The organism is Nonomuraea phyllanthi (genome assembly GCF_006334985.2).
Taxonomy (GTDB): Bacteria; Actinomycetota; Actinomycetes; order Streptosporangiales; family Streptosporangiaceae; genus Nonomuraea; species Nonomuraea phyllanthi.
In genome coordinates this window covers 1-57,671 of record NZ_VDLX02000011.1, presented here as the reverse complement: position 1 = coordinate 57,671, position 57,671 = coordinate 1, and the positions used below count along the sequence as shown (strand labels likewise).

At 71.2% G+C, this 57,671-nt stretch carries 50 protein-coding genes (1 of these 50 running past the window's edge); 24 read left to right on the top strand and 26 right to left on the bottom strand.

From position 1 onward, the window contains the following. The 6 genes from FH608_RS27820 to FH608_RS27795 form a co-directional block, all read left to right on the top strand. Positions 1–1,900: the 3' portion of a glycosyl hydrolase family 95 catalytic domain-containing protein gene (locus FH608_RS27820; protein WP_139633571.1), read on the top strand. 545 nt of this gene lie to the left of the window's left edge; only the last 1,900 of its 2,445 coding nucleotides appear in the window; the start codon falls outside the window, past its left edge; its stop codon occupies positions 1,898–1,900. Positions 1,901–1,952: 52 nt separating this feature from the next. Beyond that, positions 1,953–2,600, top strand: a complete 648-nt coding sequence (locus FH608_RS27815) for a class I SAM-dependent methyltransferase (RefSeq protein ID WP_139633570.1) — start codon at positions 1,953–1,955, stop codon at positions 2,598–2,600. Between the two features lie 217 nt (positions 2,601–2,817). Beyond that, complete coding sequence (locus FH608_RS27810) at positions 2,818–3,750, top strand: ABC transporter ATP-binding protein (RefSeq protein WP_139633569.1); 933 nt, start codon at positions 2,818–2,820, stop codon at positions 3,748–3,750. After that, a complete protein-coding gene (locus FH608_RS27805; RefSeq protein ID WP_139633568.1) occupies positions 3,747–4,454 on the top strand; it encodes an ABC transporter ATP-binding protein in 708 nt (235 codons plus the stop codon). The genes FH608_RS27810 and FH608_RS27805 overlap by 4 nt, the downstream gene beginning before the upstream one ends. Positions 4,455–4,470: 16 nt before the next feature. Next, entirely contained in the window at positions 4,471–7,659 is a 3,189-nt protein-coding gene (locus tag FH608_RS27800; protein ID WP_193318655.1) for an FtsX-like permease family protein, read from the top strand. Further along, on the top strand, positions 7,656–9,767 hold the full coding sequence (locus tag FH608_RS27795; protein WP_139633567.1) for an FtsX-like permease family protein: 2,112 nt from the start codon (positions 7,656–7,658) through the stop codon (positions 9,765–9,767). The genes FH608_RS27800 and FH608_RS27795 overlap by 4 nt, the downstream gene beginning before the upstream one ends. A 118-nt stretch (positions 9,768–9,885) precedes the next feature. On the opposite strand, the gene FH608_RS27790 is transcribed toward FH608_RS27795, so the two are convergent. The 6 genes from FH608_RS27790 to FH608_RS27765 form a co-directional block, all read right to left on the bottom strand. Next, a complete protein-coding gene (locus tag FH608_RS27790) occupies positions 9,886–11,139 on the bottom strand; it encodes an SGNH/GDSL hydrolase family protein (RefSeq protein ID WP_139633566.1) in 1,254 nt (417 codons plus the stop codon). 253 nt (positions 11,140–11,392) lie between these two features. After that, complete coding sequence (locus FH608_RS27785; protein WP_139633565.1) at positions 11,393–15,547, bottom strand: discoidin domain-containing protein; 4,155 nt, start codon at positions 15,545–15,547, stop codon at positions 11,393–11,395. A 59-nt stretch (positions 15,548–15,606) separates the two neighbouring features. Beyond that, a complete protein-coding gene (locus tag FH608_RS27780; RefSeq protein ID WP_226899974.1) occupies positions 15,607–17,814 on the bottom strand; it encodes a glycoside hydrolase family 36 protein in 2,208 nt (735 codons plus the stop codon). A 148-nt stretch (positions 17,815–17,962) separates the two neighbouring features. Next, on the bottom strand, positions 17,963–18,808 hold the full coding sequence (locus FH608_RS27775) for a carbohydrate ABC transporter permease (protein WP_226899973.1): 846 nt from the start codon (positions 18,806–18,808) through the stop codon (positions 17,963–17,965). 62 nt (positions 18,809–18,870) lie between these two features. Then, positions 18,871–19,806 carry a carbohydrate ABC transporter permease gene (locus tag FH608_RS27770; protein ID WP_139633564.1) on the bottom strand — a complete coding sequence of 312 codons (936 nt, stop codon included), beginning with the start codon at positions 19,804–19,806 and terminating at the stop codon, positions 18,871–18,873. Positions 19,807–19,880: 74 nt separating this feature from the next. Further along, positions 19,881–21,203, bottom strand: coding sequence for an ABC transporter substrate-binding protein (locus FH608_RS27765; protein ID WP_139633563.1), 1,323 nt, complete (start codon positions 21,201–21,203; stop codon positions 19,881–19,883). Between the two features lie 282 nt (positions 21,204–21,485). Between FH608_RS27765 and FH608_RS27760 the strand changes: the two genes are divergently transcribed. Beyond that, the gene (locus tag FH608_RS27760) at positions 21,486–22,505 is read left to right on the top strand and encodes a LacI family DNA-binding transcriptional regulator (RefSeq protein ID WP_139633562.1); all 1,020 of its coding nucleotides are present in this window, start codon (positions 21,486–21,488) and stop codon (positions 22,503–22,505) included. 91 nt (positions 22,506–22,596) lie between these two features. Here FH608_RS27760 and FH608_RS27755 read toward each other — a convergent pair whose 3' ends face one another. The 4 genes from FH608_RS27755 to FH608_RS27740 are packed head-to-tail and all read right to left on the bottom strand — an operon-like array spanning position 22,597 to position 26,130. Further along, the gene (locus FH608_RS27755; RefSeq protein WP_139633561.1) at positions 22,597–23,487 is read right to left on the bottom strand and encodes a carbohydrate ABC transporter permease; all 891 of its coding nucleotides are present in this window, start codon (positions 23,485–23,487) and stop codon (positions 22,597–22,599) included. Between the two features lie 2 nt (positions 23,488–23,489). Further along, the gene (locus FH608_RS27750; protein ID WP_139633560.1) at positions 23,490–24,356 is read right to left on the bottom strand and encodes a carbohydrate ABC transporter permease; all 867 of its coding nucleotides are present in this window, start codon (positions 24,354–24,356) and stop codon (positions 23,490–23,492) included. A 57-nt stretch (positions 24,357–24,413) separates the two neighbouring features. Next, on the bottom strand, positions 24,414–25,730 hold the full coding sequence (locus FH608_RS27745) for an ABC transporter substrate-binding protein (RefSeq protein WP_139633559.1): 1,317 nt from the start codon (positions 25,728–25,730) through the stop codon (positions 24,414–24,416). Positions 25,731–25,782: 52 nt separating this feature from the next. Then, complete coding sequence (locus tag FH608_RS27740) at positions 25,783–26,130, bottom strand: family 43 glycosylhydrolase (protein WP_317135585.1); 348 nt, start codon at positions 26,128–26,130, stop codon at positions 25,783–25,785. A 333-nt stretch (positions 26,131–26,463) separates the two neighbouring features. Here FH608_RS27740 and FH608_RS27735 point away from each other — a divergent pair, with 333 nt between their 5' ends. From FH608_RS27735 to FH608_RS27720, 4 genes are read left to right on the top strand one after another with little or no spacing between them, the layout of a single operon-like run. Further along, complete coding sequence (locus FH608_RS27735) at positions 26,464–27,405, top strand: hydroxyacid dehydrogenase (RefSeq protein WP_226899972.1); 942 nt, start codon at positions 26,464–26,466, stop codon at positions 27,403–27,405. 1 nt (position 27,406) lies between these two features. After that, positions 27,407–27,595 carry a hypothetical protein gene (locus FH608_RS27730; RefSeq protein WP_139633557.1) on the top strand — a complete coding sequence of 63 codons (189 nt, stop codon included), beginning with the start codon at positions 27,407–27,409 and terminating at the stop codon, positions 27,593–27,595. Next, positions 27,595–28,059 carry a hypothetical protein gene (locus tag FH608_RS27725; protein ID WP_139633556.1) on the top strand — a complete coding sequence of 155 codons (465 nt, stop codon included), beginning with the start codon at positions 27,595–27,597 and terminating at the stop codon, positions 28,057–28,059. The genes FH608_RS27730 and FH608_RS27725 overlap by 1 nt, the downstream gene beginning before the upstream one ends. Then, complete coding sequence (locus FH608_RS27720) at positions 28,044–29,120, top strand: LacI family DNA-binding transcriptional regulator (RefSeq protein WP_226899971.1); 1,077 nt, start codon at positions 28,044–28,046, stop codon at positions 29,118–29,120. Before FH608_RS27725 ends, FH608_RS27720 begins: the two co-directional genes overlap by 16 nt. 262 nt (positions 29,121–29,382) lie before the next feature. Here FH608_RS27720 and FH608_RS27715 read toward each other — a convergent pair whose 3' ends face one another. After that, a complete protein-coding gene (locus FH608_RS27715) occupies positions 29,383–30,126 on the bottom strand; it encodes an MBL fold metallo-hydrolase (protein ID WP_139633555.1) in 744 nt (247 codons plus the stop codon). Between the two features lie 121 nt (positions 30,127–30,247). Between FH608_RS27715 and FH608_RS27710 the strand changes: the two genes are divergently transcribed. Genes FH608_RS27710 through FH608_RS27700 form a run of 3 tightly spaced genes read left to right on the top strand, consistent with a single transcriptional unit; the run spans position 30,248 to position 33,139 of the window. Then, the gene (locus tag FH608_RS27710) at positions 30,248–30,793 is read left to right on the top strand and encodes an ArsR/SmtB family transcription factor (RefSeq protein ID WP_226899970.1); all 546 of its coding nucleotides are present in this window, start codon (positions 30,248–30,250) and stop codon (positions 30,791–30,793) included. Next, a complete protein-coding gene (locus FH608_RS27705; protein ID WP_139633554.1) occupies positions 30,790–31,944 on the top strand; it encodes an MFS transporter in 1,155 nt (384 codons plus the stop codon). Before FH608_RS27710 ends, FH608_RS27705 begins: the two co-directional genes overlap by 4 nt. After that, a complete protein-coding gene (locus FH608_RS27700) occupies positions 31,925–33,139 on the top strand; it encodes an aminopeptidase (RefSeq protein ID WP_139633553.1) in 1,215 nt (404 codons plus the stop codon). The genes FH608_RS27705 and FH608_RS27700 overlap by 20 nt, the downstream gene beginning before the upstream one ends. Before the next feature lie 58 nt (positions 33,140–33,197). Here FH608_RS27700 and FH608_RS27695 read toward each other — a convergent pair whose 3' ends face one another. Then, the gene (locus tag FH608_RS27695) at positions 33,198–33,686 is read right to left on the bottom strand and encodes a DUF2306 domain-containing protein (protein WP_139633552.1); all 489 of its coding nucleotides are present in this window, start codon (positions 33,684–33,686) and stop codon (positions 33,198–33,200) included. Between the two features lie 86 nt (positions 33,687–33,772). Between FH608_RS27695 and FH608_RS27690 the strand changes: the two genes are divergently transcribed. From FH608_RS27690 to arsB, 4 genes are all read left to right on the top strand, one after another. Then, entirely contained in the window at positions 33,773–34,111 is a 339-nt protein-coding gene (locus FH608_RS27690; RefSeq protein WP_139633551.1) for a PadR family transcriptional regulator, read from the top strand. Further along, positions 34,093–34,680 (top strand): hypothetical protein, encoded by a 588-nt coding sequence (locus FH608_RS27685; RefSeq protein WP_139633550.1) that lies wholly within the window; start codon positions 34,093–34,095, stop codon positions 34,678–34,680. Before FH608_RS27690 ends, FH608_RS27685 begins: the two co-directional genes overlap by 19 nt. Positions 34,681–34,807: 127 nt before the next feature. After that, positions 34,808–35,149, top strand: coding sequence for an ArsR/SmtB family transcription factor (locus tag FH608_RS27680; protein WP_139633549.1), 342 nt, complete (start codon positions 34,808–34,810; stop codon positions 35,147–35,149). 10 nt (positions 35,150–35,159) lie between these two features. Further along, positions 35,160–36,362, top strand: coding sequence for an ACR3 family arsenite efflux transporter (arsB, locus tag FH608_RS27675; RefSeq protein WP_226899969.1), 1,203 nt, complete (start codon positions 35,160–35,162; stop codon positions 36,360–36,362). A gap of 185 nt (positions 36,363–36,547) precedes the next feature. Here the strand turns inward: arsB and FH608_RS27665 are convergent, their stop codons facing one another. The 6 genes from FH608_RS27665 to FH608_RS27645 form a co-directional block, all read right to left on the bottom strand. After that, positions 36,548–36,715, bottom strand: coding sequence for a hypothetical protein (locus tag FH608_RS27665; protein ID WP_193318654.1), 168 nt, complete (start codon positions 36,713–36,715; stop codon positions 36,548–36,550). Continuing rightward, the gene (locus tag FH608_RS27660) at positions 36,696–37,955 is read right to left on the bottom strand and encodes an MFS transporter (RefSeq protein WP_139633548.1); all 1,260 of its coding nucleotides are present in this window, start codon (positions 37,953–37,955) and stop codon (positions 36,696–36,698) included. The genes FH608_RS27665 and FH608_RS27660 overlap by 20 nt, the downstream gene beginning before the upstream one ends. Next, entirely contained in the window at positions 37,952–38,224 is a 273-nt protein-coding gene (locus FH608_RS27655) for a hypothetical protein (RefSeq protein ID WP_139633547.1), read from the bottom strand. Before FH608_RS27655 ends, FH608_RS27660 begins: the two co-directional genes overlap by 4 nt. 13 nt (positions 38,225–38,237) lie before the next feature. Beyond that, positions 38,238–39,656, bottom strand: coding sequence for an FAD-dependent oxidoreductase (locus tag FH608_RS27650; RefSeq protein WP_139633546.1), 1,419 nt, complete (start codon positions 39,654–39,656; stop codon positions 38,238–38,240). A 26-nt stretch (positions 39,657–39,682) separates the two neighbouring features. Beyond that, entirely contained in the window at positions 39,683–39,832 is a 150-nt protein-coding gene (locus FH608_RS51690) for a hypothetical protein (RefSeq protein WP_193318653.1), read from the bottom strand. A gap of 109 nt (positions 39,833–39,941) precedes the next feature. Continuing rightward, positions 39,942–41,042 carry a flavin-containing monooxygenase gene (locus FH608_RS27645; protein WP_139633545.1) on the bottom strand — a complete coding sequence of 367 codons (1,101 nt, stop codon included), beginning with the start codon at positions 41,040–41,042 and terminating at the stop codon, positions 39,942–39,944. Between the two features lie 80 nt (positions 41,043–41,122). Between FH608_RS27645 and FH608_RS27640 the strand changes: the two genes are divergently transcribed. Then, on the top strand, positions 41,123–41,470 hold the full coding sequence (locus FH608_RS27640) for an ArsR/SmtB family transcription factor (protein ID WP_139633544.1): 348 nt from the start codon (positions 41,123–41,125) through the stop codon (positions 41,468–41,470). A gap of 90 nt (positions 41,471–41,560) precedes the next feature. Here the strand turns inward: FH608_RS27640 and FH608_RS51685 are convergent, their stop codons facing one another. The 5 genes from FH608_RS51685 to FH608_RS27615 form a co-directional block, all read right to left on the bottom strand. Next, a complete protein-coding gene (locus FH608_RS51685) occupies positions 41,561–41,866 on the bottom strand; it encodes a hypothetical protein (protein WP_193318652.1) in 306 nt (101 codons plus the stop codon). 108 nt (positions 41,867–41,974) lie between these two features. Further along, positions 41,975–44,056: an FAD-dependent monooxygenase gene (locus FH608_RS27630; RefSeq protein WP_193318651.1), complete on the bottom strand. Its 2,082-nt coding sequence runs from the start codon at positions 44,054–44,056 to the stop codon at positions 41,975–41,977. Next, entirely contained in the window at positions 44,053–45,003 is a 951-nt protein-coding gene (locus tag FH608_RS27625) for a polyprenyl synthetase family protein (RefSeq protein ID WP_139633542.1), read from the bottom strand. The genes FH608_RS27630 and FH608_RS27625 overlap by 4 nt, the downstream gene beginning before the upstream one ends. Beyond that, positions 45,000–47,357: a LamG domain-containing protein gene (locus tag FH608_RS27620; protein WP_193318650.1), complete on the bottom strand. Its 2,358-nt coding sequence runs from the start codon at positions 47,355–47,357 to the stop codon at positions 45,000–45,002. The genes FH608_RS27625 and FH608_RS27620 overlap by 4 nt, the downstream gene beginning before the upstream one ends. Then, complete coding sequence (locus tag FH608_RS27615; protein WP_139633540.1) at positions 47,357–47,869, bottom strand: hypothetical protein; 513 nt, start codon at positions 47,867–47,869, stop codon at positions 47,357–47,359. The genes FH608_RS27620 and FH608_RS27615 overlap by 1 nt, the downstream gene beginning before the upstream one ends. A 319-nt stretch (positions 47,870–48,188) precedes the next feature. Here FH608_RS27615 and FH608_RS27610 point away from each other — a divergent pair, with 319 nt between their 5' ends. The 4 genes from FH608_RS27610 (at position 48,189) to FH608_RS27590 (ending at position 52,476) form a co-directional block, all read left to right on the top strand. Next, positions 48,189–49,610 (top strand): hypothetical protein, encoded by a 1,422-nt coding sequence (locus FH608_RS27610; RefSeq protein ID WP_139633539.1) that lies wholly within the window; start codon positions 48,189–48,191, stop codon positions 49,608–49,610. Positions 49,611–49,622: 12 nt separating this feature from the next. After that, positions 49,623–50,243, top strand: a complete 621-nt coding sequence (locus FH608_RS27605; protein ID WP_152315450.1) for a DUF6461 domain-containing protein — start codon at positions 49,623–49,625, stop codon at positions 50,241–50,243. A gap of 501 nt (positions 50,244–50,744) precedes the next feature. Continuing rightward, positions 50,745–51,089 carry an RNA-dependent RNA polymerase family protein gene (locus FH608_RS27600; protein ID WP_226899968.1) on the top strand — a complete coding sequence of 115 codons (345 nt, stop codon included), beginning with the start codon at positions 50,745–50,747 and terminating at the stop codon, positions 51,087–51,089. A gap of 919 nt (positions 51,090–52,008) precedes the next feature. Further along, positions 52,009–52,476: a GNAT family N-acetyltransferase gene (locus FH608_RS27590; RefSeq protein ID WP_139633537.1), complete on the top strand. Its 468-nt coding sequence runs from the start codon at positions 52,009–52,011 to the stop codon at positions 52,474–52,476. 373 nt (positions 52,477–52,849) lie between these two features. Here FH608_RS27590 and FH608_RS52990 read toward each other — a convergent pair whose 3' ends face one another. Next, positions 52,850–53,041 carry a hypothetical protein gene (locus FH608_RS52990; RefSeq protein WP_226899967.1) on the bottom strand — a complete coding sequence of 64 codons (192 nt, stop codon included), beginning with the start codon at positions 53,039–53,041 and terminating at the stop codon, positions 52,850–52,852. 406 nt (positions 53,042–53,447) lie between these two features. Here FH608_RS52990 and FH608_RS27580 point away from each other — a divergent pair, with 406 nt between their 5' ends. Then, a complete protein-coding gene (locus FH608_RS27580; protein ID WP_139633536.1) occupies positions 53,448–54,866 on the top strand; it encodes an alkaline phosphatase PhoX in 1,419 nt (472 codons plus the stop codon). Between the two features lie 894 nt (positions 54,867–55,760). On the opposite strand, the gene FH608_RS27575 is transcribed toward FH608_RS27580, so the two are convergent. Both FH608_RS27575 and FH608_RS27570 read right to left on the bottom strand, forming a co-directional pair. Beyond that, entirely contained in the window at positions 55,761–56,615 is an 855-nt protein-coding gene (locus FH608_RS27575) for a cytochrome c biogenesis CcdA family protein (protein WP_226899966.1), read from the bottom strand. A gap of 64 nt (positions 56,616–56,679) precedes the next feature. Further along, positions 56,680–57,291, bottom strand: a complete 612-nt coding sequence (locus FH608_RS27570; RefSeq protein ID WP_193318649.1) for a TlpA family protein disulfide reductase — start codon at positions 57,289–57,291, stop codon at positions 56,680–56,682. Positions 57,292–57,671: the final 380 nt, after the last annotated feature.

Here is a 57,671-nt window from a genome sequence, read left to right as displayed (position 1 = left end):
CCGGCGCGAGGTGTTCGCGAGCGCGCCGGACCAGGTGATCGCCGTCCGCCTGACCGCCGACAGGCCCGGCTCGATCACGTTCTCCGCCACGTTCGACAGCCCCCAGCGGACGACCCGCTCCAGCCCCGACGCGGCGACGGTCGCGCTCGACGGCGTCTCGGGCGACTTCGAAGGAGTGACCGGCTCCGTCCGCTTCCTGGCGCTGGCCAGGGCCGTCGCCGAGGGCGGCACCGTCACCAGCTCCGACGGCACGCTCCAGGTGTCCGCCGCCGACAGCGTGACCCTGCTGGTCTCCATCGGCTCCAGCTACGTGAACTACGACGACGTCGGCGGCGACCACCAGAGCATCGCCAGGAAGCATCTCGACGCCGCCGCCGAGCGGCCGTACGACCGGCTGCGCCGCCGGCACGTGGCCGACTACCGCAAGCTGTTCGGGCGGACGACGCTCGACCTGGGCCGTACCGCGGCGGCCGACCAGCCGACCGACGTGCGCATCGCGCAGCACGCGAACACCGACGACCCGCAGTTCTCCGCGCTGCTGTTCCAGTTCGGCCGCTACCTGCTGATCTCCTCCTCACGGCCCGGCACGCAACCGGCCAACCTGCAGGGCGTCTGGAACGACCAGATGAGCCCGCCGTGGGACTCGAAGTACACCATCAACGCCAACCTGCCGATGAACTACTGGCCCGCCGACACGACGAACCTGTCCGAGTGTTACGAACCGGTGTTCGGGATGATCCAGGATCTCACCGTGACCGGCGCCCGCACGGCGCAGGCGCAGTACGGGGCGGGCGGCTGGGTCACCCACCACAACACCGACGCCTGGCGGGCCACCTCCGTCGTGGACGGCGCGTTCTGGGGCATGTGGCAGACCGGCGGCGCCTGGCTGGCCACCCTGATCTGGGATCACTACCTCTTCACCGGCGACCTCCGCTTCCTGCGCGCGAACTACCCGGCCATGAAGGGGGCCGCCCGCTTCTTCCTCGACACGCTGGTGCCGGAGCCGCAGCTCGGCTGGCTGGTCACCAACCCGTCCAACTCCCCCGAGCTCAGCCATCACGCGAACGCCAGCGTGGCCGCCGGTCCCACGATGGACATGCAGATCCTGCGCGACCTGTTCGACGGCTGCTCCGAGGCGAGCAAGGTGCTGGGCGTGGACGCGGACTTCCGGTCCGAGGTCGAGGCCGCCCGCGAGCGGCTGGCTCCGATGAGGATCGGTTCGCGCGGCAACATCCAGGAATGGCTCTACGACTGGGTCGAAACCGAGCAGAACCACCGGCACGTCTCCCACCTGTACGGCCTGCACCCCAGCCACCAGATCACCAAGCGTGACACGCCCGAGCTGTTCCAGGCCGCGCGCCGGACCCTGGAGCTGCGCGGCGACGACGGGACCGGCTGGTCGCTGGCCTGGAAGATCAACTACTGGGCCAGGCTGGAGGAGGGCACGCGAGCGCACGACCTGGTCCGCGCCCTCGTCACGCCGGCCCGGCTCGCGCCCAACATGTTCGACCTGCATCCCCCGTTCCAGATCGACGGCAACTTCGGCGCGACCTCCGGCATCGCGGAGATGCTGCTGCACAGCCACAACGGCGAACTGCACCTGCTGCCGGCCCTGCCGGAGGCCTGGCCGGAGGGCAAGGTGCGGGGCCTTCGCGGCCGCGGCGGCCACACCGTCGGGGCTACGTGGAGCGAGGGGCAGGCCGACGAGTTCCTCATCACGCCCGATCGCGACGGCACCGTGCGGGTACGCGGGCAGCTGTTCACCGGCCGCTACAAGGTGGTCGACACCACGCGTGGCGGCCGCGCCCGCACCAGGAAGCTCGGCCCCGACCTGATCGAACTCACCGGGAAGGCCGGCCACACCTACCGCGCGTACGGCTTGCGGAAGGCGGCGCATTAGTGGACGGAGGGGTGTGGTGCGGGCTCCCGGGAGGGCCGTATGCTGCACTCGCATGAAGGATCTTGGTGGTCAGGTCGCGTACTGGGACAGCGTCGGCGTCACGAAGACGTTCACCCACCCGGTGAACGTCGACTGGCTGGAAGGGGTGAGCCGGGCCGCTCGGGTTCTGGACTACGGCTGCGGCTACGGCCGTGTCATGGCCGAGCTGGGCGAGCACGGCTTCACCGATGTGTCCGGCGTGGACCTGTCTCCCGGGCTGATCGCGCGGGGCCGCCGGCTGATGCCCGACCTGCGCTTCGCGGTGCTGGAGCGTCCGCCGGACCTGGCTTGCCCACCCGCGAGTTTCGACCTCGTTCTGCTGTTCGCGGTGCTGACGTGCGTCCCCGACGACGACGCCCAGCGGGCGCTGGTCGCTGAGCTCAGCCGTGTCCTGGCGCCCGGCGGGCTGCTCTACATCAGCGACATGATCCTTCAGGACGACAAGCGCAACCAGGCCCGCTACGCCGCTCATGCCCAGCAGTTCGGCACTCCCTACGGGGTGTTCGCCACCGACGACGGTGCGGTGTGCCGGCACCACGACATCGCCGAGTTGCGCGCCCTGCTGCCGGACTTCGACGTGGTGGAGGAGCGCCCGATCGACGTCGTCACGATGAACGGCCACCGATCACAGGCGGTGCAACTCCTGGCCCGCAGGAGGTGAGGTCACTGCCCTTCGTTCATGGCGGCGACGGCCACGGCGAGCGTCCCCGGATGGCGGACCGCCGTTCGCGGGTCCGTCTCCCGGCCCGCCCCTCGCGGGAGACGCGAATGGCGGAGCGGGGCCGGCCGAGAACTCGTGGGAGCATGGTTCTCCCTACGCGAAGGCCCGGACGGCCCGCGGGCCGACGAGCAGAGCGGTGCCGGGGTTGAGGAGGGGGATGTCCACCAAGCCGCTGTCCCTGCCACAGCCTCCTTCGAAGCCGCCGGAGTTCGGGCGGGACGCGCTCATCGTGTGCGAGAGCCTGGTGCGCATCTACCAGTCCGGATCGGTCGAGGTGCAGGCACTGCAGGGGCTGGACCTGGTCGTCGAGAGCGGCGAGATGCTGGCCGTCGTCGGGGCGTCCGGGTCGGGGAAGTCGACGTTGTTGTCCATCCTGGCCGGGGTCGACGCCCCTACCGCCGGCCGGGTGCGGGTCGATCGGTGGAATCTGCTGACCATGTCGCGGGCCGATCGTGTCCGGTATCGGCGGCATACCGTGGGATTCGTCCGCCAGCAGACGGCCGCCAACCTCATCCCCTACCTGACCGCGCGGCAGATGGTCGACCTGCCGATGACGGCGGCCCAGGCTCCCGCCCGTGCCCGTCGCAGGCGTACCGCCGAGTTGCTGGACATGCTCGGGATCGGCGACCTGGCCGAGCGGCGGCCCGCGCAGATGTCCGGCGGGCAGCAGATGCGGGTGGCCATCGCGGTGGCCCTGGCCAACGAGCCTCGCGTGCTGCTGGCCGACGAGCCGACCGGGGAGTTGGACAGCGCCACCTCGGCCGCGGTGTTCGGCACGTTGCGGGAGGTCAACCGGCGGCTGGGGGTCACCGTCGTCGTCGTGACCCACGACCCCGCGGTCAGCGGGCAGGTGGAGCGGACGGTGGCGATCCGCGACGGACGTACCAGCAGTGAGGTGTTGCGCCGTGCCGCCACCGGATCTGACGGCGACACGCAGGTGATCGCGGAGGAGTACGCCGTGATGGATCGGGCGGGACGGGTGCAGGTGCCGCGCGACTACCGGGAGGCGCTGGCGTTGACGCGGCGGGTCCGGCTGGTGCTGGAGTCCGATCACGTCGCCATCCGCCCCGACGGCGGCGAGGCCGGATGAGCCGCGGGCCGCTGGTCAGCGTGCGCGGCGTTCATCGGTCGTTCGGCAGCGGGGCGAACGCCGTACACGCGTTGCGGGATGTGACGTTCGATCTCACGGCCGGCACCATGACCGCCCTCGTCGGGCGGTCCGGATCCGGCAAGACCACGCTGCTCAACGTCATCGGCGGCCTGGATCGCCCCGACTCCGGCGCGGTCCTCGTCGACGGCACGGACGTCACGGCCCTCGACGAGGACGGCCTGTCCCTGTTACGGCGGGAGAAGGTCTCCTACGTGTTCCAGACCTTCGGCCTGATCCCGGTGCTGTCGGCCGCCGAGAACGTGGGCGCCCCGCTACGGCTGGCCCGCGTGCGGCCGGGCGAGCGTGAGCGGCGGGTCGCGCTGTTGCTGGAGCTGGTCGGCCTGGCCGACCATGCCGAGCAGCTTCCCGGTGAGCTGTCCGGTGGCCAGCAGCAGCGGGTGGCGATCGCCCGGGCGCTGGCCGCCTCGCCCCGTCTGTTGATCGCGGACGAGCCGACCGGGCAGTTGGACGCCGAGACCGGTCTGTCGGTGATGGCGTTGCTGCGCGGGGTGGTCGAGTCCGAAGGGGTGACGGTGCTGGTGTCCACGCATGATCCGACGATGCTCGCGCTGGCGGATCGGGTGATCCGGATCAACGACGGGCATCTCACCACCGAGCCGTCCGGCGGGCGGGCGGGGTCGTGAGCGGTCAGAGACTCCCGTGCTGAGGCTGGCCGCCCGCCGGGCCCGCGCGCAATGGCCGCTGCTGGCGGCCCTCCTGGCCGTCGCCGTCGTCGGCCCCACCCTGCTGGGCACCTGCGCGCTCCTCCTCACCCGCACCGCCGACCAGGCGCTGGAAACCGCCGCCTCCCGTGCCACCTCCGGCCAGATCGACGTCACCGCCTACACCATCACCGTCCGCGGCGAGGACGCGAGATCCGTCGCCGACGACACCCGCGCCGTGCTGACCTCGGCGCTCGCTCCGTTCGCCACGACGACGGCCGCGCGCGCGTCATCCGTGATGCGCTCGTTCCCGGCCGATCGGCAGCAGGCGGGGCGGGCCGGTGTGGCGTACCTGTCGGGGGTGGAGGACCTCCCCGCCCGCACCCAGCTGGCCGCCGGACGCCTGCCCCGGGCCGGCTCCGCGCCGATGGAGGCCGTGGTCCTCGAATCCACCGCGCGCCGGCTCGGCCTGGCCGTCGGCACCCGTGTCCGCCTCGGCACGGAGCTGGCCGACGATCCCGACCAGGCGGCCGAGGTGCGCGTCGTCGGCGTCGTACGCCCGCTGCCGGGCACCGGCTGGGACCGTGATCCCCTTGCCGCCGCCGGGTACGACCCGGCCTACCGCGACGGCCGCTCCGTACAGCCGGTGCACGCGTACGGACCGTTCATCGTCGACCTGCCCGACCTGCTCGCCGGCGGCTCCACCCTCGCCCGGCTGGAGATCACCGCCCACCCCGACCTCTCCTCCCCCGCCCGCCGCGACCTCGACACCGTCACCGAAACCGTGCTCGGCGCCGACCGCCGGCTGGGGCGCCTGCTCGGCGACCGGGTATGGATCGAACGCGTCGCCTCCCAGCTGCCCTCGATGCTGCTGGCCGCCCGGAACCAGCAGCAGGTCACCGCGGCCGCCGTGCTCGCCGTCGCCGCCATCGGCCTCGTCCTGACCGCGACCGCCCTCGCCCTCGCCGGCCGGCTCAGCGCCGGCGTGCGCGGCGACGAGACCGCCCTGCTGTCCGCGCTGGGAGCCGGGCGTGGGCAGCTCGCCGTCGCCGCGCTCGCCGAGGTCGGCGCGCTCGCCGCGCTCGCCGCCGCGGTCGCGGTACCGGCCTCGTCCGCCCTGCACGCCGGGCTGACCCGGCTGCCGCCCATGGCCGCGGCCGGGCTCAGCGCCGACCCCGGTGTGAACGGCGTGCAGGTGCTGTCCGTCGTCGGCGCCGCGCTGGCGCTGGCGGCGGTGCTCATCGTGCCCTCGGTGCGGACCGTCCCCGGCCTGCGCCGGCGGCGGGAACTGCTCGCCCGGTCCGGCACCGACCTGCTGCTCGTGGCGTTCGCCGCCGTCGGCTGGTGGCAGTTGCGCGACCAGCCGGCCGGTTCCGGCACCCCCCTCGACGCGGTACGCGTGCTCGCTCCCGCGCTGCTGCTCATCGCCGGGTCCGCGGTGGCGTTACGCCTGGTGTGGCCCGCGTTGCGGGGTGTGGAGCGGCTGGCTCGCCGTGCTCGCGGGCTGGTGGTTCCGCTGGCCGCGTTCGAAGCCGCCCGCAGACCGCAGGCGATCGCGGCGGGACTGCTGATCGGGCTGGGCTGCGCGGCGGCCACGTACGGGGTCGGGTTCGGCGCCACCTGGCAGCGTTCCCAGCAGGACCAGGCCGATCTGTCCGTCGGCACCGATCTCGCGCTCACCCTCGCCGCCCCGCCCGCCGCCGGGCAGGGGGCGGCGGTCGGCGCGGCGACCGGTGGGGTGGTGAGCCCGGCCACCGATCGTGGCATCGCGGTCGGGCAGTGGCTCGGGGGCGCCGGTGACCCGCCGCGGCTGGTCGCCGTCGACACCACCCGCGCCGAGGCACTGCTGCGCGGGCGGCTGCACGAGGGCCGCGGCTGGGCCGACGTGGGCGCCGTCCTCGCGCCCTCGACCCGTGCCGCCGGTGTCTCCGTCCCGGCCGGCGCCGCGCTCTCCCTGGTCGGGAAGGCGACCGGTACGACCCCGCTCACCGTGACTCCCCGGCTGCTGTTCGAGGATGCGACGGGGCTGCGCACCTCTTGCACGGGTGAGCCCGTCCCGCTCGACGGCAGGGCGCATCCGCTGCCGGACTGCGCGACGGCCGAAGGGCTGCGGCTGGTCGCGGTCTCCCTTCCGTTCGCCATCACTCCCGGGAACGTGGGCACCGGAAGCTCCCACGCCCTGGCCGAACCCCAGGCGGGCAACAGCCGCGTGGCCGTCACGATCACCACGCCCGGAACGGCCTCCGGGCCGCCCTGGACCGCCACCTCCGCCGAGCCCGCGCCAGGGCAGCTCGGTGCTCCGGCCGTCACCCTCACCGGCACCTCCGCGGGCACCGAGCTGAGGATGACGACGACCGTCGAGCTGAAGGGGCCGCCGGACGCCGCCAGGAACCTCATCGCCACGGCCTTCCCCGCCCCCGGACCGATCCCCGTCGCCGTCTCCGCCCGCTTCGCCGGCGAGGTGGACGCCCGGCCCGGCTCGCGGCTCGACCTCACCGTCGGCCTCACCCCCGTCCAGGTCCGCGTGGCCGAGGTGCTGCCGGCCGTACCGTCCGCGCCGGGCGCCGCGGCCGTCCTGGCCGACATCGACGCCCTCTCCCGCGCCCTCGCCGTCAGAGGCGACTTCGACGTTCCCGTCGACGAGTGGTGGGTCGGCCGTCCCACCAGGGCGGATGCCTCCGTACGCGGCACCGATCTCCGCCTCGGCGCCGTCACCACGCGCGCGTCCGAGACCGCCCGGCTCACCGGCGGCCCGCTGCGGGCCGGGCTGCCGGCCGCGCTCCTGCTGCTCGTACCGGCCGCGGTGCTCCTGATGATCGCCGGTGTCGTCCTGCACGTGACGTTCGACCTCCGGGCCCGCGCGGTCGAGGTGGCGCGGTTGCGGGGGCTGGGGATGACCCGGCGCGAGATCCGTACCGTCCTGCTCGGCCAGCACGTCGGCATCCTGCTGCCCCTGCTCGCGACGGGCGCGGTCATCGGCGCGCTCGCCACCCGCGTCGTCGCGCCCCTGATCGTCCGCTCCGACACCGGCGCCGCGGCCGTTCCCGCGGTCGTGCCCGTCTGGCCGTGGGCCGCCGAGGCCGCCCTGCTCGCCGTGCTGCTGGCCGGGTGCGCGCTCGCGGTGAGCGCGGTGGTCGTCGTCCAGGCCCGGCGCGCCGACGCCGCGTACCTGCGGGTGGCGTCATGAGGGTCCCGGTGCCGCACTGGCCCAGCGTCTTCGGCCGCGCCCGCGCCGACGCCGGGCCGCTGCTGCTGGCCGCCGCCGTCGTGGCGGCCATCACGCTGCTCGCCGGTGCGGTGCCGCCGATGCTGTACGCGACCGCCGACGACGCCGTACGGGACGCGATACGCCGGACCGGCGCCGACCTCCGGGTCCACTCCCGCATGGAACGCGACGACGGGCTCGGCGGCGTCCGCGTCCGCGCGCCCCGCCTCGCCGAGGTCGTCGACGACTTCCGCGGCAGGGCGACGGACGAACTCGGCCCCGGCCTGCGCGCCGTCCTGCATCCCCCCGTCGCCACCGTCACCAGCCCCACGCTCAAGATCACCGATGGCAGCGTGCTGCGGACGTTCCAGCTCGCGTACCTGGCCCGCGACGGTGGGCCTGACGTGACCTGGATCGCGGGCGGCCCGCCCCGGCCCTCCGGCTCCGAGACGGCGCAGATGGCCTTCGGGGCGCCGCCATGGCCGGTACAGGTGGGCCTGTCGGAGGCGCAGGCCGCCGCTCTCCGGCTCCGCACCGGCGCCCTCATCCCGCTGGCCGACGACCAGGGGAACGTCAAGAAGGTCCGGGTCAGCGGCATCTTCCGGCCCCGCGACAGTGCCGACGCCGCCTGGCGGCTGCTCCCGGCGCTGCTGCGCCCCGTCCCCGGCGCGGACGGTGTGGGCAGCACCCGGTTCGCCGGGCTGCTGTCACGCGACTCCCTGCCCGATGCCCGGCTCGCCTTCGGGCAGGACGAGCTGCGGCGTACCGTCTGGTTCACCCCCGACCCGAGCCGGCTCACCTGGGACTCCGTCCCGTCGATCTTCGCGAAGGTGGTCGCGCTCAAGGCGGCCTCCGGCTCCTCCGCCGCCCGGGACGGCTCGCTGAAGTGGGAGACGCGGCTCGACGGGGTGTTGCGGGACGTACGCTCCCAGGTCGGCGCCGCCTCCGCGCAGGCCTCGGTGCTGCTCGTCGCCGTGCTCGCCGCCGCGGTCCTGGTCCTGCTGCTCGCCGCCGACCTGCTGGTACGCCGCCGCATCCCGGCCCTGGCCGCCGCCCGCCGGCGGGGGATGTCTCTGCCCGTGCTCGGTGGCGAGCTGCTGCTGGAGTCCGCCGTGGTGGCGCTGGCGGCCGCGGCGGCGGGGCTCGGCCTGGCCCGTCTCCTCGCGCCAGGGGTCTCCTGGGCCTGGGCGGCTCCCGTGGTGGTCGCCGCTGTCGCCGCCGGACCGGGGTTCGGCACGATCGCCGCCGCCCGTGCCACCCGGGACCGGCGTGTCCCGGCCAACCGGAACGCGCGGCGGTGGCTTCGCCAGACCGTACAGCTGCGGCGGGCCGTTCTCGAGGCCGGCGTGCTGGTCGCCGCGGCCGGCGCCTTTGTCGCTCTGTACCAGCGTGGGGTCGGTGGCGGAGTGCTGCCCGCGAGCGCGCCCGCCCTCGGTGCGCTCGCGGGCGCGCTGGTGCTGCTGCGGGCACTGCCCGTCGGGACGCGCTTCGTGCTCGACCGGGCCCTGCGGTCGCGGCGGCCGCTGGCGGTGTTCGGGGCCGCGAGGGCGGCGGCGACGTCGGCGCGGGTGCTGCCGCTGCTGGTGCTGGTGACCTCCATGGCCTTGGCGTCGTACGCGCTCACCCTCGGCGCCACCACCGGTCAGGGGACGGCCGAGGGGCCGCTGGCCACGGGGCTGCTGAGGCTGGCGTGGGCCTCGGCCGTGACCCTGCCGGTCCTCGGCCTGCTGGGACTCGCGCTCGGCGCGGCGGCCGACGCGCCGCAGCGGTGGCAGACGCTGACCCGGCTGCGCACCCTCGGGCTGCGGCCTCGGGAGGCACGCTGGGTCGCCGCGGGGGAACTGCTGCCGCCGACGGCGGTCGCCGCCGTGGGCGGCCCGCTGCTCGGGGTGCTGCTCGCCCGCCTGACGTTCGGCTCGCTCTCCCTGCACCTGATCACCGGCGCCGAACCGGCCTTGGCGCCGCCGTGGTGGTGGCTCGGCCTGGTGGCGGTCACGTTACTGGCGGCGGTCGCCGTGGTGGTGCCCGTGGAGTCCGTGCTACGCCGCCGGCGGCGGCTGAGCGAGGTGCTCCGGGCGGGCGACGGATAGATCATGTGGTGAAAGGCGCCCTGGTGACTCCGCAGCGGATCCTTGAGCTCCTCATCATCGGTCGCCTGCCTCGCGACGCGTCCGGCTGCGGACAGCCGGACGCGAAGCTGAGGAGACGTCAGGAGATGGTGAGCGTGCCGTTCGGGTTACGGGCGCACGTGACGATCGCGCGGGGTGCCGCGGCGACGGCGCCGGCCAGGCACTGGCCGAGGACCGTGTGGCCCGCGGCGTTGGGGTGCCACGACTCCTGGCAGGTCTGGAAGTAGGTGACGCAGGTGTTCGCCGCCCGCTGGATGCCGATCTTGTCCCAGCCGGACAGGCTTGTGATGAACGTGCCGGACGGCCCGTCCTGTACCCGGACCGGCGTCGCGAGCGCGCCCGCCGGGCTGCCGGGGTTCTCGCAGAGCCTGGCCCCGTCGAAAGCCCGTTGGACGTCCAGTACGCGCAGGTCGGCCGCCGGGCGTTCGGCTGCCAGCGTGGCATGCGCGTTCTTGACCAGGGAGCCGAGGTTCTGGGAGAACACGTGTCCAGGGGCGAGGCTCGCACGGTGGATCGGGCATCCGGCGGCGTAGCGCTCGGCGCCGAGGGCGCGGAACTTGTCGCGGGTGTCGGTGCGGTTGTCCTCTTCGTGGTACTCCGAGGCGAGATCGAGCGGCAGCGGGTTGGTGTAGGTCTGCAGAATCACCTGGTGGGTGCCGTCTGCGTCGATCTCGGCGAGGGTGTCGAGGATCTGGCGCAGGGCCGCGGTGGTCTCGGCGGTGGCGGCGGCGACCTCGGCGTCGGTGGCCAGGTCAGAAGCGGTACAGGGCTCCTGCGGCACCTCGCCCTTCAAATAGGCCCAGAACTCCCACCAGCCCGTCCAGGCGTCGGCGATGAAGCGGTTGGCGCACAGCGTGGCCACGTCGCCGAAGGTGAACCGGGTGTTGTTGGAGCCGAGGCCGACGAGGACGACGTCGATGTCGTGCGTCCGGGCGATCGCGCGCAACTGATCGAGTTGCGAGGCGACGGCGCGGCCCTCGGCCCGCGCGCTCGCGGGGGTGGCGATGTCGGCGGGCTGGGCGCCGGAGCACGCGAGGTTGAAACGTTGCTGAATGCCCGGGAGCGACGCCCTGAACACCGAGGCGTTCGCCGACCGGTGGCAGAAGTAGGCGTTGCTGTTGTCCGCCGACCAGCCGGGAAAGGCCTGTGCCGTACCGGAGGCGTCGACGACGGGCTGGTAGTCCCCCGCACCCTCCCCGCTGACGAAGCTGTCGCCGAGCGCGACGGCGGCGGTGGGCAGAGCCGCCTGCGCCGGCCCACCCTGCGCGACCTGGATGCCCGCCGCACTCACCAGGAGCATGACGACCGCGGCGGCACGCTGGAGTAACCTCATAACCACCTCATTTCCTACTAAATAAGTACGAAATGCGCATGTGTGGATCACAACACGAGGCACCAACGGCGTCAACATGCCGCCCTCCGGCAGTCAGCGGAGTGCAGTGGTGGACGACCTCGCTCGCCCTCTGCAGCAGGGGGGCAGCGGCCTGATCCAGGAAGCAGGCTCGATCCTTCGTGCGGGAAGGCGTGTCGTTGCAAGGTCTTCGGGGAGGGCTGGGAAGCCTGATCGGCTCTCCAGCCCTTCCCGGTCAGCTGATCTGCACGACGATCTCGCGAGTACGGGTGACGCCGGCCGCGTTCTCCAGCTCGGCGCGGTAGGTGTGCCGGCCCGCGGCCCGGCCGGTCAGTGCGGTGGCCACGTGCTGGGCCGCGGGGGTCGCCGCGGTCAGCGTCCGGGTGTCGATGAGCACGCCGTCCTCGTACAGCCGGTAGGTCGTGCCGTTGGTTCCCCACCACAGGTCGAAGGAGACGGTGTACGAGCCGTCCTCGTCCTGGTTGTCGTGGGAGAGGACGCCGACGCCGGGTTCGGCGTCGGTGACGCGGACGGTCAGCGGCTCGGTCGTGGTCTGCCCGTTCCGGTTGATCAGAACGGCCGTGTACTCGTAGTCACCGTTCGGGCGCCCGGTGACCGGGACGGAGACGTGCTGGGCGTTCGGGGTGTCGTCGGTCAGGTCGCGGGTCGCGATGAGCCGGCCGTTCTCGTAGAGCTTGACCCGGGTGGCGTTGGGACCCCACCACAGGCTCATCGTGACCGTGTGGTTGCCGTCCGCGAGCCCGTCGGCCCAGCCGCTGTCGCTCCACAGGACGCCCTGGCCGGGCGGCTCGGTGGTGGTCCCGGCGGGGACCGCGGGCTCCAGAGCGGCTACGGCGTGCGCGAGGCCGTCGGCCGCCGCGTCGACGGCCTGCTGGGCCGGTTCGGCTCCGTCGGCGACCAGCGCGGAGGCGGACGTGCGCGCGTCGGTGAGCGCCGCCCAGCTCTCCGGCGTCCAGTCGTCCTCCGAGAGGCCGCCGGTCTCGGCCAGGTAGAGCCGCACGGCCGTGGTGTCCACGATCGTCCGTACGAGCTGGACCTCCGCGAGGTTGGTGTTGCCCGACGGCGCCAGGACGCGCACGGCCCCGTAGGTCACCGGCTGGTCGAGAGTGATCTCGTTCCAGGAGGCGCTGGTCACGGTGCCGGCGGTGGCGAAGGTCTGCCAGGTCTGCCCGCCGTCGCCGGAGCCCTGGAACTGGATGCCGCTCGCCCGGGAGGCGAACCCGTCCCTGGGCAGGAAGCGTACGGTCTCCACCGTGAAGGTGGCGCCGTCATCGGGGACGACGCTGACCCACCCGGAGGACTGGGTCGTGTCGGTCAAGGTGGTGGCGTCGCCGTCGAACATCGACCAGCCGTTGGCGGCGGCGTCCTTGCGCCCGTCCCAGGACGGGCTGCTGGCGGTGACCCACGGCTGCCGGACCTCGGCGGCCCCGACCGGGGCGGGCTCCAGCAGTTCCCAGGCGTCGAGGAGCCGGGCGGCCAGCGCACGGGTGTCCGCGCCCGGCTCCAGCGCGGCGGCCCGCACGGCGTCGGCCTCACGCGTGAACAGGATCGCGGAGGCACGGGAGTACGGGGCGAGGTCGACGGCGTCGGCCAGGTCCAGGACGGTGTCCAGGCCCACCTCGGAGCGCTCGCCGTCGATGCGGAAGTCGGCGAGGGTCCAGATGCCCGGGTAGGCGGGGTCGGACGGCACGCCGGGTTCGTCGACCTGCAGTTTGAGGTACCGGTAGGCGGTGTCGCGCAGGTCGGCGCGGACCGGGACCCGCTCGATGGCGACGTCGTCGCCGCCGTTCGGGTGCTCCGTGAGCAGGGTCCAGGCCTGCCCGTCGCCGGAGCCGTAGACGTTGGTGCCCTCGGCACGGTTGGCGAAGGTGTCACGGGCGAGGAACCCGAACCCGTCGGCGCGGACCCGGTAGCCGACGCCGAAGTCGAGCACGATGCTCGGCACGCGCTGGTCTCCCCAGGTGGTCTGGTTGTCGCCGTCGGTCAGGGCGACGAGGGTCGGGGTGGACAGCGGGGAGGTGACGATCCGGGAGAAGTCGAGCGTTCCGTCCTCCAGCCGCGGGTTGAGCAGCGCGAGACCGTCGACGGCGACGCGCAGGTCCTCGAGCAGCGTCGCGAACTCGGCGGAGCCGGCGTCGGCGACCGCGGCGAGGGCGGCGTCCCGGGCGGCGGCGGCGTCGGTCCACGTGGCCGCCGTGTACGCCTCGGGCGCCTTGAGCCCGTCGAGGCTCGCCTCGACGGCCGCCGCGCGGTCCTCGGCGACCGTGACGGTGATCGGCAGCGCGGTGTCGGTCTCCCCGGCGGAGGCGACGACGAGGAACGTGTGGGTTCCGGCGTCGCCGGCGGCCGGGGTCCAGGTGAGCGTTCCGTCGCCGGACAGGGTGGCCGACGACGGCGCGCCCTGCAGGCGGAACGTGATCGGGCTGCCGCCCGTGGCCGACAACGTGCGGGTGAACGGCTCGCCGGCCACGCCCACGACGGCCAATGAGCCGCCGACGTCGAAGACCGCCGGGTCGAGCGTCCCGTTCGCCTGCGCGAGCACTCCTGAGACGTCGACGTGCCCGTCGCCGCCGACGGCGCGAAGGAACACGATGTTCGCGCCCACCGGGGAGACGGGGTGCCTGGCCTGGTCGATGTCGAGCGTGACGTAACGCCACCGCCCCCCGGTGTCGGGGAGCTGGACGGTCGCGTACGTCCGGGCGCCCGGCGCGGGCCGGACCTCGAGGGTCGCGACCGCATCGGTACGGACCTCGAACCCGACGAGCGCGGTGCCGCCGCGGGCAGGCCACACGGCCCGGCGCACCGCGAGCCGCCCCTCGTCGGCGGCGGCGTCGAGGCGCACGTACCCGGTGCCGTCCTCGTCGGTGCCCGGCTTCGCGCCGGCGCCGACGGCGTGGCCGAACTGGGTGACATCGAGCTCGGGACCGTCCTGGACCGGCGGCACCGTTCCGCTGGAGCCGGCGAGCTCAGGCGGGAACGCCACCCAGTACTCGGCGGCGTTGAAGTCCGAGCCGCGCAGGTTCCAGAAGTTCGCCACCCCGGTGCCGTTGTAGTAGAGCGGGCCGTCGCGATGCGCGAAGACCTCGGCGACGTGCGGCGCCTCGGCCTCGACGTCGACACCGGCGACATAGGTGTACTGGTAGTACAGCTCGCTGACCGAGTCGATCAGCCGCCCGCGGTAGGCCTCGGAGAGCTTGCCGGACCCGCCGGAGGTGTCGACGTAGGGCACGTCCTCGCCCAGCATGAACGCGTAGAAGACGTCAGCGCCGGCCAGGGTCCGACGGCCGAGGAACTCGTACGGGCTGACCGCGTCCCCCGCGGTGGACACGGTGCCCGCCACCGGGTCGAGCCGGGTGCCCTGGTTGTTCACGATCCGCGCGAGCGTCGTCAGGATGTCGACGTCGCCCTGCGCGTGCGCCTGGTCACGCCCCATTTCCATGTGCTGCACGAAATCGCGCCCGTACGGGTTGAGCGGGTCATCGGCGGAGATGACGCGGTAGAGCGAGGCGAGGGAGCCGTTGACGTCGCCGCCGTTGATCGTGTGCTCGCTCGTGTAGGTCGCGTTGACGGTGTACCACTCGACGCGCTCGGCGTACAGGTCGGCGTCGTCCAGGAAGACGGCGGCCGCGATCATGCCGACCACGCCGTACAGGTGCTGGTTCCACAGCCGGTTCTGGGAGTACAGGAACGTGTTCAGGACCGGGTGGATCAGGTTGTCCTCGATCCGCTGCTGGTCGCGGCCGGTCCAGCGCAGGTCGTACCCGTCGAGGGTGTCGTTGACCGGGGTGGTGGACCGGATGATCTCGGCGGCCACGAGCATCTTGTACAGCGGCTCGCCGGTGTGGATGTGGGCGTCGGGGAAGTAGCGGTACTTGGCCGGGTCCATGCTGCTCCACGTGCGGATGACGTGCAGCGCGTTGGCCCGGTACACCTCGTCGCCGGTCACGACGTACCGCAGCGCCTGCGTCAGCGCGCCCACGCCGTCGTTGAGCGCACGGGAGCGCATCGAGGCGGCGTCGTAGGCGTCGCTGAGCGGCTGCTCGTCCGACGTGCCGGCGTTCTGCGCCTTGAAGGTCCGCGAGGCGAACCCGGTCCGGGTCATCGCGTCGTAGTAGCCGGCCCACGGCTCGGTGCCCGCGAGCACCTGCGTCCGCATGTTCTCCAGGTTGCCGGCGGTCAGCCCGACGCCCGGGTGGACGAACCCGGCGTCGCTCGTCGTCGTGACGATCTCGGGTAACGCCGTCCCGGTGACCTCGGCGTCCGCCGCGCCGGCCGGCGCGGTGAGCATGGCGCTCAGCGCGACCGCGCCGAGGACGGCGGCGGCCCCGCGCAGCCGGCGTCGTAGCCGGCCGGGCCTCGTGGTGATCATCGTCGGGTCTCCTCTCTCGTAGGATGCTGCCGGCCTGGGGATGAGGGGCTCGGTCACCTTCATGACGACGGGCCCGGCCGGTCGGCGACCTGGACGCGCAGCAGCCGGGCGGACAGCGGCGCCGGCAGCTTGGCCTCGACCGCGGTGCCGCCGCCGACGACCGCGACGGACTCACCGCCCCACGTGGGGTACAGGACCTGCACTCCCCCGGCGGCGACCATCCCGGGGAGCCGCAGGCGCACGCTGTCGCCGCCCCGTGTCCCGCGGCCCCCGTCGTCGGCACGGCGCCAGACCGCCAGGTACAGGTCGCCGCCGTCGCGTGCGCCGAGGGCGACCCACGGGTCGCGCCAGCGGGGCAGGCCGAGGGGCCACACGGGCATGGATCTCGCGGCGGCGTGGCGGACGGCGCGGTGGACGGCCAGCGCCTCGCGGACGGCGGCCTGCTGCCCGGGGCGCAGGGTGTCGATCCGCCCGGCCAGATGGACCCGCGAGAGCAGGGCGGTCACCAGGGAGAACGCCGTCTCCTCAAGCGTCATCGTCCCGTCGAGGGACGCCCACACGCCGGCCTGCTCGGGCGGGATCGCCAGGGGCGCGGCGGCCGCGATCGGGGGTGTGAGCCGGAAGTCCTGCTGGTCGGTCAGCGACTGGACCGGGAACACGGCCCCGGTCGCGGCGTCGGTGCGTGAGCCCCCGGCGGCGCAGCCCTCGACGACCAGGCCCGGGTGCCGGTCCATGACCGCGCCGACCCAGTCGAGCAGGGCGCGGTCGTGGCCGAGCAGCCCGTTGCCCGGGGGCTCGCCGCGCCCGGCGTCGGTCCCCGGGCCGATGTCGACGTTGTAGTCGAGCTTGAGGTACGCCAGGCCGAACCCTCCCACGAGGCGGTCGACGACCGCGTCCAGGTGCGCGCGGGCCGCCGGGTGGCGCAGGTCGAGCTGGTGGCGGCCCCACTCGGTGACCCGGTGCCCGCGCCGCTGGAAGAAGGCCCCGGCGGGCAGGCTCCGGGCGACCGGGCTGCGCACGCCGACGACCTCGGGCTCGAGCCACAGTCCCGGCTTCATGCCCAGGTCGCGAATCCGGTCGAGCACGGCGCCGAGCCCACCACCGGGGAACCGGGTGACGGAGGGCTCCCAGGCGCCGACGGAGTCCCACCAGCCGCCGAGCTCGTCGTCGTACCAGCCGGCGTCCATGACGTAGTATTCGGCGCCCAGGTCGGCGGCGGCCTCGACCAGGGGCAGGACCCGCTCGGTCGTCGGGTCGGACATCAGGCCGTTCAGGAAGTCGTTGTAGACCACGGGCAGCCGGCCGTGGTCGGGGTGCGGACGGCGGGTGCGCCGGCGGTGCGCGGTCAGGGCGGCGGCGACCGCGCCGAGGGTGGTCTCGTGCCCGTCCGGCTGCCCGGGCACGACGGCGAGGCTGACCGGCACGGTCCGCACCCGCGCTCCGGGTCCGACGGCGCCGGCCCACTGGTGCTCCAGGGCGGTCGGTCCGGTGGCGAGCAGGTAGACGTCGTCGTACCGGTCGCCGAGCTCGGCGTGCCAGGCGCCGTTGGTCTCGACCTGCCAGGCGAGCATCCGTCCTGTGCGGGTGTCCTCGACGATGCCCTGGGCGAGGTGCTCGGACGTGGACCAGGCGCCGGTGGAGGTCAGGCTGACGCGGTTCTTGGACCCGACCTGGCCGTGGCGCACCATGCCGACGTCGATCAGCCCACGCTCGGCGAGCGTGGCGCGGTGCCAGCGGAACTCGCCGCTCCAGGGGTTGGCCGCCGCCCAGAGCAGGAGCTCCTCCTCCCAGCGGGCGCCATGGCCGAGGCCCGAGAGCACGCCGGTGGTCGCGTGGTCGAGGACCGCCGGGCGGACCGCGGTGACCGTCGCCGACGACCGCACGACCGGCACGCCGTCGTACACCTCGTACGTGACGCGGGCGCGCAGCCCGGCCCCGTCCTCGGCGAGGTCGAGCTCCAGGCACGCGCGGTCGCCGTCGCGCCGCTCGCGGTGGCCGGTGAGGCGCAGCCGCTGGGCGGCGGCGCCGTCGACGTGCCGCTTGCCGGACGTCCCGGACCGGCCCTCGCCCAGGACCGACGTCTCCAGCACCGGCAGCGCCGAACGACGCAACGCCGGCAGGTCCGGCTCGCGTTCGGCGGCATGCCAGAGGGCCACGAGCCTGGGGGCGGTGCCGGGCCCGTGGGCGATCACGATCCGGAGGACGTCGTTGCCCCACTCGAGGTGCCGCTCGTCCTCCTCGGGCAGCCCGGGCAGCGTGACGGTCACGCGACCGCTCCGGTGACCGGGGCGATCGTCCACTCGTCGCGCCACTCACCCCACGGCCGCCCGGGCGCGACGATGCCCCGCGGGGCGTGCGAAGGCGTGGGCATGGAACCTCCGGAGAGTTGTGGTGGCAGGGTGGCGCCGGCGGCGGTCACTTGAGGGAGCCGATGGTCAGGCCCGAGCGCCAGTAGCGCTGCATGGAGATCATCAGCAGCACCATCGGGACGGTGGAGACCAGCGACGCGGTGATGACCAGCCCGGTCAGGTCGTACTGGCTGTCGGTGCCGCGCTGGAGCCAGGAGTACAGGCCCAGCATCACGGGCCACTTCTCGGCGCCCTTGAGGAACACCAGCGGCCACATGAACGTGTTCCACGACGCGACGAAATGGAGCAGGAAGATCGTGGCGGCGGCGGTGGACATCAGCCGCGCGCCGATGGACAGGAAGATCCGGTACTCGCCGGCGCCGTCGATGCGCGCGGCGTCCATGAGCTCGCTCGGCACCGCGCCCTCGGCATAGACCTTGGCGAGGTAGACGGAGAACGAGCCGAACATGCCCGGCAGGATCATCGCCCAGATCGTGTCGTACAGGCCGATCCTGCTGAAGAGGAGGAAGGTGGGCACGATCAGCAGCGATCCCGGGATCAGGAACGAGCCTATGATCAGGCCCATCGTGAACCCGCGCCCGCGGTAGGAGTACTTGGCCAGCCCGTATCCGGCGGCCAGCGCGACGACGGTCAGGCCGGACGATCCGAGGCCGGCGTAGACCACGGTGTTCCACAGCCAGCGCGTGAAGATGCCGTCCTGGTAGGTGAAGAGCGCGCCGAGGTTCTGCCACAGGTTGAAGTCGGCGAACCAGAGCCCGCTCGTCGAGTACAGGTCCGACCGGCTCTTGGTCGCCGCGACCAGCAGCCACCACAGCGGGACGACGGCGTACATGGCGAGCAGGACCAGCACGGTCAGGACGACCCAGCGCGAGGTTCCCCGCGCCTCGGCCACGCTCGTCTCCTGAGCACGCCCTCGCCGGCCGGCTTGGCCCCTCTTCGTGGCGGTCACGGTTCTCACGCCTGCCCCCGGCTGGTCGAGCGGTAGATGACCGCCGAGGCGACGCCGACGACGACGGCGAGGATCACCGACAGGGCGGTGGCGTAGTTGAGGTCGCCCACCTGGAACGCCTGGTTGTAGATCATCATCGCGGGGGTGAAGTCCTTGGTGATCGTCTCCGGTGTCACCGCACGGAACAGCAGCGGCTCGTTGAACAGCTGGAGGGTGCCGATGATCGACAGCAGGCTCGTCAGCACCAGCGAGCCGCGGACGAACGGCACCTTGATCGACACCGCGATGCGCAGCTCGCCGGCGCCGTCCAGCCGCGCCGCCTCGAAGATCTCGTGGGGGACGGACTGCAGCGCCCCGTTCAGGATGAGCATGTTGAAGCCGAGCGCTCCCCACAGGGCCATGTTGCCGATCGAGACCCAGACGAGGTCACCGGAGTAGAAGTTCAGCTCCAGCCCGAAGATCCGGAACAAGTCGCTCAGAGGCCCGACGGCGGGGCTGTACTGGAACAGCCAGATCAGCGTCGCGATGATCCCGGGAACCATGTACGGCAGGAGGAGCACGACGCGGAACCGTGCCGCGGTCCGTCTGCGGGCGGCGTCGAGCAGCAGCGCGCACGCCAGACTCAGCAGCTGGGTCAGCGGCACGGCGACGAGGGCGTACACGAGGACGCGCAGCATGCCGCCCCAGAAGACGGGGTCCTGGAATCCCTTGGCGAAGTTGTCCAGGCCGACGAACGTCACGGTCTGCCCGCCGAACCCGAGGCCGCCTGTGGACCTGGTCGCGAACACGCTCTCGCGCAGCGCCATGACCACGGGCACCATGACGAACAGGGCGAAGCCCACCAGGAACGGGAACGTCAGGGACGCGCCCTTCAGCGCCTGCACGGTGCGCCGGCGCCGCAGACGGGGCGTGCGAGGGGAGCCTGCGGCGCCCTTTCCCATCGCACGACCAGCCCCTGGTCCGGCTGACGTGGTCGTCGGCATCGGTGTCCTCCCCTCGCGGCGTGTCACGCCGGTCAGCTGCCGAGCGTGTAGGAGATGCCCTTGCCGTCCAGGTCTGCGGCGACGAACTTCTGCACCGCCCGCAGCGCCTCCTCGAAGGTCTGCTCACCGGCCACGGCCTTGCCCCACTGGTCCTGCAGCTCGGGGAACCACGCGTCGTAGTCCGGGCCCAGCTCGAACTTGCCGATGACGTGCGCCTGGGCGTCCACGATCACCTTGGCGGCCTGGGCCTCGTCGGCGAAGAAGCCGTCCGGGACGACATCGGCCACGTACGCTGACGGATCGGGGATCTGGGTCGGGAAGCCGACGGCGCCGGTCTCCTTGTTCCGGCCGGCCTCGATGCCCTCCTTGGACGCCAGCCAGTCGACGTACGTCATCACCGCTTCGGGGTTCTCGCAGCCCACGGGCACGAACGCCGGCTGCGTGCGACCCGGGGTGACGGGCTGGGCGGCGCCCTCGAACTGCGGGATCGCCGTCGCCGCCCAGTCGCCGGCGGACTTCTTCATGTTCGTCTGGTAGCCGCCGAGGGACCACCACTGGGTGGTGGTCGAGGCCATGTTCCCGGAGTCGAAGTAGGTGTACAGCGCGGGCTTGTCCTGGTAGGTCTGGTTGGACACCAGGTCGTTGTCGGCGAGCTCCTGCATGATGCGGGCGGCCTTGAGGGTGCCCTCGTCGAGGAAGTTCACCACCCACCTGTCACCGTCGATCGCGAACCACTCGGCGCCGGCCTGCTGGGCGAGGTTCATCAGCGTGCTGGGGTCCTCGCCGGCCAGGTTGGCGATGTCGACGCCCTGCTTCTTGAGCGCCTTGCCGGTCTCGACGAACTCCTCCCAGGTCGTGGGGACCTCGAGCCCGGCCTTCTTGAACGTGGCCGTGTTGTAGATCAGGAACTGCCCGTCCGAGCCGGACGGCACGCCGTAGTAGCTGCCGTTGACCTGGGCCGCTGCCAGAGCCCCCTTGCTGTACAGGCTCTCGGACGGCTTCACGGCCTTGGTGATGTCCTGCGCCCAGCCGTTGACCACCATCGTCGTCAGCGGCCCGAAGCCCTGCACGAGGCACGGGACGCCGGAGCCGGCCGCGAACGCGTTCTGGAAGTTGGTCTGCGTGGCGGTGTTGCTGGCCTGCAGCACGTATGTGACCTTCACCTCGCCCTGCGCGGCGTTGAACGCCTCGGCGATCTGCCGGCCGGTCTCCGCGTTCCATCCCCAGACCTCGATGGTCACCGGGCCTTCCGGCTCGGGATTCGTGGCCGTCCCGCCGCCGGAGCAGGCGGTCAGGACCACGGTCGCCACGGCGGCGACCCCTGTCGTCACCCAGCGGGTGCGGTCGATCCTCATCGGCTCTCACTTTCGGGACGGCCTGTGCACGGCTTCCCGGATCCTCGCGTCGGGAAATCGTTATCACCAGGCGTGGACACCTCACCGGGCGCTCCGGCGAGGGATCGTTCTGAGATCCCGCACCAACCGGCTCACCTCTGAGCCTGCTCGGGATATCGTTATCCTACACACGCCACAGGTCATGACAAGGGCCCATCTTCGACCCGCTGTCCCCGGCGGATCGGCTGTCGCACTCGGAGGGGAAAACGATGATCCGGCGGGTGCAGCGCATATCCTCGGTGCATGACCAGGCAGAAGGGGTACCGCGCGCCGGTTCTGGCCGATGTCGCGCGCGCGGCCGGGGTGTCGGTGCCGACCGTCTCGCGTGTCCTCAACGGGACCAGGTACGTCGCTCCCGAGCTCGCCGGCCGCGTCCACGAGGCGATCGAGCAGCTCGGCTACCGTCCGAACGGCGCCGCGCGCTCGATGCGCTCCGGCCGGCGCACCCTCGTCTCGGTGCTCGCCGGAGCGACCGCCAACTACGGCTACGCGCGTACCCTCCAGGGCATCGAGACCGCGGCCCGCAAGGCGGGGATGTCGGTGACGATCACCGTCGTGGAGTCCGGAGAGGACGACGACGTCAAGCGCGCCGTCGATCTCGCGCTCGCCCAGCCGACCGCCGGGGCGATCGTCCTGGAGTTCGATCGCGCCGGGATCAACGCCCGCCGCATGCTCCCCGACGGGCTCCCCGTGGTCGTGGCGGGCGGCGGCTCGCGCCGGACCGGCGGAGTCCCCGCCGCGCTCATCGACGAGCGCACGGCCGCGCGGAAGGCCACCGAGTACCTGCTCCGGCTCGGGCACCGGACCGTCCACCACATCGCGGGCCCGACCGCGGGCAAGCACTCCGGGCGCACCGACGGCTGGCGCGCCGCCCTGGCCGACGCGGGGATCCCCGTCCCCCCGGTGATGAACGCCGAGTGGGACGCCGCCTCCGGATTCCGCTGGGGCGAGCGGATCGCCGGCCGCGACGACGTGACCGCCGTCCTGTGCGGCAACGACGAGATCGCCATCGGCCTCATGCGCGCACTGACCGACCGCGGGGTGCGCGTGCCCCGTGACATCTCTGTCATCGGGTTCGACGACCAGCCGCTGGTCGCCATGTGGCAGCCGTCGCTCACCACCGTCGATCAGGACTTCGAGGACCTCGGCGAGCGGGCCTTCACCATTCTCGGACAGCTCCTCGACGGCGACCTGGCCGAGACCCCGAGCGTCGTGGTGCCCCAGCTCGTGGTGCGGGAGTCGACCGCTCCGCCCCGAGAGTGATGCGACGATCCACAACCCGCTGCCTGCCGGCCGGTGCCCGGGCCCGGCCACCGCACGATCAGCGCGCATCCGGCACCGCCTCGCTTCGAGGTCACTTCAGACTGCCCAGGGTGACGCCCGACTGCCAGTAGCGGCGCATCGCGATCATGAAGACGGCGAGCGGAATGATGGCGAGCAGGGATCCGGTGAGCACGAGGGCGGTCAGGTCGGTCTCGGCCTCGGTGCGCTGCAGGTTCCACGCGTACAGGCCGAGGCTGAGCGGCCACTTGTCCTCACCGCGCAGCATGGTGAGCGGCAGGTAGAAGCCGTTCCAGTTGCCGACGAAGGCGAGCAGGAACACGGTGGCCGCGCCGGTCTTCATCAGCCGGGTGACGATCTGGAAGAAGATCCGCAGCTCGCCCGCCCCGTCCACCCTGGCGGCCTCCAGCAGTTCGGGAGGTACGGCGCCGTCGACGTACACCTTGGCCAGGTAGACGGAGAACGGGCTGATGAAGGCGGGCAGCAGCACCGCCCACACCGTGTCGACCAGGCCGAGCTTGGCGAACAGCAGGTAGAGCGGCATGGTCAGCATGGCGCTGGGGATCAGGAACGAGCCGATCACCAGGGCCAGCCCCGTGCCGCGGCCGCGAAAGGTGAAGCGGGACAGCGAGTAGCCGGCGGCCAGCGAGATGAGCGTGCACACGGCGGCTCCTCCGCCGGCGTACAGGAAGGAGTTGAGCACCCAGCGCACGAAGATGCCGTCGCCGTAGGTGAAGACCTGTTCCAGGTTACGGACCAGGTTGAACTCGCCGAACCACAGACCGTTGGTGTAGAGCATGTCGGACTGGGACTTGGTGGCCGAGACGATCAGCCACCAGACGGGCGCGATCGAGTAGAGCGCGAACAGGCCGAGGCCGCCCAGGACGAGCGCCTGCGAGGTGCGTGACTGGGTGGCGCCGACGGGCAGCCCGTCCAGCGTGCGTACCGATGCGACTGCGCTCATGGTTACTGGGCCCTGTTCGTGACGCGGTAGAAGAGCATGGAGATGACGCCGACGATGACGGCCAGGATGATCGACAGGGCGGCGGCGTAGTTGTAGTCGTTGCTGTCGAACGCCTCGTAGTAGATCATCATGATCGGGGTGAAGTCCTTGGTGACGACCTCGGGCACGACGTTGCGGAACAGCAGCGGCTCGTTGAAGATCTGCAGAGTGTGGATGATCGACAACATGCCGGTCAGCACGAGCGCGCTCCGCACGTACGGGATCTTGATGGACAGCGCGATGCGCAGCTCGGAGGCGCCGTCCATGCGGGCGGCCTCGAAGATCTCGCGCGGCACCGCCTGCAACGCGCCGTAGACGATGAGCATGTTGAAGCCGGCGCCCACCCAGGTGAGCAGGTTGCCCATGGACACCCAGACCAGCTCGGAAGCGAAGAAGTCGATCCCGGTCAGGTCGGTGAGCGGGCCGAGGCGGGGGCTGTAGATGTACATCCACATGAGCGCCGCGACGATGCCGGGGATCATGTACGGCACCAGGAACGCCAGCCGGTAGCGGTGCGCCACCCGCTTGGTGACGGAGTCCAGCAGCAGCGCCATGGCGAGTGACAGCGCGAGCATGACGGGGATCTGCACCACCGCGAAGGCGCTCACCCGGGCCACGGCCGCCCAGAAGGTGGAGTCGGACAGGCCGCGGGCGAAGTTGCCGAACCCGGTGAAGACCTCCTGGCGGGGCCCGATGCCGAGCCCGGAGCTGCGCATGGTGAACAGGCTCTGGTAGACGGCGTACAGCAGCGGAATGACGAACAGGCAGGCGAAGCCGATGAAGAACGGCGCGGAGAAGGCCGCGCCCTTGCGTTGCGTGACAGTAGACATGTGCGGGTTCCCTCATCAGGCGCGCGGGAGGCCCGTTCCCGGCCTCCCGCGCGGCGATCACTCGACGACCTTGATGCCCTTCTGCTTCAGGTCGGCGACCGTCCACTGCTGCATGTGGGTCAGCACGTCCTCGACCTTCATCTCGCCGTTCATGGCCTTGCCCCACTTGTCGGCCAGTTCCTCGTACATGGCGGTGGAGTTGGGCCCGTAGATCCAGCCCGAGGCGAAGTTGTCCGAGTCGGCGATGATCTTCTTGCCCGCCTCGGCATGCTCGCCCCACAGCTGCTTGGGCACCACGGCGTCCAGGTACGGGGCGGGGTCGGCGACGGCCGGGTACCAGCCGGAGCCGGCCACCGGGTCGGCCATGGCCGCGACCGGAGCGCTCTCGGTGGCCAGCCAGATCGCGGCCTGCGCCGCCTTGGCGGGGTCCTTGCACAGCGACGGCACCGACAGCGCGCCCGTGTCGGCGGCCGAGACGGGCTCGCTCTGGCCCTTGACCAGCAGGTTCGGGCCCGCCTCCCATTTGCCGAGCGAGTCCTTCATGTTGCGCTGGTGGCCGGCGAGCTGCCAGGTGGACACCTGCCGCATGGCGATCTTCCCCTGGTCGTACTGCTGCATCATGGCCGCGTACTCGGCGTAGGAGATCTTCTCGACCAGGTCGTCGTCGAGCAGCTGCTGCATGATGCCGGCCGACCACTTCGACGCCTCGTCGGTGAAGTCGATCTTCCAGGCGTCGCCCTGCACCGTGTACCAGCGGGCGCCGGCCTGCCAGGCCAGGCCCATCAGGGTCGAGGGGTCCTCGCCGGCCAGGTTGAAGACGGCGATGCCGTCCTTCTTCAGGTGCTTGTTGCCGATCTCGATGAGCTCCTCCCACGTCGTGGGGTACTTCAGCCCGCGCTTGTCGAAGATCGGCTTGTAGTACATGCTGAACAGCGGGTCCCGCTTGTCCGGTACGCCGTAGGTGATCCCGGCCAGGGTGAGCTCCTCGACCGCGCCCGCGGAGAACCTGGCGGCGCCACCCTTCACGTCCTGGGTGATGTCCTTGATCACGCCCTCGGCCAGGAGCTGGCCGCCGTTGCGGTTGTCGGTCTGCACGACGCACGGCATCGTCGCATTGTCGCCGGCCTTGTGCGCGTTGCGCAGGTTCTTGACCAGGTCGGCGGCGGGGACCTTGACGTAGTTGAGCTGCACGTCCTGATGAGCGGCGTTGAAGGCGGCGACCGCGGCCTCCGCGCCCTGCTTGTCGGTCCAGTAGTCCAGCGTGACCGGCCCCGTCGCCGCCTGCCCGACCGGTGGGGACGACGCCGCGGGGTCACCACCGCACGCGGCCAGGGAGAGGACCCCGGCCAGGGCGAGCCATCGCAGACTTTTCATTGCGTTTCTCCTCGGGGGGTTGGTTCTTCGAGGGGGTTTGTGAGCGCGAACATCACAGCGCCGGGTAGGCGATGTCGTGGAAGGTGGCCTGGCAGCCTTCGCCGGCCAGGTCCTGCACCCAGAGGCCGACGAACGCGGCGGTGAAGCGGTGGAACAGGCCGTTCGCGTAGGTGAGGTCGGGCGCCCAGACGCCGCCCGAGTCGGGCACGCCCGACAGGTCGAGCAGCCGGCGCTCGGTGAGGATGCCGCCCAGGGGACGCCAGTGGACCAGGTCGCACGAGTGGTGCACGCGTACGCCGGGGTACCACTCGAAGGTCGAGGTGGCCAGGTGGTAGCCGTCGCCGACCCGCAGGACGGACGGGTCCGGATGGAAGCCGGGCAGGACCGGATCGCGGATCATCCCCTGGACCTCGTGAGCATGCCGCAGCAGGCCGGCGCGGACGTCAGAGGCGCGGCAGCCGGTGTAGCCGTCCGTCTCATTCTGCCTCCCGTCATAGAAACCGATCGCTGCGAACGCTACGACGGAGGAGACGCCGACCACAAGGACACGTTACGTATAAGTTACATACGACGCCTTGTACTGCTGAGACCTCCTTGTTGGCGTCCAGTTGACCGGTCTCGGGTGCCGCTCCTACCGTAGGTACCGGTTTCTATCCTGTTGCTTCGTCCGGAGGTCACGCCTGTGCCATCCCGCCCCAAGGTGCTCTTCGCCATGCGCGCGGAACACCTTGCGATGCTCTTTCCAGCGCCGCTCATCCAGCGGCTGCGGAGGATCGCCGACATCGATGTGTCCCTGGTCGCCGAACGCTTCGACGACCCGCGACCGGCCCAGGTGCTCCCCGGCGTGGACGTCCTCATCACCGGCTGGGGCTGCCCGCCGCTCGACGAGGCCCTGCTGTCGGCCGCGCCGAGGCTGCGGGCTGTCCTGCACGCGGCGGGCTCGGTGAAAAGCCTGGTCACGCCCGCCCTGCTGGAGCGGAATGTGCTCATCTCCTCGGCCGCCGACGCCAACGCCGTCCCGGTGGCCGAGTACTCCGTCTCGGCCATCCTCCTGGCCGGCAAGGGGGTGTTCGGACTACGCGACCGCTACCTGCGGGAGCGGACCTTCACGCTGGGCAGGATCTGGCCGGCCGTGGGCAACTACGGCAGGCGGGTGGGCATCGTCGGCGCCTCCCGCATCGGGCGCCGGGTCATCGAACTGCTCGCGGCGCACGACCTTGACGTGTGCGTGTACGACCCGTACACGAAGGTCGAAGGCGTCCCGCAGGTGGAGCTCGAGCACCTGCTGAGGACCTGCGACATCGTCAGCCTGCACGCGCCCGCCACCGACGAGACCAGGCACCTGCTGGACGCCCGGCGGCTGGCTCTGATGCCGGACGGCGCGGTCCTGATCAACACCGCCAGAGGATCGCTGGTGGACACCGGCGCGCTGGTGAAGGAGCTGCGGTCCGGAAGACTCTCCGCCGTGCTCGACGTGACGGAGCCCGAGCCGCTGCCGCCCGACTCGCCCCTGTTCGACCTGCCGAACGCGTTCCTGACGCCGCACATCGCCGGCTCTCACGGCAACGAGCTGTCCCGGATGGGAGGCGTCGTGCTCGACGAGCTGGAGCGGCTGGCCGGCGGCCTCCCGCTCGCCCATCAGGTGGCGCACGACGATCTCGACCGGGTGGCCTGACATGGAGATCCGTGCTGCAGGCGATTCCGCGGCCTTCGCCCTGGCCGCCGACCATGAGCAGGCGCCGGCCACCGACCATGAGCAGGCGCCGGACGCGCCGGGCTGCCCGGAGGCCGCTTCGGGACGACGACACGCTGCCAGTGATCTTCAACGACTTCATGACCGCCTGATGGGAGATCTCACCACCTGATGGGAGATCCCACCACCGAACGGCTCCGCCCGCTGATCGGCAGCGTACCCACCAACGCCGTGCTCGGCCGCATCCACCTCGACAGCTGCCTCGACCCGCTCGATCCCGGGCGATCGGCCCTGGTCGCGCGGGCGGCGGGCATCCACAAGGGTTACCGGAGCGACCTGGCCCGGGACGTACCCCGATGGCCTCCGGGTCTGCCGCGCCGGGATGCGGGGCAGATCGCGCTGGCCGTAGACTGCGGTGAGGTCGCGTACCTCGCGGTATGGCGCAGGGGCTCCCCCTCGGACATGATCGACCTGCCCTGGCCGGCGGGTCATGATCTCACCCCGCTGGTGCCGCCGGAGGCGGCGCAGGTCCGCTGGGAGGCCGGAGCCATTCACGTCCGGTCGCGCGAACCCCGATCAGCAGCACTGCTCCGCCCGTCGAAGACCGTGGAAGGCCGGCCTTGTCGCGAAACCTGAGCCCCAAGGGCCCGAACACCGGCGACGAGCGTGTCACCGTCCGCGACGTCGCCGCCCGAGCCGGCGTGTCGGCCACCACGGTCTCGCGCGTCATCAAGGGCGACTACCCGGTGGCCCAGGCGACCCGCACGCGGGTCCTGCGCGCGATGCGCGAGCTCGACTACGTGCTCAACGTGCACGCGCGGGCCCTGTCAGGAGCGAGCACCCAGATGGTGGCGTTCGTGCTCGACGATGTCACAGGACCGTCCTTCGCCTACGTCGCCAAGGGCGTCGAACAGCAGGCCACGACCGAGGGGCGGCTGTGCATGGTGTGCACCACCCACGGCGATCCGGCCCGCGAGCTGGCTGTCGTGGAGGCCATGCGCGAGCAGCGCGCCGACGCGGTCATCCTGGTCGGCGGCGGCTCGCTCGACGACGCCTACGTGGAGCGGATGACGCACTTCGCCCATGCCCTCGACAAGGCCGGATCACGGCTGGTCCTGTGCGGCCGTCCGCCGCTGGGCGCCGACGTGCCGACAACCGTCGTCGAGTACGACAACGAGGGCGGTGCCTACGCCATGACCAGCCATCTGCTGTCGCAGGGCCACCGCCGCATTGCCCTGATCGGGGCCTCCGCCGACGACCTGAGCACCACCAAAGCCGACCGCGGCCGTGGGTTCGTCCGCGCGCACCAAGCGTTCGGCGTGCCGTTCGACCCCGATCTGGTCGTCCCCGCCGGGTTCGACCGCAACGACGGCTACGACGCCGCCCGCCGGTTGCTGGCGCTGGGCGCCGAGTTCACCGCGGTGTTCGCCGCGACCGACATGGTGGCCATCGGCGTGCTGGCCGCACTGCGGGAAGCGGGGTTGCGCGTGCCCGACGACGTGTCCCTCGCCGGCTACGACGACATCCCCTTCGCCGCGGACCTGTCTCCCGGCCTGACCACGGTGCGCATCCCCACCGAGGAACTGGGCCGTACGGCGGTACGGCTGGCTCTCAACCGGCACGAGCGCCAGCACGTCGTCCTCGGCACCCACATCGTCGTCCGCGACTCCGTACGCCCGCCCGCCCGTTCAAGGTGATGTGACCTTCACCTTGGCGTGAACAGTTCCGAATGGAGTGGGCCAAGGGTCCAGCGCCGCCGTGTCAGATCGGCGTGCCGGCGCAGCAGCCTGCCCGGCGTCACGAACAACCGCCGACGACGCCGAACCTCAGGTCAACCCCGGCGGCCGAGTTTCGGGCACCCACAGGGTGGAGTCCTCTTCACGCCCGCGTCCGGTGAACGTTCTCCGATCCCTGAAACCTCGGCTCACGAAAGGTCGAAGACGAGACCGGACGTGGCGATCACGAAAGGTCGAAGACGAGACCGGACGTGGCGATGCCGATCTCGCCGTCGTATCCGGCCCCGGCGGCGGCCAGCGCGGCTCGGGTGTCCGTGCCCGGCTGCAGGTGCGTCAGTAGCAGGTGCCGGGCATCGGCTTCCAGGGCCTGCCGGCCTGCCTGACGGGCGCTCGCCAGGTAACGCCGGGAGTCCTCCGGCACCCGGTCCACATAGGTGGCCTCGGCCAGGAGCAGGTCAGCGCCACGCGCCAGTTCCACCCTGTCGGGGCTCGGGCCGCTGTCGCCGGTGTACGCGAGCACCCGTCCGCCCGCTGTCAGCCGTACGCCGGCATTGGGCACCGAGTGCGGCAGCAGACGAGTCTGCGCGCGGAACGGGCCGATGTCGAATCTGCCGCCGGCGGTGAGCTCGTGCAGGACATAGGCGTCGGCCAGCAGCCCTGGGCGGTCGAGCGCGAGCACCGCCTCCAGGGCGCCTGGCAGCGAGTACACCGGCAACGGCGCCGGCGGGTCATCACGCATGGTGCGCGCCCGCAGCAGCGGGCTCAGGTCGGCGCAGTGGTCGGGATGTCCGTGGCTGATGAACACCGCATCGATCCGATCGGCGCCGACCCGTTCCAGCAGCCGCGGCACCGTCGCGTATCCCAGGTCGACGAGCAGCCTGAACCCGTCGTGCTCCACGAGGTAACCGCTGCAGGCCTGGCCCGCCGCCGGCCACGCACCGCATCCGCCAAGGATCGTCAGCAGCATCCGTGACCCCTAACGGATCGTTTCGGCGGCCGACACGAAGTCGCGGTCCGCCGCGAGGCGCTGGGACGCATCACAGAGCCACCCCTTTCCCCATGGTTGTTGGACACCTTATTATCCCAAGGTGTCTTTGGAAAATCGGGATGACCTTGTTCCCCTGCGCGCCCTCGCCAACCCGCTGCGAATCCGCATCGTGTCGCTGCTCACCGGCGCGTCGATGTCGGCCACCGAGGTCGCCGACGAACTCGGCATCGCGCACGCCTCGGCCAGCTACCACCTGCGCCAGCTGGCCAGAGCGGGCTTCCTCCAGCAGACGGACGAGCAGCAGCCGGACGAGCGCCAGACGGACGAGCGACCGCGGGCGGGCAAGGGCCGCCCGCAACTGCGCTACCGGTACGACCCGTCCAGCGGACAGCGCCTCGACCGGTCCGAGGGACGGCAACTCCTCCACCAGGCGATGAGCACCGACCTGGCCAGGCGCCTGGCCGAGACCGATCGCCAGCGCACGTCCATGGACGCCGAGGTATGGCTGGCCAGGCCCGTCTGGGAGGAGATCGTCGGCCTGATCGACCAGGCCGTGGCACTCCTGCACGACAAGGCCGGGCCACCGCACGACGGCGTCAAGGTCAGCATGACCGCGCTCCTGCTCGAACTGCGTGACGAACGGTGATCGGCCGCCTGCTCGTCTGCACGGCCGGCGCGTTCCTGTCGATCGGGCTGCTCATCCCGGCGGTTCCGCGATACCTCACCGGCCCGCTGGACCAGCAGGCGGGCATGGTGGGCATCTCGCTGGCCGTCACCGCGGCGGCCGGCGTGCTCGCCCGCCCGCTGGCCGGACGGGTGGCCGACAGGGCCGGACGCCGCACGGCCCTGTGCGCGGGCGCGCTGCTGCTGTCCGGCACGTCCCTCGCGCTGCTCGCCGCCGGACAGTTACCGCTCTTCTTCGTCCTGCGCGGCGTCGCCGGCGTCGGTGAGGCGCTGGCCTACGTCGGCCTCGCCACTCTGGCCAGCGACCACCGGCGGCCCGGCGCGGCGATCAACCACTTCTCCGTCGCCGTCAACGCCGGCCTGCTCACGGGGCCCGTCATCGCCGAGACGCTGTACGCCGCGTCCGGGTTCGCCGCCGTCTGGATCACGGCCGCGGCCGCGGCACTGGGATCGGCGGCGCTCGGCCTCACCCTGCCGAAGACCATGGGCCCAGGCACGGAGAGCGCGATCCCGGATCAGGGAACCGGGCGGACCCGGCTGTACCACGCGTCCGCTCTACGACCCGGCTTCGGCTACCTGGCCTCCGTGTGGGGCTACACCGCCATCAGCGCCTTCCTGCCGCTGCACCTCGCCGCGCTCGGCGGCGGCGCCGGCGGCCTCCATTTCCTGGTCTACGGCGGCGTCCTCGTCGCCGTCCGGCTGGCCGGACATCGCCTGCTCGCCACGGCCGCCCCGGCGCGCCTGGCCGTCGCCTCCCTCCTGCTGACCGGGACGGGATCGATCCTGCTCGCCGCCTGGCCCTCGCCGGCCGGAACATGGGCCGCGATCGCGCTGATCGGCGCCGGGCAGGGCCTCGGGCTGCCCGCCTTCCTCAGGATGGCGGTGCACGGCCTGCCCGCCGGCGAGCGCGGATCCGCCGTCGCCACCACGACGGCCTTCTTCGACGTCGGATTCCTCAGCGCCGCGCTGGCCCTCGGCGCCCTCGCCGACCGGTTCGGCCTGGCCGGCGGCTTCGCCCTCGCGGGCGCCGTGTCCGCCGCCGGAGCGCTGCTGTTCCTGCCCATACGCCACAACGAACACGAAGGAGCCCCCCTTGACCATTCCCCCCGCTGACCTGTCCGGCTATGCCGACGTCGTGTTCGACGTGGCCGTGCCCCTGCTGGCGGACGACCGGGTGCTGATCAACGCCGAGATCGAGCACGCCCCGCTCGCTCGCGCCCTGGCCGAGGCCGCCTACGCCAGAGGCGCCCGCTACGCCGACATCTGGTACTTCGACCCGTACGCCAAACGATCCCGCCTCCGGCACGCCGACACCGCGAGCCTGGCCGAGGTGCCCTCGTGGCTCGACGCCCGCAACGACGAGCTGGGACGGCACGGCGGCGTCCTCGTCAACATCCGCGGCGCCGCCACCCCCGACCTCCTGGCCGGGCTGGATCCGGCACGCGTCGGACTGGACCGCATGCCGTCGCTGACCTCACGGCAGCGGCTCCAGCTCAACAACCTGGTCCGCTGGACGATCGTCCCCTACGCCACCCCCGAGTGGGCCCGTGCCGTCTTCGGCGAACCCGACCAGGCCAGGCTGTGGCGGCACCTGCGCCGCATCCTCCGTCTCGACGAGCCCGATCCGCGCGCGGCGTGGCGGCAGCGCATCGCCGAACTGCTCGATCGCGCTCGGCGGCTCACCGAGATGCGCCTGGACGCCGTGCGGTTCGAGGGCCCCGGCACCGACCTGACCATCGGCCTGCTCCCGGACGCCCACTGGACCGCCGCCCGCCTGGAGGACGTCAAGGGCCGCCCGTTCCAGGCCAACCTGCCGACCGAGGAGGTGTTCACCACCCCCGACTACCGGCGCGTCGACGGCACGGTCCGCGCCACCCGGCCGCTGTCCCTCGACGGCACCGTCATCCGCGACCTGGAGCTGACCTTCGCCGATGGCGTCGTGACCGGTGTCAGGGCGAGCGCCGGAGCCGACGTCGTACGCGCGCACCAGGCCACCGACGCGGGAGCTGCCCGGCTGGGCGAGCTCGCTCTGGTCGACCGTTCCTCGCGGGTGGGCGAAAGCGGCGTCACCTACCTGGAGACCCTTCTGGATGAGAACGCCACCTGCCACCTGGCCTGGGGCGCCGGGCTGCCTCCGGGCGTGCCCGCCCACCTGCGCACGGACGATCCCGCACGGCTGGACGCGGCGGGCGTGAACACCTCGCGCGTGCACGTCGACTTCATGGTCGGCGGCCCGGACGTCACGGTCACCGGGCTGGGGCCCGGCGGGAAGGTGGTGCTCCTGCGCAACGACGCCTGGGAGTTCTGACACGCTGCCACAGTTGTCGAAGTGGCCGGAGCCCCTGCCGCGGCCGCCGGCTTGGTGATCACGATGGGTGCTTCCTCGTTCTGATGGCACGGACGATGAGCGGGAACCCGGCCAGGGCGGGGAGCACCCAGAAGGTCCAGGCCGGCAGGTGCTCCCAGAGCGGCAGGTACGGGCCGTTGTCGACGTAGAACGCGGTCAGCAGCACGACGTACGACACCCCCATGGCGGCGATGTGCACCCGATCGCGCTGTCGCCCGCGCCGGTCGAGGTATCCGATGCACGCGGCCGCGACGGCCAGCACGCCCAGAACGAACAGGTGGGCGTTCTCCCGCCACCGGATCGCCGACATCACACTCATCGTGGCGAAGACGACCGCCAGCCCCCAGAGGTAGGCCCGGCCGTAACGCCGGTGCCTGGCACCGGTCCTGCGCGTGAGCATCGCCACGACTCCGCAGCTCACGCAGGCCAGACCGGCCACGACATGGAGGCTCAGCGCGACCAGGAAGACCGGTCCGGCGTCCGGGATCGGGATGCCGAGGACGTCCACGACGCTCCTATAGGTTGCGTTGCTACCTATAGGGACGCTACATCGGCCGTTGCCGTGCGGGAAGGCCCGATATAGCGTTACTACCTATGAGAGCCGAAGCGCTCAAAGGACACCTCGACGGGCTCCTGCTGGCCGCTCTGGAAGAGCGCCCCCGGCACGGTTACGCGGTCAAGGAAGCGCTGCGCGATACCACCGAAGGCCGCATCGACCTGCCCACCGGCACCATCTATCCGGCCCTGCACCGGCTGGAGCGCGCCGGGCTCATCGCCGGCAGCTGGTCGGTCGTCGGCGGGCGGCGCCGCCGCAGCTATGAGCTCACCGCCGCCGGCCGTACCGCGCTCAGCCGTGAACGCACCGGCTGGCAGGAGTTCGCCATCGCGATCACGGCGGCGCTGGGGACACGGCCATGGCCGGCCACGAGCTGATCTCCGCCCAGCTCGCCGTCCTGGCCGCCCGGCTGCCCGCCCAAGCGGTCGAGGAACTGGCCGACGGGCTGCAGGAATCCTACGAGCATCACCTGCGCTGCCACGGGGATTCCGAGGTGGCCGCACGGGCCGCGATCGCCCAGTTCGGTGACGCCGAGATGATCACGGCGGCGTTCGTACGCGCTTCGCCGTGGCGGCGCATGACCCTGGCGCTGCTCGCCACCGGCCCGATCATGGCCGCTGTCTGGGCGGCGGCGCTGCTCTCGGGGCACGCGTGGGACTGGCCGCTGCCCGCACCAGCCAAGATCCTTTACGGTGTCGCACTCCTGAGCGCGGCAATCATGCTCGCCTTCTCGGCGTTGACCACCCGCAACTACCGCCGGATGCGCAGAGCCGTGACCAGCGCCGCGATCGGGCTCATCCTGCTCGACCTCGTGATGATGATCGCCGTGCTCACCCTCGCGCCGACGTTGACGTGGCCGATGGCCATCGCCATCCCGGCCAGCCTGCTCCGCGTCCTCGCCGTCGGGCGAACCCTGCCCGCCGCATCGGCGGCCCAGCTGTATTGACCACGAGCTCGAGCGGCGCGGGTACCTGCTGCCGGCCAAGCTCAGCGTCCCCACTGCCGAGCCCCATAGATGTGCATCAATATAGATATGCCTCGATTAGATAAGTGTCCAAGTGGGAGGGGTCGGGTTGGAGATCTTGGAGATCTTGGAGTGCAGTCCCCCGCCGGCCCGCGAGCCGCTGGACGCCGAGCGGGCCGCCGCGGTGGCGCGGGCGTTCAAGGCGCTGGGTGATCCGGTACGGCTGCAAATCGTGTCGATCGTGGCCAGCCACGCCGGTGGCGAGGTGTGCGCGTGCGACATCACCGGCGCCTTCGAGCTGTCCCAGCCGACCATCAGCCACCACCTGAAGGTGCTCAAGGACGTCGGCCTGCTCACCAGCGAGCGGCGCGCCTCCTGGGTGTACTACCGCCTCGTCCCCGAAACCCTCGGCGACCTGTCGGCCCTGCTCACCGTACCCGCCACCGCCTGAAGAGAGGATCATGACATCCTCGCCACCCTCGGCCGCCCGGGCCGCCGTGCCCGCGCCCGGTGTGATCGGCGCCCTGCCGGTCCTCGACCGGTTCCTGCCCGTATGGATCGTCGCGGCGATGGCGGCCGGGCTGCTGCTCGGCCGGCTGGTGCCCGGCCTGAACACGGCACTGGAGGCGGTGAAGATCGGCGGGGTCTCGCTGCCGATCGCACTCGGCCTGCTGCTGATGATGTACCCGGTGCTGGCCAAGGTCCGCTACGACCGCCTGGGCACCGTCACCGGCGACCGCCGCCTGCTGATCTCCCCGCTGCTGCTCAACTGGGTGCTCGGCCCGGCCGTCATGTTCGCCCTGGCGTGGATGTTCCTGCCCGACCTGCCCGAGTACCGCACCGGCCTGATCATCGTCGGGCTCGCGCGCTGCATCGCCATGGTGCTCATCTGGAACGACCTGGCCTGCGGAAACCGGGAAGCCGCCGCCGTCCTGGTCGCGGTCAACTCCGTCTTCCAGGTGATCGCCTTCGGCGCGCTGGGCTGGTTCTACCTGCGGGTGCTGCCCGGATGGCTCGGCCTGCCGGAGTCGGCTCTGGCGGTGTCGGCCTGGGACATCGCTTTCTACGTGCTGGTCTTCCTGGGCGTCCCGCTGGCCGCCGGTTACGCCTCGCGCAAGCTGGGTGAACGCGCCCGTGGCCGCTACTGGTACGAGCAGCGCTTCCTGCCCCGCGTCGGTCCGATCGCCCTCTACGGGCTGCTGTTCACCATCGTCATCCTGTTCGCCCTGCAAGGCCACACCATCACCTCCCGGCCCGGCGACGTGGCCCGCATCGCGCTGCCGCTGCTCGCCTACTTCGCCCTCATGTGGGGCGGCGGCTTCGCCGCCGGCAAGGCGATCGGCCTGCCGTACGACAAGACCACCACGCTCGCCTTCACCGCCGCCGGCAACAACTTCGAGCTGGCCATCGCGGTCGCGGTCGGCGTCTTCGGCATCACCTCCGGCCAGGCCCTGGCCGGCGTGGTCGGCCCGCTCATCGAGGGGTCCTCACCATTGACGCGGTCGAGGCCTCGGATGTGGTCATCACCATGGGCTGCGGGGATGTCTGCCCGATCTTCCCGGGCAAGCGGTACGAGGACTGGAAACTCGACGACCCCGCCGGGCAGGACATCGAGACCGTCCGCAAGATCCGTGACGACATCCGCTCCCGGATCGAAAAGCTGATCATCCAGCTGTAGCCGCATCGATCAGAGCGGCGCGCCGTCAGATGATGCCTCGGGCGATCTCCCGGACCCCCTCACCTCCCGTGGGGGCGACCGCCTCCTGCATCACGAGCAGCAGATCCGGGTTGCGCCGTGCCACCTCGCCCCCCACCTCCGTTGAGCTGGTCCCGCACCGCCGCGCATCGGTCATACGGTGGTGAGTTCCACGTCCACGGGCCCCTGTTGCGGGGCGGGCGTGGACAGCGGGGCGAACAGCGCGCCCAGCTTGTTCACCACCTCGGGGATGATCCGGTAGTAGACCCAGGTGCCGCGGCGTTCGCCGTCGATCAGCTCCTTAATTCGATGCAGATCCAAATGATGAACGGTGGTAGGTGACCAGCGCGGACGCGGAGACGGCGCACGCCACGGCCACAGCACCCATCACCCAGCCATATCCGACGGCTTGCGCGAGCGCGACCGCGCCGAGGGGAGCCAGCGCCTTGTCGGCGACGGAGAACATGGCGATGCGACCGGCCAGGGAGGCGTAGGCGGCGGTGCCGTACCGTTCGACCAGCAGGTGCGGCAGAGTGATGGAGGCGATGCCGAAGCCGAGCCCGAACAGCAGCACCGCGCCGATCGCGCCCGGCACGCTGCGCCCGATCAGTGGCAGGAGCAGAGCGGCCACGCCTTGCAGGGCGAAGATGGCGGCGGCGATGAGGGCGGCGGGCAGCCGGGTCTGCAGCCCCGTGGTGATCAGCCGGCCGGTCACCGACAGCACGCCCAGCAGCCCGGCCAGGGTGGCGGCCAGGACGGGCGAGTGCCCGAGGCGGACCAGGTAGGTGATGAGCAGCACGGCCATCACCGCGACCGCGCCACCGTTGGCGGTGAAGGCGATCACCAGCAGCCAGAACGGCCGTTTGCGGGTGGCGGCTTTGACGATCCCCGCCCGCTGCTCGACTGCGGCGGACGCCTGCGCCTCGCCGTTCGTCGTGCGGCGGCGCACGACGAACGCGTGCAGCGGGATCGCCGCCACCCCGTAGATCAGAGTGAGGATCACCAGCGCGGTACGCCAGCCGTAGCGGTCGACGAGCAGGCCGGTGAGCGGCAGGAAGATCGAGGAGGCGAACCCGGCCACGATGGTGACCGCCAGCAGCCCGCCCGCCCGGCCGCGCCCGTTCCCGGCGTAGGTGGAGACGATGACGGCGAAGGCCGCCTCGTACAGCACCATCGAGCAGGCGACGCCGACGAGCGCGAACACGGCGTACAACTGCGGCAGGCTCTCCACCCGCGACCAGGCCAGCACTGCCGCGGTTCCCAATAGCGACCCGGTCGTCATCAGAGCGCGGCCGCCGTGGGCGTCCAGCCACCGGCCGACCAGCGGCGCGCACAGGGCCGCGATCAGGACGGACAGGGTGAGGGCGGCGGCGATCTGGGCGTTGGTGGCACGCAGGTCCCGCGCCATCGGGGCGAGGAAAACGGAGAAGGCGTAGTAGAGCACGCCGTAGCCGATGGTCTGGGTGACGGCCAGCGCGGCCACCACCTGCCGGCCTCGCCGGTCGCGCGACGGAGCGCCGCTCCCGATGGTGGGGGCGGCGCTGCCGGGTGTGGCGCTCACGCGTGCTCGCTGGCGCAGGAGATGAGCTCCCGTCCGCTCGCGGTCGTCTCCCATGCGCCGTCTGCGGTTTCGATGATGAAGCCCTGGGCGTGCAGACGCCAGGTGAGCGTACCGGCCATGCGGGTGATCGCCGCCGCGTAGCCGGGGTTGGTGCTCGGCCGCCGGGCCTGCAGCAGCTGGTGACCCAGCCGCCCGGTCTCCAGCCGCCCGTGGTCACAGATGAGGCGCAGCGCCTCTTTCTGGGCGGCCGTGGGGTATCCGTCGGACATCGGGGCGTTCCTTTCAGCCGCAGCAGCCGCCGGACTCCGCCGAGGTGGCGCCGCCCACGGTGACGAGCGGGAGCGGGGCCGACAGCAGGCCGCCGCTGATGCCGGTGGCCAGGCCGACCCGCTGCTCCTGGGCCTCGACCAGGTTGGAGGAGCACACGCCGGTCTCGGGCAGCTCCAGCCGCACGTCGCGAGCGGCCTGCCAGTCCCCGGCCAGCGCGGCGACCACGGAGCGGACCTGCTCATAGCCGGTGGCCATCAGGAAGGTCGGGGCGCGACCGTAGCTCTTGACACCCACCGCGTAGTACCCAGGCTCGGGGTGGGCGAGCTCGTCGGCGCCATGCGGCGGGACGGTGCCGCAGGAGTGCTGGTTGGGGTCGATCAGCGGCGCCATCTGCCGGGTGGAGCCGAGCACCGGGTCCAGGTCGAGGCGCAGTTCGGAGGCGATGGAGTGGTCGGGGCGGTAGCCGGTCGCGCTGACGATGCGGTCCACCCTCACGCTCTGCTCGTGGCCGGCCGGGTCACGGCTGACGACCTCGACGCCTTCCGCCGTGGCGGTCACGCGGTGGGTGAAGAAGCCGGTCAGCAACCTGATGCGGCCGGATTCGACGTGGGCGCGCAGCCGGGTGCCGAGCGCGCCGCGGGCCGGGAGCGCGTCGGCGTCGCCGCCGCCGTACGTACGGCTCGCGCTGCCGCCGCGGATCGCCCAGGTGATCGGCGTGTCCGGCAGCTCGGCCAGCGCGAGCAGGGTGGTGGCGGCCGAGTGCCCGGCCCCGACGACCAGCGCGTGCCTGCCCTGGTAGCGGTCGCGGTCGGCGCCGAGCACGTCCGGCAGCGCGTGGTCGACCACCACCTCGCCCTCGCCGTGCGCGGGCAGGCCGCTCGCGCCCAGCACGTTCGGGCTGGTGTAGGTGCCCGAGGCGTCGACGATCGCCCGCGCCTGCACCTCGCTGCCGTCGGCCAGGCGGATCAGGAACGGCGCCTGCTCGCGGCCCGCCGTGCGCACGCGGTCGTAGCCGAGGCGGCTGATCGCGGTCACCTTCGCGCCCAAGCGCACCTTGTCGCCGAACAGCTCGGCCAGCGGGGCCAGGTAGTCGTCGATGAGCTCGGCGCCGGTCGGCAGCCAGTCAGGGTCGGGAGCCGACCAGCCGTCGGCCTGGAGCAGGCGGCGGGCGGCCGCGTCGATGTCGTACTTCCACGGGCTGAACACCCGCACATGTCCCCACTGCGCGACCGAGGCGGCGGCCCGGTCACCGGCCTCCAGGAGCAGGAAGTCGATGCCGCGCTCGGTCAGATGGGCGGCGGCGGCCAGGCCGACCGGCCCGGCGCCGATCACGACCACCGGCAGCGCGCCGGCCTGCCCGGGGGCGGGGTGCTGAGCGGTGGTGAACGACTCGATCTCGATTGCGGTGGTGCCGCAGCAACTGTCACTCATGACGGCTCTCCAGGTGGGTGGGTGGGCTAGTGGAACAGCAGGGCGAAGGTGCGTGCGCGGTCGATGGCGGCATCGGCGCGGCAGTCGAGGTCGCACACCTGTGAGGTGGCCTCGTCGAAGGTGACGCCCGACGGCCCAGCAGCCGGGCGGCGCCGGCGGGTGAACAGAGTGCGCATTCCACACTTCCCTGAATAGAAGTTTGTCTAAGCAGTGGCCATCATGCGCCGCTGATTAGAGGGATGTCAAATCAGAGCTTCGTCTCAACAGGCGACAGGGCCCCGCGGGTCAGACATGGACCTGCCGCCGGCCGCTGCCCCGCAGGTGGCGAGCGAGGATCCGCACCACGCGCCGCGCGTCGGCGCCGACTCCGCGCAGCGTGTTGGAGGAAGGAGTGCGCTGCCACTCCAGGCCCAGGTAGCCCAGGCCGGCGTGGGTGAGCGACAGGCCGCGGCGCTGCCGGGGACGCCCGCCGGCGGTCAGCGCGCCCACATCGGCGAGGTAGGGCAGGTTCGGCCGGTAGCCGGTGGCCAGCAGCACCGCGTCGACGCGCTCGCGCCCGCCGTCGGGCCACTCGACGTGCTCGCCGTCCAGCCGCGCGAACATCTCCCTGCGGGCGTAGCGGCCCTCGCGCAGCGCCCGGCGGTAGCGGCCGTCATCGAGCACCGGCGAGGCAGGCGGAGTCTCCGCACGGGCCAGCGGCAGCCGGTCGAACCCGGTCACACGGAACCAGAAATGCAGGTCCCGCCCCAGCGGACGCTGCTCGACGAAGCGGATCGGAGCCCGGCCGGCCAGCGTCACCCGGCGCTCGGAGGCCAGCTCGTGCGCGACCTGGACCGCCGAGTTGCCCGCCCCGACGACGATGACGTGCTCACCGGGCAGCGAAGCCGGCGAACGGTAGCCGGCGACGTGCAGCACCCGGCCGGCGAAGGTGTCCAGGCCGGGCAGGGCGGGCCGGTGCGGGTGGTCGAAGGAGCCGCTGGCCGCGATGAGAGCGGGGGCGGCCAGCTCCTCGCCATCGGCCAGTCGCACGAGGAAGCCGCCCTTGCCCGGCTCACCGGCGGAACGGACGGCGTCGACGCGGGCGCCGGTGCGCAGCTCGGCGCCGCGCCGGATCAGGGCGGCGGCGTAGCGCTCCAGGTAGGCGGCCACCTCGTCACGGCGCGGGTAGCGCTCGGGGTCGCCGCCGAACGCCATGCCGGGCAGGCCGCTGTAGCGAGCGGGTGAGAACAAGGCGAGGCTGTCGTAGTAGCGCGGCCACGACCCGGCCGCCCGGCCGGAGGCCTCCAGCAGCACGGGCCGCAGCCCCTGTTCCAGGGCGGCGTGCGCGGCGGCCAGGCCGGACTGCCCGGCCCCGACGATCAGGACGCGGTCGTTGTCGGTAGGCATGCCGCAGAACGTACCGTCATTTTCTAATATGTCAATACGTTGGTATGAGGGTAATGTGCGGTGGACAGGAGGGAGCAGGCATGGCCCAGACCACGACCTCACCAGCCGCGCCGGCGGATGCGACGGCGGGCGCGACGTGCGCACCGCAGCTGCCGCAGGCCGCCCAGGACTTCCTCAAGGCCCTGGCCAACCCCGGACGCCAGCAGATCATGCTGCTGTTCGCCCAAGGCGCCGAGCTGTCGGTCAACCAGGTCGCCGAACGCGCCGGCGTCAGCCAGTCCGCCGCCTCCCAGCAGCTCGCCCTCCTTCGCCGCGGCGGCATCGTCACCTCCCGCCGCGACGGCAAGGAAGTGCTGTATCGAGGCGACCGCAACAGCGTCGCCCGCATCCTCGGCGACCTGCAGAACTACCTGAAATTCTGCTGCTGACCAGCGGGTGCCGATCGATCATCCGGCCAGGTCGAGCCACGTGTCGGCATTCCTTCAGCACACCTCCGAGCCGATCACGCCGGCGAATGTTCAAGGAGCTGATCGGGGCCGGGTCGTTGTCGGGATCAATGAGCGGTCGAAGCGATGAGGTCGGTGTTCGGTACAGAAGATCTCGAACTCGCGCAGCGCGTACAGAAGGTGGCGCTGATTCCAGATCAAGGTTCGGTTCGGCAGCTCGCGCCGGCGGGTCTGAATCCATCGCTCCATGATGAAGTTCATCCGCGGCATACGTACGCCGCTTGTGATGACCGCCGCGGAGTCGCTGTCCATGGAAGAGCCGCCTGCCAAGCCGGGCCATCCCGCCCTCTCCGGTATCACCCAGATCAGGGTGCCCACGGCTTCACCGACCTGCTGCGACAGTCCGAAGGCGAAAGTCTCCCACCTCCGCTCACATCACAGCGCCTCCCGGCGCACGCCAGTTTTGAGGCGGTGTTGACTCCGCTCTCAGGCGCTTCGCGATTGCGGCGGAAAGCCCATCGGCTGGGTGACCGCGCGGAGGAAGGCGCGCAGGATCCGGGCCGACCGAGGGTGCGGGACCCGGTCGAGCGCCGTCTCGGCCGCGTTCCGGGCGGCGAAGCCGGCCTTGAGGGTGGCGGTCAGGGCCTCCCCCAGCAGCAGCGGGTCGCCGTCGAGGGCGGCGGAGGCCGCGTCCTCCCCCAAGAGGTCGGGGATGGCGGACAGGCGCCCGTCCAGCATCGACCGCAGGTCGAGGTCCATCCTGGTCCTCTCGCCACGCAGCGCCAGGGCGTCCTCGGCGTGCATGAAGGCGTGCCCGCACTGCTCACCGTACTCACGCAGAGCCTCGATCACGCTGGGTGGCGCGCCGCCGAGTCGGCCGCCGATCCGGGCCGGGAACTCCAGCAGGGAGGCGAACACCGCGCCCGCCGCCGCGTCGTGGCCGGGGTGGGCGCGGCGCGCGCGCAGGACGGCGAGTTCGCCCAGCCAGTCGGCGAACGACCAGGCCACGTCCGGCGCGCTGGCCGCGACCAGGCGCGTGGCCTGCGCGAGGAGGAAGTCACCGGCGAGCACGCCGGCGGTGAGCGACCAGTCGACGGTCCTGCCGCGTTCCGGCTCGGGCGGCATCGGCCCGAGGAAGGAGAGGGCTCCGAGGGTCGCCAGTTCGATGGCGGCGGCGAGGGTGGCCCGGGTGATGTCGGGGAGTTTGCCGGCGGAGAGGAGCGCGCCGAGAAACGGGGCGGCGGGTCTCAGGCGCCGGTGCGGCCCCTGTTCGCCGGCGATGAGCAGCCGGGCGATGAACGGCCACTGCTTTCGGACGGTGCTGACGGCGACCTCGTCGCAGGCCAGCAGGAACGGGGTCAGGGTCGCCACGTCCGCCGCGTCCATCGGCATCAGTTCGGCGGCCGTCAGGCCGGACAGGCCCTCGGGGAGGAGCACGGCACGCCTGGCCTTGGCGAACACCGGGCGCGTACTGCCCGCCGTGGAGACCAGGACGCGCCACCCCAGGTGGTAGCGCCGCGCGGCGTGCCGGGCGGTCTCGAAGTAGCCGACGAACGCTGAGCTGAGCCTGCGCTTGTACGCACGCCCCGCGGCGTGCGGGTCGTCCTGGTGCTCGGCCACCGCCTGTGCGGCGATCAGCCCGCTCTGCAGAGCGTAGCTGACGCCCTCTCCGGTGAACGGGTTGACCAGCCCGGCCGCGTCACCGGTCAGCAGGCGCCCTTCGGCGACCGCGTTCCCCGGGGTGAAGGAGCTGTTCAGCGGGCCCGTCACCGGCGGGCCGCAGGGGCTTGCCATGGTCAGCTCGGGGTGGGCTGCCCGCAAGGTGGTCACGGCCAGGTCCAGCAGATCGGTGGGGTCGGCCGGGCCGACGCGGGCGGCGCCGATCGTGAGGATGCCCTCTTCCGCTCCGGGCGCGACCCAGAGGCAGACCGGTATCTCCGCTGGATCGGCGGTACGCGGGGCGGGCAGGTGCAGGACGAACCGCGCGCCGAGGCCTGTCCCGGCGATGCGCCGCGTGCAGACGAGACCGTTGCCGGACGGTGGCGACCCGCTGGCGACGATCACATGGCGGGCGGAGACCGTGACGGGCGGTCCGTCGTCGCGGTGGACCGTCGCCAGTTGCCGGCCGGCCTCGTCGCGGATGATCGCGCCGACCGTTCCCTTCAGACAGGTCGCGGCGGATCGGGTGACGGCGGCGAGGAGGGCGCCGTCCAGATCGTCCCGGTCGCAGACGCTCGCGGTGGCGCCGGGAAACCGGTGGGTCGGCGGCAGCTGAGCGGTGGTGTCGTGGGGCCCGAGTCTCAACTCGATCGACTCGACGGGACGAAGGCGGAGCCGTCCGGCCAGGCCCATGGCCGACAGCGTGCGCAACGTGGCCTGGTTCAGCAGCACGTCGTGCCCGCCGGGGCCACCACGTCGCGGCTCGACAAGCCGCGGGCCGCCATGCTGCGGGTCGGGGAGTCGCGAGTCGGCGATCAAGGGGCGCAGGCCACTCCGGGTCAGTTCGAGGGCGGCGGCGGCGCCTGCCGGTCCCGCGCCCACCACGAGGACGTCCGCCTCCCGGATCAACGCGTGGGCGCCGTGAGGTGCGCGGCGAAGTCGGTCAGCTCGTCCCTGGCCGGCCCGGCGGGCAGGCCCTCCAGCGCAGCCACCGCCTGCCCGCGCCACTGGTCGGCGAGTGTCCTGGCCGCGCTGGTGCCGCCGAGCCCGGTGACGTGGGCACGCACCGCGTCCATGTCGCCGGGGCCGAAGCCGGGACGCATCAGCAGCCGCGCGAGGTCGCCGCTCTCGTCGGCGCGCAGCGCGTACAGGGTGGGCGCGCCGAACAGGCCCAGCATGTGGTCGGTGAGCAGCGGCTTGCCCGGGCGCTGGTCGGGGTCCATCTCCAGGCAGTCGTCCAGGATCTGGAAGGCTATCCCGGCGGCCGCGCCGAAGCGGGCCACGGCGCGCACCTGCCCGGGTTGAGCCGAGGCGAGGGCCGCGCCGAGCCGGGCGGCCAGCCCGAACAGAGCTCCGGTCTTGCTCCGTACCAGTTCCACGTAGTCGTCGATGGACAGGGTGGTGTCGAAGGCCCTTTCCACGTCGAGCAGCTCGCCGTAGGAGACGGTGGCGACCGTTTGCGACGTCACCCGGGATACGCCGCCGCCGAGGTCGGCGGCCTCGGTGCCGGCCAGGGCGAGAACGGCGAGCCCCGCCAGCATCGCGCCTTCCGGCCCTGCCAGGACGTGCGCCGACGGGCCGCCCCGCCGGGTCGGCGCCTTGTCCACTACGTCGTCGTGGATCAGTGACGCCACGTGTACCAGTTCGACCATGGCCGCCGCCCGCACGACCTGGTCGGTGGGCGGGGCGCCGAGCCGGGCGCAGGCCAGCAGCAGCCGCGGGCGCAGGAGCTTGCTCGGCCGGGCCACCAGGGCCCGCACCGGGTCCCGCAGCGGCGCGGGCAGGCTCGCGGCCAGCCGGACGAGCCGGTCCTGCACCTTCTCCAAGGTGGAGCCGAGAACGAGGCCCGGCGTCACCGGGGACGCCTGCGGGCCTTCACGAACTCCTTGACCCGCCTGCGGTCTTCCGCCTTCGCCGGCGGTGCGAGGCGGGGCTTGGCCGTGAGCCGCCGGGCGGTGGCCGGGTCCGCGCTGGTGGGGTGGACGAGGTCGTAGACCAGTGCAGGCGTCATCGCCTGGTCGTAGACTCGCAGGTCGTCGATGTCGCCGTTGAAGTACGGGCCGGAGCTGTAGCCGCCGATCGACATCTCTCCGGGGGCGGGCTGATCGAAGGTCATCCGGGCGGCCGGGCCCGTCCAGCGACCGTTGACGTAGATCCGGATGAATTCGCCGTCCGGATCGTACACGGCCGCGAGGTGCATCCATGCTCCGGCCGTCACGGCGACCACCGATTCCGTCTCGGTCCAGATGTCGCCGCTCCAGGCCGACAACCACCACCGTCCGGCGTAGGCGGACAGGTCGAAGCCGGCCCCGCCGTCCCCTTGGGAGATCCCGGGGTAGAAATCTTCCGGCAGCGTGCTGCTGGCACGGAACCAGCCCGCCACCGTGAAGCCGCCGGAGGTGTCCGCCACCGGACCGGAGGTGACCGCGCGGCCGTCGGCGCCCAGCCGCAGCGCTCCGCCCACCTGTCCGTCGGCGATCCACGACCGGCTGCCGAGGAGGGTGAGGGCGTGCCCGCTGCCGGAGGAGTCGGAGGCGTTGCCGTCGAACTTCCACCAGGCGACGGGCACTGGCAGGCGTGGCAGCGCGGCGGCGCCGTACAGCTCTATCGAGGGCACCGACTCCAGTTCCGCCAGCACGAGGTCGTACAGGCTCTGCTCGTCCATGTACGCGAGGACCTGGCGGCGGTTCATGCCGAGTGTCGGCTTGAGCGCCTTTTCGTAGAGGCTGAAGGCCAGGTTCGCCTCCATGCTGGTGAGCACGGTTTGCGCGAGCCCGTTGATCACGAAGCCGGCGTCTTCCAGGTGCTCCTCGGTGACGACCTCGGGCGAGTCGGGATCGTTCAGGACCTCCACCATGAAATCCCGGTAGGTGGAGTAGTACTGGTCGGCGTACGCGATCTCGTCGGGACTGGCCGTCACGTTCGCCAGCCGTTCCGTCACCGCCAGTTCGTTGATGTACGGCAGGCGCAGCAGCAGCCTGCCGACGCGGCTCTGGGTCAGGAACTCGTCCCGGAACCTGTCGCCGACGTCGTGGTCGTCGACCAGCGGCAGCTCGTAGTAGGTCCCGACGGTCAGCAGGAGCGGGCACAGGAACAGCAGGAACACCCAGGGCGGCACGATGTCTTTGCCCGTGCCGCCGAGCAGCACGGCCGATCCCGAGTCGCCGGCCATGGACAGATAGGGGACGAAGACGAGGTCGGTGTACAGGACGGGGCCGCGAGGCGTCGACACGGGGGCTCTGACGCCAGTGGCGATGATCACGCTGGAGGTGTAGCCGGTGGTCCGGCCGACCTTTTCCACGAGCATGCCGGGGACGGGCGCGAGCACTCCGGCGATCGGCCCCGAGGCCGTTGCGGACGAGCGCCCGCCGAAGATCGAGCCCAGGGTGGTCGCGAGGGAGCGTCCGCCGAGGATCGGGGTGACGTCGAGCGCCTCGACGGCCGCGTCCATCCGGGTGAGCAGGGTGCCGCCGAACGAGTCCCCCGCCGTCACCATCCCTACGACCGGGTGGGCGCCGGACACCGGCGCCATCCGGTCGCGGGCGACGCTGCGCGACCACCCGGAGCCTTCCGTCTGGTCGCGCAGTTCAGCGATGGCGGCGTCCACGTTGGTGCCCAGGTAGGGGGTGGGCACGATCCTCTTCAGCGTGGCCACCTCGTCGTCGGGGGACTCGCCGTCGTCGTAACGCCCGGGTTGGAGGATTGCGTGCCCGGGCGGCGGGTTCGACTGGCCGAACCGGCCGATGACGTGGTTGTTGGACAGCATGCAGACTGTGCCGTCGGAGTTGTCGCGTACGAAGAGGCCGAGGGTTCCCGCCGACGGCGGCGAATCGGTGCCGGAGACGCTGGATCCCGTCCGCAGCGGCCGGATGCGCTCGTTGATCACCTCGCCCAGCCCCAGGAGGCTGCTCCGCTCGAGGGAGGCGGCGCCGGCGTCGCCGGTGGAGAACGGACCGGCCTGGTAGACGTCCACCTCGACGGGCAGTCCGCCGACGTCGACCTTCCTGGGCAGTAGCCGTGAGCGGGAGAGGTGGGAGGCCGGCCGCTTCTTGGTGACGAACACGATGACCGCGGGTTCGCCGGTGGACTGGCCGCCGCGGATGCGGAAGCCGACTCCCGCGCCGTTGACATTCGGGTCGTCGCCATAATGGTCAAGAATGAGGCCTTGTGCGGCATCCAGTCGCTGTTGTGTGGCCGAGTCGAAAACCATCAGTCGCGCTCCGTCAGGTGTCGTAAGCGGCGGGGCTGCTCCTGCCGCCGATGGAGGAGGGCGAGACCGCCGACCCATCCCTCGGCCGGAACCGATCGGTCCGGGGCCAAATGTCGGATGACCGTGGCGACCGCGAGCTGCACGGCAGCCACGAGGGCTTCGCGCTCCGGGCCGTTGGCCACCTTGCCCACACCGGCCAGCAGGGACGCCTGCCCGGCTCCGCGCAGCCCTTCCGCGATCAGTGACTGGGCGCCGCGCCTGACGAGGGTGATACGAGAGGGCGACAGCCTCGCCTCCGCCTCCATCAGGCGGGCCATGGTGGCGCGCGAGAGCGCACTTCCCTTCTCACCGAAGCCCGGCGGCTCCACGGGATAGACCGCCCCCGCCCTGGCCACCTGGAGGATCATCTCCCGCTCCGCGTCCGACAGCCGATCGGACAGCGCGCCGCCGGTGACGACCATCCCGCCGGCCAAAGCCGCCCCGGTGGCGTAGAAGACACGGCGACGTGACACTCCTCGGCCCGGCCGAGGGCCGGAGCCCGCCATCCCTGGACTCATCACTGCCCTCCCGACACAGCGGAACGACGTATCTCATGAGCTGAATAACGCCTGTCCGGACCGTAACCTCCCCAATAGCGGCATTCAAGAGATCTTCGGCAATTCATTAACAGTAATTACATAAGGACATTCCGTCATATCGGCCCGGCCGTATATCGGGGCGACTAAAAGTGCAGAAGAGGGGCCCTAGGACCAAAATCTCAAAACGTTTACATTGACCTCCATGAGCAGGACAAAGCGGACTAAAGGCCATTTACGCTTCTCGTCATGCCTCATGGTCCTCGGCACCCTCCTGGCGCTTCTCGTCCCGCCCCACCCGGCGTGGGCCGCTCCGGCCCCTTCCCCTCCCGCAACCGACCCGGCGCGGCGCCCCGCTCCCAGCGCGGACCCGGTCACCACCTGCTCATCCATCGAGACCGACGTGCCCACGGAGTCCGACGGGACGGGTGGCGGCGAGCAGGTTTGCGTCCGCGCCTGGCGCGGGGAGGAGGCCGCGCGGCGCTCGGCGGCGGCCGCCACCCGGCGGACACCGACCGCCGCCCCACGCCCGCTGGCGTTCCCGGATGAGCCCTCCGCCTGCGGCTTTGGATCGCCGGGCAGCTTCAAGCAGGATCCGAACCGGTTCACCTCCTGCAGCGAGGTGTGGTGGGAGCTGATCACCTCCGAACGCGACAGCGACGGCACCGTCGAGATCACCGGCTCGCTCAACCTGAACAACCGGCAGTGGAACCTCTACGACGCCACAGCGGTGACATGGACCCACGGCCTGACCATCACCGTGCACGACGGCGCCGGCACCCTGGCCACGGGCGCGCGGGCGCAGGCCGTGTCGCTGTGCGACGAGCCCGGGTTCTGCCTGGTGGATCAAGTCATCGGCCTGCCGGACGACATGGAGATCGATCTCGTGCCCGGCCACTCCTACTCCTACGGCTGGATCGAGAAGGAGAACGGCGGAGCCGCCGCCAACCAGGGAGCCGTCGTCCCGCTGAGCTTCGCCGGAGCCAGGCTCATCGGCTTCGCGCAGGACCAGGTGCCGCCGTGGGTCTTCACCGACGACAACCTGTGGGGCCGTTGCGACGGCTCGCTGCCGGGGGCCCGGGCCGGCTGCGTGAACCCGTACCACACGCCGACCTTCATCTTCGAACGAGCCCTGTACGGTGCTGCGGCCGACATGATCGCCTGGGCACAGCAGAACCTCGCCGGCGCGTGGGGCTCGCGGCTTGGCGGCCGGCCGATGCACTACCTGTACTCCACCGCGGACGGCAACAGGAACGTCATGTGCAGGACCTTCGTCCAGGACGACACCCTCAACGCCCAGCTCAGCACCTACCCGCCGCGTGACTCCACCGGACGCCCGGAAATCGACTCCTGCGACGAGTTCCCGTTCAACGCCAGCTACGAAAGCGGCGCGATGCAGACGGACGTCAACGGCAACCCCAAACCGCACATCACCGACGGCGCCCAATGCGCCCAGGTCATCGCCGCCAAGAGCGGCAGCACCGGAAACCTCGCCCTCGATTTCGCGAGGGTCGTGCCGCTCGAACGACCCACCGGCTTCGAGCTCTGCGTGCGCGGCCACATTCCGTACACGCTGAACGTGGCACTGGGCCGAGACGGTTACCTCCGGCAGATTCGTGGGTTCAGGACACTCGACATGCCCGGATACCATGATCCGTTCTGGATCCAGGTCATCTAGCGGGGCCGCCGTATGTCTCCGAGCGCGCCGCACCCGGCCGAGGCGGACTGGGCATGGGTGTCCCGTCCCATGGCCGTCGGGCTGGGCGGCTTCTGGACCTTCGCCCTCAACAGGACGCCGGCGCAGGTCATCGAGTCCTTCGGCATGGACCCCGCCGCCGCCCGGATGATGACCCTTGAGGAGGGCATGGCAGCGTACGACACCAGACTGGACGAGGGCGGCCGGCCCATCCCCTGGATCCGCGTCGGCACGCACGGCAAGTGGGCGTTCGCCTTCGAGGACATGACCGCCGTCGGCCAGCACGCGGCCGGTCGCCTGTCGGCCGGCACCCGGGCGGCGTACATCTCCTGGACGCCCAACGGGGATCACGAGGTCGCCCTCTACGAGGACGGCCGCTGCGTCGTGGCGTTCGAGCCCTGGATGCGGTGGAGCCTGTCCGGCAGTGATCCCGCGCGCTTCGAGCCGCAGATGCAGGAGACGGGCGTCATGCCCTGCCCGGAGGACGCGGGCCGCGTGCACCATCCCAGCCGCATGGTTCTCATGCTGGGCTTCCTGACTCGCGTCGCGGGTCTCCGGATACCCGAGCGGGTCGCCCGCGGCCCGCTGCTCACCTGCGCCGCGACCACACCGTAGGCCCGCATCGGGCCGGAGACACCCAGGAAGCCCATCTCCACCTGCGCCCGCGGCACCCTTTTGTGGAGGACCGTAGGATGCCTCCCCCGAGGTGTGGACACCTTGAGTGCCGGATGATGGAAATCCGAGGAGAACAAACAGCTCAAGGCCCGGGTCCGGGAACTGGAGCTGGAGCGTGACATTCTGCGCCGGGCGGCCAAGTATTTCGCGGGGGACACGAACTAAGTGAGGGCGCGTCAATTGACTACTGCCCGAGTTGATGTTGGCTTCGTAACCGGCCATCGCGTTCTGGAAGGCGTCGATCGTGCGGGGTGGATGGGTCCTGCGGGGCTGGTCGAGGGCCGCGGTGATATCAGGGGTGGCGAAGCTGCGCCTGCCGATAATTCCATCCGTGCGGTTCGGGCGGCATGTGAGTACTCGTGGAGGATGCCGCCGAGCCGGTCTCGTTCCAGGGCTTACTTCGTCGTACTCGTGCACGGCTGTGGTGACGACGTCCAAGCCTTGCGCGAAGAAGTCGCTGATGTGCTTGCCCCGCTGGGACTACGCCTGTCACAGGCCAAGACCGGCATCGTGCACATGAACGAAGCATTCGACTTTCTTGGGTTCCGCATCCTGTGGCGCCGCAAGCGAGGCGGCAACAAGTGGTACGTCTACACCCTCATCGCTGACCGGCCGATGTGGTCGTTGAAGGACAAGATCCGTGCCCTGACGCACAGGTTGTCACAGCAGTCCCTCAGGAACGTGCTGATCAGGCTGAATCAGATCATGCGCGACTGGTCGGGCTTCAGGGACCGCTGGCCTCAGGACGGAGCACAGGTGTTGGGGAAGAACTTCGCCTCCGGGTAGCGCGAGGACGGCTTGTCCGGGAGGGGTTGCCGCTTGCCCTTCAGGTGCTGGTCGAGGAAGGCTGCCACATAGGTGCGGGTGAGCTCGGGGGCGCGCCGCGGGCAGAACGCCGGGGAGGGGCTTGATGCCGAGGGCGTCGGACAGCAACGGGGTGTCAGTGAAGGACTGGTGTTCGGCCCCCGTCGGCACGATCCTGCGTTTCCACCCGGCGAGCGGCTTCCGGTCGCGGTCCCACGTGGGGGCGGGGCCTCCGGAGACGTGCTGCGCCGAGCCCAGGAACATGAACGGCCGGGAGAAGCCGCTCTTGGGGATCCGGACGTAGGCGGTGCCGTCCATGTCGATTCCGGCCCGCACGCGGGGGTCTTCGAGCATGGTCGCCATGGCGCTGGACCCGCCGATCGGCTGCCGGGCCATGGCGATGCGGGAACGGTCGATCCGGCCGGAACGTCCACACTTGGAGGGCAGCTGGTCGAGCACGAACGAGACGTCAGCGGCTCGGCCTTGGACCAGGCCGGCGCCGAAGCCGGGATCGGAGTTACTGTCGCAGGCGAGCATTCGGCGACCCGTCCGCCGGGGAGGGTCGTGGCGTGGCTTTCGTCGGTGTGGTCGATGCCCGGCCACGACATACCCGCGGCTGACCAGGTCCTGGGCCAGGGAAGTGAGGGTGCTCATCGGCTTGGTGAAGCCGGGGACAGCACCACCAGAGGCAGTGACCTCTCTGCGGGTTCGGCGTCTTTGATGGAGTTCGTCCGGGTCTTGCTCAGCGTGTCGTACGGCGCGCTCGCGATTCCGGCGCCTTTCAAGAGGAGCGCTGTTTATCTGGGGTAGTGAGCCTCTTCCCGCAGGTCAAAGAGAGGTGATCTTGTCAGGCACGACAAATGGTTCTCTCTTGAGAGCGGTCAGGATCTAGGGTGCCTGCATGAAGATCCGCGCCGCCGCGGCAGAGGACGCCGGCATCCTGGCCCTGCTGAACTCTCACGTTCATGCGATCCACGCTGCTCACCGCCCCGACGTCTACCGCGTCGACCCACCCGCAGACGAACTGACCGACTACTTCGCGGCTCTCCTGGTCAAAGACGTCACGCGTGCTTTCATCGCCGAGATTGATCGTCCAGTCGGATATGCCGTGGCTGCCGTCGTGCGTCGCGAGGAAAACCCGTTCCTCCGCGCCGAATCCTTCATTCTCCTCGATCAGCTGGCGGTGGATCCACAAGCGGCCAGACGCGGGGTTGCGAGTCAGCTGATCGAGGCCGTGCGGGATGCGGGCAGGCGGGAGGGCTGCCAGAGGCTGCTAACCGACGTGCTGGACTTCAACAAGGACGCCAAGGCCTTCTATGCGGCGGCCGGATTCGCTGAGTTGAAACACGTGCTGGAGCAGCCGCTTTGATGCTTGCGCGGAGTTGCTCCGCCGCAGGTGAGCGCGTGGAGAGACGATCGATCAGCGATGGGCCGTTGCAGTGAGGCGCCGCAGTGCGGCGTGGGCGGGTGGGCCCCACATGGCCTTGCCGCGATGGTTAGCTGGGGTGTTGAGCGAATCTGCTGGTCAACTGGTTGAAGGCATGTCAGGCACGTCAGGCACGTTGTCGAGAATGTCGGTTTGGGATGTTGCGTGGGTGTGTGCGTCATCTGTCGGGTCTTAGCGGCATGTGAGTACTCGTGGAGGACGCCGCCGAGCCGGTCTCATCGGCGTACGTTCAGGTCGGTGATTCGCTGTGGGTCCGCGATCGGATCGGGGACAGCGCGCAGCGGGGATGCTTGGTTCAGGGCCTGGTGGGTTCGGTGCTGGTTGTAGAAGCGTTCGTACTCGCGCAGGGCGTGCCGAAGATGAGGCGGCGATCGAGAAGCTCGTGGCGGCAGGACTGCACCCACCGCTCCATGACGGAGTTCATCCGCGGCGTCCGAATGCCGGTGAGCACCGTCGTGCTGCCGGCCTCGGCAAGGACTCCGTCCATGATGGCAGGGAATTTCCCACCCCGATCTCGGAGGACAGCCGCTCGGGCGGGCTCGGGAGACGCGGCGTGGTCATGGGAAGTTCGACCGCGGGCATGAGGCCGCCGGCGGTGGGTGGGAGCACACCCAGTCGAGCAGGTCACCGAATGCCGGACTCTCCCCCGCGATGAAGGGGACGGCAGGGGCCGGCCGAGTACGCTCCCGGTCAATCGGCCCGCGCGCTGCCGGGCCGCCGTCCTGTCGCCTGCCTGATGGCGTCCACTGGTACATCCGTCAGCGGGGTACGAAATAGTCCCCTTACATGACAATTATCCCTGTGTTCACCTTCGCGTCCCAATGACAAGAGGGAGGCATTAAGGCCCGAGGGGTTGGCTCTCAGGGCCTACTGGTGCAGTGAAAGGTACACCTGTGACTTCCTCCATCTCCCGCCGTCATCTCCTCCGTGCCGGCACGGCCGGCGGCCTGGGCATCGTCATCGCCGGCAGCGTCGAGGCCATCGCCGGTCCCACCGCCGCCCGGGCCGCCCAGGCCGGGCTCGGCAAGACGGCCGGCTACGGCGCTCTCGTCGCGGACCCCGCCGGCCTGCTCGCCCTCCCTGAAGGCTTCTCCTACAAGGTCGTCGCCCAGGCGGGCAAGTCCCTGCTGGAGTCGGGCGAGCCCACGCCGAGCGACGCCGACGGCACCGGGTGCTTCCGCGGGCCGAACGGCTTCGTCCTCGTGAACAACCACGAGATCGGCGGCAGCGAGCCGTACGGCGTGCCGGCGCTGCCCGGACTCACCTATGACCCCGGTGCGCGCGGCGGCACCACCACCATCGAGGTCGACAAGAACGGGAAGCGGATCCGCGAGTACGTCAGCGTGGCAGGTACGCACAACAACTGCGCCGGCGGCATCACTCCCTGGAACACATGGCTGACGTGCGAGGAGACCGAGCAGCGGGCCGGCGGCAAGTACCAAAAGGACCACGGGTACGTGTTCGAGGTCGACCCGTTCGACCAGGACGCCAACCGCGACCCCGTCGCGCTGAAGTTCCTCGGCCGGTACGCGCACGAGGCCGTCGCGGTCAACCCGCGCAACAACGAGATCTACCTGACCGAGGACGCCGGCGGCCCGAACGGCCTGTACTTCCGGTGGACCCCGCCGAAGGGTTTCCGCGCCGGCAAGGGCGCGCTCCGCAAGCTGGCACTCAACGACGGCGGCGACACGGCGGGCAAGCTGGAGGCCATGCGCTGCCGCAAGGGCAGCAGGCACATCGCCGACCTGTCCGAGGCCACCCAGCCGGGCACCAAGTACAAGGTCGAGTGGGTCGACGTGCCCGACCGTGACGCGAAGACGGTGCCGGTGCGCAAGCAGTTCACCGACGAGCAGGTCACCCGCAGCCGCAAGCTCGAAGGGGCCTGGTGGGGCGACGGGGGCGCCTACTTCGTCGCGAGCTTCGCCCGGCACGACGACGGCAGCGTCAACGAGCACGACGGGCAGGTCTGGTTCTACGACCCCGAGTCGGAGACGATCACGCTCAAGACCATCTTCGGCGTGAACCCCGACCCCGAGGCCGACACGAACTACGACGGGCCGGACAACATCACCGTCTCGCCGTACGGCGGTGTCATCCTGGCCGAGGACGGCGAGGGCCTCAGCCACCTGGTCGGCGTCACCGACAAGGGCGAGCCCTACCCGATGGCCCGCAACGAGCTCAACGACAGCGAGTTCACCGGGCCGACGTTCAGCGCGGACGGGCAGATTCTGTTCGCCAACATCCAGTCCCCCGGCTACGTCTTCGCCATCACCGGCCCCTGGAGCCAGCGCCCGGGCGACGGGCCGCGCTGACCCGGGCCCGGCCCATGAAGCCGACGCCGCCGCGCCATTCCGCTCCCGTCGTGACCGGGAGCCGGTGAGGCGGCGTGACCGCTGGTCAGGTGCGGGGAACATGGCCTGCGGCAACCTGGACCACGGGCCCTACGGCTGGAGCGGCCCGATCGCCTGCTGACCTTCGCGCGTTGACGAGCCGGCCGCCAACGGAACTGCTGAAATAACAGGTCGCTCGGCCCGGCCTCGACCGAGCGACCTGACGCAACGACACCGCGGACACGGCCCCGGCATCCAGTTGGCCCGACCCATATTCAGAGGCCGCGCCGCCCACGGGCCGGCGTATCACGGGCGGGCTGGTACGGGTCGGCGGCGGAACTCATAGAACGGCGTGCGGTCGAGCACGAACCGGTCGTGAACGACCCACCGACGCGGACCGTGACGCACTCGGCCACCGAAGCGCCGGCGCTGCTGTCCAACGCTCATGCGGGGCCAGAGCGGCGATCCGGCCGTCCGCCGCGTTACGGGACCCCACCACGCCCAGCTCCGCGCCACGACGCTGCAGACCGCCTCGGGCTTCACCGCGTCTGGGCACTGTCACTCCTCAAGGACGCAAGTCAGATGGTGTCGATCATCGCGAGCGTTGCCAATGGCAGCGAGTACTGTGTGGCGGCCACTTCACGTTCGCCCGGGTGCCCGATTCACGAGCCGTATATGGCGAAGGCGTCGGTCGCGAGCGGTCTCCGCCCGATCGCCCCGCGGGGCGTTCTGGACCCGCTGGCTTTCTCCTGACCGGAAGTCGGGTCTTTCAAGGTCATCGTCCGCACGCGGCGATTACCGTTGACCCGGCAGGCGCAGGTCCGAGGGATCTTCACGTGCTGGTCCAGCGGACATTCCCGATGCCGCGCTGTGGCATCACTCAGGCGTTCGATCGCGCCCTCGCGCCTTGCGCAGCGCGAGCGCCCCGACGGTGAGCAGTGCGAGCGCGACGATGATCCAGCCGGTGCCAAGTCCTGCCAGCCAGTCGGCGATGGCCGCTTGCAGGGCTGTCGCGGTGCTCACGATGGGGTCGTCGGCGTCGGCTCCGGCGAAGACGCGCAGCTCGTACCAGCCGTAATAGACGACGTACAGCCCGGCGAGGGTGAGCAGGGCGCCGCTGGCTCTGGACACGTAAGGCATCAGGCGCCGTAGCCTGGCGACCACGGCGGCGCGGGCGAACGCCACCGCCAGCGACAGCACGGCGATGACCAGGCCCATGCCGAGCGCGTAGGTCGCAAAGGCGGCCGCGCCGCCGAGTAGCCCGCTGCCGGACAGGGAGGCCGAGGTGACCGCGAGGAACGGCCCGACCGTGCAGGACAGGGAGGCCAGCGCATACGACAGGCCGTAGCCGTACAGGGACAGCGGTGAGGTGGTGAGGCGGCCGGTGGCCAGGCTCGGCAGGCGCAGCAGCAGCTCCCTGCCGGACAGCAACCACAGGCCCAGCCCGACCAGGACCACTCCGATGACCAGGCTCGCCCACGGCAGGTAGCCGCCCACCGACACCGCCAGCGCGGTCACCGCGAGCCCGAACAGGCCGAAGACCGTGACGAACCCGGCGGTCATGGCCGCAGAAAGCATCAGCGCCCGTCCGACGGGACCGCGGCGTGTGGTCTCCTCATCGTTGATCAGCAGGGTGAGGTAGGCGGGCAGCATGGCGAAGCCGCACGGGTTGAACGCGGCCACGGTCCCGGCGGTGAGCGCCAGGGCGAGCGGGAGGTCGGCGGAGCTCACGCGGGCGCTCCCCCGCCGCAGGGTCCGGGCGTCGCTGCCCCTTCGAAAGGTCCGGGCACCGCCGTCACCCGTCGCGCAGCGCGCGGACGAGCTCGTCCAGCTGCTCCTTGCCGAGCGGTCCGGACGCCTTGGCGGTGGTACCGTCCGGCTTCATGAACACGAACGTGGACTGCTGGCTGACGCCCAGCTTCGTCCACACGGCTCCCTTCTCGTCCGAGAGATGCGGGAAGTTCTCCGTCTTGGTGCGCTGGACGAATTCCTTCATCGCCGCCTCGGTGTCCAGCCCGGCCACGCCGACGAAGGCGACGTCGCCGTACTGGGCGGCGGCGGCCTTGACGTGCGGCGCCTCGGACATGCACTTGGGACACCACGGCGCCCAGAACCAGAAGACCACGGGCTTGCCGGCCAGGCTCGCCCCCTGGAAGGTCTCACCGTCCAGCGTCCGGGCGGAGAATTCCAGCGCGGCAGGTACGGAACCGTTGCTCGCCGTCTCCTGCGACGCGGTCGGCTCGGGCGTCGCGGAGGCCGACGGGGCCGCCGTCGGCGCGGAGGTCATGGTGGCGGTCGCCGAGGCAGACGTGGTGCCATTCGCCGCCTCGCCCTGCCCTGGCCCGCCGCACCCGGCCGCCAGCAGGACTGCTGTCGCCATCACGGTCGCGGCTCGTACTGGGATCATGCCATTCATCCTAGAAGTGCTGCTCTACAGCACTTCTTACAGCCCGATGACGGCGAGGGCAGCCGGCACGATCGAGTACAAGCTGGTGCGGCGCCTTTCCTGGACACGCCAACACGGCGGCCCTCAAGCCTCCACGGGCTACTGGAAGGCGCCGCCGCTTACCTGAACGTTCGTGCCGTCGGCCTACACCTGCGTGTCCTCCCACTTCCGCGCCGGATGCCGCCGATCAGTAGGGGCAGCCCCCTCGCTCGCACTAGGCCGTGTTTCGAAAGATCACGTGTGAGGCGTGTCGGTGATCGTTGAACGAAGAGGTCTCCGGTAGATGGTTCAACGACCAAGAAGAACGAAATACCGGAGACCTCGTGGCCAGCGTAGTGGTG

Excerpts from the sequence above, each read along its gene's own strand:
- FH608_RS27810 (WP_139633569.1), top strand. The coding sequence starts at position 2,818 with ATGTCCACCAAGCCGCTGTCCCTGCCACAGCCTCCTTCGAAGCCGCCG.
- FH608_RS27740 (WP_317135585.1), bottom strand. The coding sequence starts at position 26,130 with ATGATCCGCGATCCGGTCCTGCCCGGCTTCCATCCGGACCCGTCCGTC.
- FH608_RS27750 (WP_139633560.1), bottom strand. The coding sequence starts at position 24,356 with ATGTCTACTGTCACGCAACGCAAGGGCGCGGCCTTCTCCGCGCCGTTC.
- FH608_RS27735 (WP_226899972.1), top strand. The coding sequence starts at position 26,464 with ATGCTCTTTCCAGCGCCGCTCATCCAGCGGCTGCGGAGGATCGCCGAC.
- FH608_RS27645 (WP_139633545.1), bottom strand. The coding sequence starts at position 41,042 with ATGCCTACCGACAACGACCGCGTCCTGATCGTCGGGGCCGGGCAGTCC.
- FH608_RS27610 (WP_139633539.1), top strand. The coding sequence starts at position 48,189 with ATGGTCCTCGGCACCCTCCTGGCGCTTCTCGTCCCGCCCCACCCGGCG.
- FH608_RS27730 (WP_139633557.1), top strand. The coding sequence starts at position 27,407 with ATGGAGATCCGTGCTGCAGGCGATTCCGCGGCCTTCGCCCTGGCCGCC.
- FH608_RS27690 (WP_139633551.1), top strand. The coding sequence starts at position 33,773 with ATGAGAGCCGAAGCGCTCAAAGGACACCTCGACGGGCTCCTGCTGGCC.
- FH608_RS27590 (WP_139633537.1), top strand. The coding sequence starts at position 52,009 with ATGAAGATCCGCGCCGCCGCGGCAGAGGACGCCGGCATCCTGGCCCTG.
- FH608_RS27790 (WP_139633566.1), bottom strand. The coding sequence starts at position 11,139 with ATGAGGTTACTCCAGCGTGCCGCCGCGGTCGTCATGCTCCTGGTGAGT.
- FH608_RS27640 (WP_139633544.1), top strand. The coding sequence starts at position 41,123 with ATGGCCCAGACCACGACCTCACCAGCCGCGCCGGCGGATGCGACGGCG.
- FH608_RS27795 (WP_139633567.1), top strand. The coding sequence starts at position 7,656 with ATGAGGGTCCCGGTGCCGCACTGGCCCAGCGTCTTCGGCCGCGCCCGC.
- FH608_RS27725 (WP_139633556.1), top strand. The coding sequence starts at position 27,595 with ATGGGAGATCCCACCACCGAACGGCTCCGCCCGCTGATCGGCAGCGTA.
- FH608_RS27805 (WP_139633568.1), top strand. The coding sequence starts at position 3,747 with ATGAGCCGCGGGCCGCTGGTCAGCGTGCGCGGCGTTCATCGGTCGTTC.
- FH608_RS27760 (WP_139633562.1), top strand. The coding sequence starts at position 21,486 with ATGACCAGGCAGAAGGGGTACCGCGCGCCGGTTCTGGCCGATGTCGCG.
- FH608_RS27685 (WP_139633550.1), top strand. The coding sequence starts at position 34,093 with ATGGCCGGCCACGAGCTGATCTCCGCCCAGCTCGCCGTCCTGGCCGCC.
- FH608_RS27650 (WP_139633546.1), bottom strand. The coding sequence starts at position 39,656 with ATGAGTGACAGTTGCTGCGGCACCACCGCAATCGAGATCGAGTCGTTC.
- FH608_RS27815 (WP_139633570.1), top strand. The coding sequence starts at position 1,953 with ATGAAGGATCTTGGTGGTCAGGTCGCGTACTGGGACAGCGTCGGCGTC.
- FH608_RS27770 (WP_139633564.1), bottom strand. The coding sequence starts at position 19,806 with ATGGGAAAGGGCGCCGCAGGCTCCCCTCGCACGCCCCGTCTGCGGCGC.
- FH608_RS27745 (WP_139633559.1), bottom strand. The coding sequence starts at position 25,730 with ATGAAAAGTCTGCGATGGCTCGCCCTGGCCGGGGTCCTCTCCCTGGCC.
- FH608_RS27570 (WP_193318649.1), bottom strand. The coding sequence starts at position 57,291 with ATGATCCCAGTACGAGCCGCGACCGTGATGGCGACAGCAGTCCTGCTG.
- FH608_RS51690 (WP_193318653.1), bottom strand. The coding sequence starts at position 39,832 with ATGCGCACTCTGTTCACCCGCCGGCGCCGCCCGGCTGCTGGGCCGTCG.
- FH608_RS52990 (WP_226899967.1), bottom strand. The coding sequence starts at position 53,041 with ATGGACGGAGTCCTTGCCGAGGCCGGCAGCACGACGGTGCTCACCGGC.
- FH608_RS27785 (WP_139633565.1), bottom strand. The coding sequence starts at position 15,547 with ATGATCACCACGAGGCCCGGCCGGCTACGACGCCGGCTGCGCGGGGCC.
- FH608_RS27765 (WP_139633563.1), bottom strand. The coding sequence starts at position 21,203 with ATGAGGATCGACCGCACCCGCTGGGTGACGACAGGGGTCGCCGCCGTG.
- arsB (WP_226899969.1), top strand. The coding sequence starts at position 35,160 with ATGACATCCTCGCCACCCTCGGCCGCCCGGGCCGCCGTGCCCGCGCCC.
- FH608_RS27605 (WP_152315450.1), top strand. The coding sequence starts at position 49,623 with ATGTCTCCGAGCGCGCCGCACCCGGCCGAGGCGGACTGGGCATGGGTG.
- FH608_RS27620 (WP_193318650.1), bottom strand. The coding sequence starts at position 47,357 with ATGGTTTTCGACTCGGCCACACAACAGCGACTGGATGCCGCACAAGGC.
- FH608_RS27715 (WP_139633555.1), bottom strand. The coding sequence starts at position 30,126 with ATGCTGCTGACGATCCTTGGCGGATGCGGTGCGTGGCCGGCGGCGGGC.
- FH608_RS27755 (WP_139633561.1), bottom strand. The coding sequence starts at position 23,487 with ATGAGCGCAGTCGCATCGGTACGCACGCTGGACGGGCTGCCCGTCGGC.
- FH608_RS27655 (WP_139633547.1), bottom strand. The coding sequence starts at position 38,224 with ATGTCCGACGGATACCCCACGGCCGCCCAGAAAGAGGCGCTGCGCCTC.